The 56,565-nt window shown below is 73.6% G+C and carries 50 protein-coding genes (1 of these 50 only partly in view); 24 read left to right on the top strand and 26 right to left on the bottom strand.

The genetic code is table 11. The annotated features are described in order from the left end of the window. Positions 1-2,342 carry the 3' portion of a LuxR family transcriptional regulator gene (locus DMB42_RS28855; RefSeq protein WP_125638304.1) on the top strand. 400 nt of this gene lie to the left of the window's left edge, so only the last 2,342 of its 2,742 coding nucleotides appear in the window; the start codon falls outside the window, past its left edge; it ends in the stop codon at positions 2,340-2,342. Between the two features lie 3 nt (positions 2,343-2,345). Continuing rightward, positions 2,346-3,224 (top strand): alpha/beta fold hydrolase, encoded by an 879-nt coding sequence (locus DMB42_RS28850; RefSeq protein WP_125638302.1) that lies wholly within the window; start codon positions 2,346-2,348, stop codon positions 3,222-3,224. Between the two features lie 47 nt (positions 3,225-3,271). On the opposite strand, the gene ppk2 is transcribed toward DMB42_RS28850, so the two are convergent. The 4 genes from ppk2 to DMB42_RS28830 all read right to left on the bottom strand — a co-directional run bounded on the left by ppk2 (position 3,272) and on the right by DMB42_RS28830 (position 6,075). After that, positions 3,272-4,066, bottom strand: a complete 795-nt coding sequence (ppk2, locus tag DMB42_RS28845; RefSeq protein WP_125638300.1) for a polyphosphate kinase 2 — start codon at positions 4,064-4,066, stop codon at positions 3,272-3,274. A gap of 75 nt (positions 4,067-4,141) precedes the next feature. Further along, entirely contained in the window at positions 4,142-4,672 is a 531-nt protein-coding gene (locus tag DMB42_RS28840) for a hypothetical protein (protein WP_125638298.1), read from the bottom strand. A 129-nt stretch (positions 4,673-4,801) separates the two neighbouring features. Next, positions 4,802-5,776, bottom strand: coding sequence for an Acg family FMN-binding oxidoreductase (locus tag DMB42_RS28835; RefSeq protein WP_125638296.1), 975 nt, complete (start codon positions 5,774-5,776; stop codon positions 4,802-4,804). A 68-nt stretch (positions 5,777-5,844) separates the two neighbouring features. Then, positions 5,845-6,075 (bottom strand): PLD nuclease N-terminal domain-containing protein, encoded by a 231-nt coding sequence (locus DMB42_RS28830; RefSeq protein ID WP_221762394.1) that lies wholly within the window; start codon positions 6,073-6,075, stop codon positions 5,845-5,847. Positions 6,076-6,292: 217 nt separating this feature from the next. Between DMB42_RS28830 and DMB42_RS28825 the strand changes: the two genes are divergently transcribed. Together DMB42_RS28825 and DMB42_RS28820 are read left to right on the top strand one after the other, a co-directional pair. Next, on the top strand, positions 6,293-9,196 hold the full coding sequence (locus tag DMB42_RS28825; protein WP_125638294.1) for a pyridoxamine 5'-phosphate oxidase family protein: 2,904 nt from the start codon (positions 6,293-6,295) through the stop codon (positions 9,194-9,196). 86 nt (positions 9,197-9,282) lie between these two features. Beyond that, positions 9,283-10,170 (top strand): GerMN domain-containing protein, encoded by an 888-nt coding sequence (locus DMB42_RS28820; RefSeq protein WP_125638292.1) that lies wholly within the window; start codon positions 9,283-9,285, stop codon positions 10,168-10,170. A gap of 42 nt (positions 10,171-10,212) precedes the next feature. Here DMB42_RS28820 and DMB42_RS28815 read toward each other — a convergent pair whose 3' ends face one another. Continuing rightward, positions 10,213-11,076: a universal stress protein gene (locus DMB42_RS28815; protein ID WP_125638290.1), complete on the bottom strand. Its 864-nt coding sequence runs from the start codon at positions 11,074-11,076 to the stop codon at positions 10,213-10,215. A gap of 215 nt (positions 11,077-11,291) precedes the next feature. On the opposite strand from DMB42_RS28815, the gene DMB42_RS28810 reads away from it, so the two are divergent. Next, positions 11,292-12,146, top strand: a complete 855-nt coding sequence (locus DMB42_RS28810; RefSeq protein ID WP_125638288.1) for a universal stress protein — start codon at positions 11,292-11,294, stop codon at positions 12,144-12,146. A gap of 99 nt (positions 12,147-12,245) precedes the next feature. Then, on the top strand, positions 12,246-13,121 hold the full coding sequence (gene lgt / locus DMB42_RS28805; RefSeq protein WP_125638286.1) for a prolipoprotein diacylglyceryl transferase: 876 nt from the start codon (positions 12,246-12,248) through the stop codon (positions 13,119-13,121). A gap of 34 nt (positions 13,122-13,155) precedes the next feature. On the opposite strand, the gene DMB42_RS28800 is transcribed toward lgt, so the two are convergent. Continuing rightward, the gene (locus DMB42_RS28800) at positions 13,156-14,064 is read right to left on the bottom strand and encodes a sigma-70 family RNA polymerase sigma factor (RefSeq protein WP_125638284.1); all 909 of its coding nucleotides are present in this window, start codon (positions 14,062-14,064) and stop codon (positions 13,156-13,158) included. 84 nt (positions 14,065-14,148) lie between these two features. Between DMB42_RS28800 and DMB42_RS28795 the strand changes: the two genes are divergently transcribed. After that, on the top strand, positions 14,149-14,598 hold the full coding sequence (locus DMB42_RS28795; RefSeq protein ID WP_125638282.1) for a carboxymuconolactone decarboxylase family protein: 450 nt from the start codon (positions 14,149-14,151) through the stop codon (positions 14,596-14,598). A gap of 15 nt (positions 14,599-14,613) precedes the next feature. Here DMB42_RS28795 and DMB42_RS28790 read toward each other — a convergent pair whose 3' ends face one another. The 4 genes from DMB42_RS28790 to DMB42_RS28775 all read right to left on the bottom strand — a co-directional run bounded on the left by DMB42_RS28790 (position 14,614) and on the right by DMB42_RS28775 (position 20,979). Then, a complete protein-coding gene (locus DMB42_RS28790; protein WP_185844915.1) occupies positions 14,614-15,624 on the bottom strand; it encodes a C-terminal binding protein in 1,011 nt (336 codons plus the stop codon). Then, positions 15,611-17,380 carry an IlvD/Edd family dehydratase gene (locus DMB42_RS28785; protein WP_125638280.1) on the bottom strand — a complete coding sequence of 590 codons (1,770 nt, stop codon included), beginning with the start codon at positions 17,378-17,380 and terminating at the stop codon, positions 15,611-15,613. Before DMB42_RS28785 ends, DMB42_RS28790 begins: the two co-directional genes overlap by 14 nt. 374 nt (positions 17,381-17,754) lie before the next feature. Next, complete coding sequence (locus DMB42_RS28780) at positions 17,755-20,049, bottom strand: phosphoketolase (RefSeq protein WP_125638278.1); 2,295 nt, start codon at positions 20,047-20,049, stop codon at positions 17,755-17,757. 81 nt (positions 20,050-20,130) lie between these two features. Beyond that, positions 20,131-20,979: a universal stress protein gene (locus DMB42_RS28775; protein ID WP_125638276.1), complete on the bottom strand. Its 849-nt coding sequence runs from the start codon at positions 20,977-20,979 to the stop codon at positions 20,131-20,133. A 204-nt stretch (positions 20,980-21,183) separates the two neighbouring features. On the opposite strand from DMB42_RS28775, the gene DMB42_RS55225 reads away from it, so the two are divergent. After that, entirely contained in the window at positions 21,184-21,312 is a 129-nt protein-coding gene (locus tag DMB42_RS55225) for a hypothetical protein (RefSeq protein ID WP_260478010.1), read from the top strand. Between the two features lie 100 nt (positions 21,313-21,412). Here DMB42_RS55225 and DMB42_RS53460 read toward each other — a convergent pair whose 3' ends face one another. Next, positions 21,413-21,892, bottom strand: coding sequence for a universal stress protein (locus DMB42_RS53460; RefSeq protein WP_185844914.1), 480 nt, complete (start codon positions 21,890-21,892; stop codon positions 21,413-21,415). Between the two features lie 223 nt (positions 21,893-22,115). Here DMB42_RS53460 and DMB42_RS28765 point away from each other — a divergent pair, with 223 nt between their 5' ends. After that, complete coding sequence (locus DMB42_RS28765; RefSeq protein ID WP_260478009.1) at positions 22,116-24,629, top strand: cation-translocating P-type ATPase; 2,514 nt, start codon at positions 22,116-22,118, stop codon at positions 24,627-24,629. Positions 24,630-24,680: 51 nt separating this feature from the next. Here the strand turns inward: DMB42_RS28765 and DMB42_RS28760 are convergent, their stop codons facing one another. From DMB42_RS28760 to DMB42_RS28750, 3 genes are read right to left on the bottom strand one after another with little or no spacing between them, the layout of a single operon-like run. Next, the gene (locus DMB42_RS28760) at positions 24,681-25,199 is read right to left on the bottom strand and encodes a flavodoxin domain-containing protein (RefSeq protein ID WP_125638271.1); all 519 of its coding nucleotides are present in this window, start codon (positions 25,197-25,199) and stop codon (positions 24,681-24,683) included. A gap of 1 nt (position 25,200) precedes the next feature. After that, complete coding sequence (locus tag DMB42_RS28755; protein ID WP_125638269.1) at positions 25,201-25,701, bottom strand: HPP family protein; 501 nt, start codon at positions 25,699-25,701, stop codon at positions 25,201-25,203. After that, positions 25,698-26,537, bottom strand: a complete 840-nt coding sequence (locus DMB42_RS28750) for a universal stress protein (protein ID WP_125638267.1) — start codon at positions 26,535-26,537, stop codon at positions 25,698-25,700. The genes DMB42_RS28755 and DMB42_RS28750 overlap by 4 nt, the downstream gene beginning before the upstream one ends. Positions 26,538-26,909: 372 nt before the next feature. Between DMB42_RS28750 and DMB42_RS55220 the strand changes: the two genes are divergently transcribed. Continuing rightward, positions 26,910-27,041, top strand: coding sequence for a hypothetical protein (locus DMB42_RS55220; protein WP_260478008.1), 132 nt, complete (start codon positions 26,910-26,912; stop codon positions 27,039-27,041). A gap of 13 nt (positions 27,042-27,054) precedes the next feature. On the opposite strand, the gene DMB42_RS28745 is transcribed toward DMB42_RS55220, so the two are convergent. Further along, entirely contained in the window at positions 27,055-28,152 is a 1,098-nt protein-coding gene (locus tag DMB42_RS28745) for a cellulose binding domain-containing protein (protein WP_185844913.1), read from the bottom strand. Between the two features lie 157 nt (positions 28,153-28,309). Continuing rightward, positions 28,310-28,849 (bottom strand): GyrI-like domain-containing protein, encoded by a 540-nt coding sequence (locus DMB42_RS28740; protein ID WP_185844912.1) that lies wholly within the window; start codon positions 28,847-28,849, stop codon positions 28,310-28,312. 132 nt (positions 28,850-28,981) lie between these two features. Here DMB42_RS28740 and DMB42_RS28735 point away from each other — a divergent pair, with 132 nt between their 5' ends. Both DMB42_RS28735 and DMB42_RS28730 read left to right on the top strand, forming a co-directional pair. Further along, positions 28,982-29,599: a TetR/AcrR family transcriptional regulator gene (locus DMB42_RS28735; RefSeq protein WP_125638261.1), complete on the top strand. Its 618-nt coding sequence runs from the start codon at positions 28,982-28,984 to the stop codon at positions 29,597-29,599. After that, positions 29,596-30,003, top strand: a complete 408-nt coding sequence (locus tag DMB42_RS28730; RefSeq protein WP_125638259.1) for a hypothetical protein — start codon at positions 29,596-29,598, stop codon at positions 30,001-30,003. The genes DMB42_RS28735 and DMB42_RS28730 overlap by 4 nt, the downstream gene beginning before the upstream one ends. Positions 30,004-30,014: 11 nt before the next feature. On the opposite strand, the gene DMB42_RS28725 is transcribed toward DMB42_RS28730, so the two are convergent. Then, entirely contained in the window at positions 30,015-30,638 is a 624-nt protein-coding gene (locus tag DMB42_RS28725) for a response regulator transcription factor (RefSeq protein WP_125638257.1), read from the bottom strand. After that, on the bottom strand, positions 30,635-31,822 hold the full coding sequence (locus tag DMB42_RS28720; protein WP_125638255.1) for a sensor histidine kinase: 1,188 nt from the start codon (positions 31,820-31,822) through the stop codon (positions 30,635-30,637). The genes DMB42_RS28725 and DMB42_RS28720 overlap by 4 nt, the downstream gene beginning before the upstream one ends. A 149-nt stretch (positions 31,823-31,971) precedes the next feature. On the opposite strand from DMB42_RS28720, the gene DMB42_RS28715 reads away from it, so the two are divergent. Both DMB42_RS28715 and DMB42_RS28710 read left to right on the top strand, forming a co-directional pair. Further along, on the top strand, positions 31,972-33,039 hold the full coding sequence (locus DMB42_RS28715) for an ABC transporter permease (RefSeq protein WP_125638253.1): 1,068 nt from the start codon (positions 31,972-31,974) through the stop codon (positions 33,037-33,039). Continuing rightward, positions 33,036-33,725, top strand: a complete 690-nt coding sequence (locus tag DMB42_RS28710; RefSeq protein WP_125638251.1) for an ABC transporter ATP-binding protein — start codon at positions 33,036-33,038, stop codon at positions 33,723-33,725. The genes DMB42_RS28715 and DMB42_RS28710 overlap by 4 nt, the downstream gene beginning before the upstream one ends. A 900-nt stretch (positions 33,726-34,625) precedes the next feature. Here DMB42_RS28710 and DMB42_RS28705 read toward each other — a convergent pair. The 3 genes from DMB42_RS28705 to DMB42_RS28695 all read right to left on the bottom strand — a co-directional run bounded on the left by DMB42_RS28705 (position 34,626) and on the right by DMB42_RS28695 (position 36,685). Then, positions 34,626-35,498, bottom strand: a complete 873-nt coding sequence (locus DMB42_RS28705; protein ID WP_125638249.1) for an alpha/beta fold hydrolase — start codon at positions 35,496-35,498, stop codon at positions 34,626-34,628. Continuing rightward, the gene (locus tag DMB42_RS28700) at positions 35,495-36,088 is read right to left on the bottom strand and encodes a TetR/AcrR family transcriptional regulator (RefSeq protein WP_125638247.1); all 594 of its coding nucleotides are present in this window, start codon (positions 36,086-36,088) and stop codon (positions 35,495-35,497) included. Before DMB42_RS28700 ends, DMB42_RS28705 begins: the two co-directional genes overlap by 4 nt. A 93-nt stretch (positions 36,089-36,181) precedes the next feature. Next, entirely contained in the window at positions 36,182-36,685 is a 504-nt protein-coding gene (locus DMB42_RS28695) for a carbonic anhydrase (RefSeq protein WP_125638245.1), read from the bottom strand. Between the two features lie 81 nt (positions 36,686-36,766). On the opposite strand from DMB42_RS28695, the gene DMB42_RS28690 reads away from it, so the two are divergent. After that, entirely contained in the window at positions 36,767-37,507 is a 741-nt protein-coding gene (locus DMB42_RS28690; protein WP_221762393.1) for a GNAT family N-acetyltransferase, read from the top strand. A 39-nt stretch (positions 37,508-37,546) separates the two neighbouring features. Here DMB42_RS28690 and DMB42_RS28685 read toward each other — a convergent pair whose 3' ends face one another. Then, positions 37,547-37,927 (bottom strand): DUF6223 family protein, encoded by a 381-nt coding sequence (locus DMB42_RS28685; RefSeq protein WP_125638243.1) that lies wholly within the window; start codon positions 37,925-37,927, stop codon positions 37,547-37,549. Between the two features lie 217 nt (positions 37,928-38,144). Here DMB42_RS28685 and DMB42_RS28680 point away from each other — a divergent pair, with 217 nt between their 5' ends. From DMB42_RS28680 to DMB42_RS28650, 7 genes are all read left to right on the top strand, one after another. Then, complete coding sequence (locus DMB42_RS28680) at positions 38,145-39,272, top strand: sensor histidine kinase (protein ID WP_125638241.1); 1,128 nt, start codon at positions 38,145-38,147, stop codon at positions 39,270-39,272. Continuing rightward, entirely contained in the window at positions 39,269-39,931 is a 663-nt protein-coding gene (locus DMB42_RS28675; protein WP_125638239.1) for a response regulator transcription factor, read from the top strand. Before DMB42_RS28680 ends, DMB42_RS28675 begins: the two co-directional genes overlap by 4 nt. A gap of 44 nt (positions 39,932-39,975) precedes the next feature. Then, a complete protein-coding gene (locus tag DMB42_RS28670) occupies positions 39,976-40,377 on the top strand; it encodes a nuclear transport factor 2 family protein (protein WP_125638237.1) in 402 nt (133 codons plus the stop codon). Between the two features lie 114 nt (positions 40,378-40,491). After that, positions 40,492-41,043 carry an RNA polymerase sigma factor gene (locus DMB42_RS28665; RefSeq protein WP_125638235.1) on the top strand — a complete coding sequence of 184 codons (552 nt, stop codon included), beginning with the start codon at positions 40,492-40,494 and terminating at the stop codon, positions 41,041-41,043. Continuing rightward, on the top strand, positions 41,040-42,023 hold the full coding sequence (locus DMB42_RS28660) for a hypothetical protein (RefSeq protein WP_125638233.1): 984 nt from the start codon (positions 41,040-41,042) through the stop codon (positions 42,021-42,023). Before DMB42_RS28665 ends, DMB42_RS28660 begins: the two co-directional genes overlap by 4 nt. Before the next feature lie 67 nt (positions 42,024-42,090). Continuing rightward, positions 42,091-44,187, top strand: coding sequence for an NACHT domain-containing protein (locus DMB42_RS28655; protein WP_125638231.1), 2,097 nt, complete (start codon positions 42,091-42,093; stop codon positions 44,185-44,187). An 84-nt stretch (positions 44,188-44,271) separates the two neighbouring features. Then, entirely contained in the window at positions 44,272-45,093 is an 822-nt protein-coding gene (locus DMB42_RS28650) for a helix-turn-helix domain-containing protein (protein WP_125638229.1), read from the top strand. 49 nt (positions 45,094-45,142) lie between these two features. Here DMB42_RS28650 and DMB42_RS28645 read toward each other — a convergent pair whose 3' ends face one another. From DMB42_RS28645 to DMB42_RS28635, 3 genes are read right to left on the bottom strand one after another with little or no spacing between them, the layout of a single operon-like run. Continuing rightward, positions 45,143-49,417: a hypothetical protein gene (locus tag DMB42_RS28645; protein WP_125638227.1), complete on the bottom strand. Its 4,275-nt coding sequence runs from the start codon at positions 49,415-49,417 to the stop codon at positions 45,143-45,145. Then, a complete protein-coding gene (locus tag DMB42_RS28640; RefSeq protein WP_125638225.1) occupies positions 49,414-52,908 on the bottom strand; it encodes a hypothetical protein in 3,495 nt (1,164 codons plus the stop codon). Before DMB42_RS28640 ends, DMB42_RS28645 begins: the two co-directional genes overlap by 4 nt. A gap of 21 nt (positions 52,909-52,929) precedes the next feature. Further along, positions 52,930-53,388 (bottom strand): hypothetical protein, encoded by a 459-nt coding sequence (locus DMB42_RS28635; RefSeq protein WP_125638223.1) that lies wholly within the window; start codon positions 53,386-53,388, stop codon positions 52,930-52,932. Positions 53,389-53,595: 207 nt separating this feature from the next. On the opposite strand from DMB42_RS28635, the gene DMB42_RS28630 reads away from it, so the two are divergent. Beyond that, the gene (locus DMB42_RS28630) at positions 53,596-54,396 is read left to right on the top strand and encodes a spore photoproduct lyase family protein (protein ID WP_125638221.1); all 801 of its coding nucleotides are present in this window, start codon (positions 53,596-53,598) and stop codon (positions 54,394-54,396) included. Here DMB42_RS28630 and DMB42_RS28625 read toward each other — a convergent pair. Next, entirely contained in the window at positions 54,384-55,562 is a 1,179-nt protein-coding gene (locus tag DMB42_RS28625; RefSeq protein ID WP_125638219.1) for a pyridoxal phosphate-dependent aminotransferase, read from the bottom strand. The two genes, DMB42_RS28630 and DMB42_RS28625, sit on opposite strands and share 13 nt — an antisense overlap. Positions 55,563-55,669: 107 nt before the next feature. Between DMB42_RS28625 and DMB42_RS28620 the strand changes: the two genes are divergently transcribed. Further along, positions 55,670-56,440 (top strand): GntR family transcriptional regulator, encoded by a 771-nt coding sequence (locus tag DMB42_RS28620; protein ID WP_125638217.1) that lies wholly within the window; start codon positions 55,670-55,672, stop codon positions 56,438-56,440. The last annotated feature ends 125 nt before the right edge of the window (positions 56,441-56,565 follow it).

Here is a 56,565-nt window from a genome sequence, read left to right as displayed (position 1 = left end):
AGTGGGTCGACCGGGCCTCGGCGGACGCGCTGCTGTTCGCCGCCAGGCGGCTGGGCACCGAACGCGTCGCGATGCTGCTCGCCGTACGCGGTGACGCTCCGGTCAAGGGCGTGCCGCTGACGGTGGACGTACGCGGCCTGGCCGAGCCCGCCGCGGCCGAGCTGCTGGAGTCGCGGCACGGCGCGCTGCCCGTACGGGTGCGGCGGGAGCTGGTCACGCTGACCGGCGCGAACCCGCTGGCCCTGGGCGAGATCGCCGCCCGCCTGACACCCGCCCAGCTCGCCGGACGCGAACCGCTGCCCGACCCGCTGCCCGGCGGCGCCCGGCTGTTCGGCGACCGCGTCGCCGCGCTGTCCGCCCCCGCCCGCCTGGCCGCCCTGATCGCCACCGCCGAAACCGACCTCACCACAATCCTGCACGCCACCACCCACCTCCTCACCCCAACCCCGGCCTCGCACGATGCGGCCGGGCCGGAGGGTGGGGAGGAGGCCGGGGCGGTTGCGGCGGATCCGGCGGAGGGGGCGCGGAGGGCTGTGGCGGAGTTGGAGGAGGTGGGGTTGGTCGAGGTGGTGGGGGCCGGGGTGCGGTTCAGGCATCCGCTGGTCCGGTCGGCGGTGCACGAGGCGGCCGCGCCGGCCGAGATCCGCCGCGTGCACGCCGTCCTCGCCGAGCTGACCGCGGACGACCGCCGCGCCTGGCACCTGGCCGGCGCGGCGATGGGCCAGGACGAGCGGGTCGCCGCCGAGTTGGTGGCCGCCGCCGGACGGGCCCGCGACCGCGGCGGGTACGGCGCCGCCGCCACCGCCCTGGCCAGGGCCGCCGAACTGACCCCCGGCCCGCGCGACCGCGCCGTACGACTGAAGGACGCCGCCGTCGCGGCCTGGCTCGGCGGCCGTCCGGGTCAGGCGGAGTCGCTGCTGGCCGAGGCCCGCGAACACGCCGGCGCGGACGCCGTCCTCGCCATGGAGATCGCCCGGCTCCGGGGCCGCTTCGAGCTGAACTCGGGCAACGCCGCCGAGGCCGTACGTGTCCTCGCGGCCGGCGAGAGCCTGGACATGCTGGCCGACGCCTCGGAGGCGGCCGCGTACGTCGGCGACACGGCGGCCGTCGTCGAGCTGGGCCGCCGGGCCGCCGCGCACCCCGAGGGCTTCCTGCGCGACACCGTGGCCGGGATCGGCCTCACCCTGGACGGCGACCCCGCGGGCCCGGCCCTGCTGCGGCGCGCGCTGGCCAGGAGCGGCGAGCTGGAGGACGCGGCGGGCTATCTGTGGGCGACGGCCGCGGCCAGCCAGCTCGGCGAGTCGGACCTGGCCGGCGAGATGACCGACCGGGCCGGCCGGGTGGCCAGGGTGTCGGGGATGGCCGGGCAGCTCCCCGTGGTGCTGGAGTTCGTGGCCACCGCCGAACGCCTGGCCGGACGGCTGGCACGCAGCCAGGCCATCTCCGAGGAGGGCCTGGAGCTGGCCCGCGAGGCCGGGTACACGAACACGGTGGCCGCCCACCTGGCCAACCTGGCGGTGCTGGCGGCGCTGCGCGGCGAGCAGGAGCCCTGTGAGCGGCAGGCCCGCGAGGCGCTGGCCATCGCCCTCCCGCACCGGGTGGGGTTGCGGGCGGGGGTGGCCGCGTACGCGCTGGCGCTGCTCGACCTGTGCCTCGGCCGGTACGCGGCGGCGCACGACCGCTTCACCGCCATCGCGGCGGCGGGGCCGGGCGCCGGGCATCCGGCCGTGGCGGGGCGTACGGCCCCCGACCGCGTCGAGGCCGCCGTGGGCGCGGGCGACGAGGCGGGCGCCCTGGCGGCACTGGAGGCGTACGAACGATGGGCGGAGCACGCCGCGACGCCCGAGTCGCGCGCGCTGCTGGCCCGCTGCCGGGGCCTGGCCGGCGCCGGCGAGGACGCCTTCGGCGAGGCGCTGCGCCTGCACACCAACCCCTTCGAGGCGGCCAGGACCGCCCTGCTGCTGGGCGAGCGGCTGCGCCGCGGTCAGCGGCCCGGCGAGGCGCGGGCGCACCTGCGGACGGCGTGGGAGACGTTCGAACGGGCGGGCGCGCGGCCGTGGGCGCGGCGCGCGCAGGAGGAGCTGCGGGCGGCGGGCGAGAGCGGGCAGGCGCCGCCCGCGGCCGTGCTCGACGCGCTGACCCCGCAGGAGTTGCGCATCGCGGGCCTGGTCGCCGACGGGTTGTCCAGCAAGCAGATCGCCGCCCAGCTCTTCCTGAGCCCGCGCACGGTCGAGTACCACCTGTACAAGATCTATCCGAAGCTGGGCATCGGCTCCCGTACGGATCTGGCGCGGCTAGTAGTTCTACAGAAGGCGCCCGTAACCGGCGACGGCATGATCTGAGGCATGCAAAACGTGAACATCTGGAGCGAAGAGTTCGGCGCCGAGAACGACACGCCGATCCTGTTGATCATGGGTTCGATGTCGCAGGGCGTCCTGTGGCCGGACGAGTTCGTCGGCCGCCTGACCGCCGGAGGCCGCCGGGTCATCCGGTACGACCACCGCGACACCGGCATGTCGGACACCGTGGACTTCGAGGCCCATCCGTACACGTGGGACGACATCAAGGACGACGTCTACCGCGTGCTGGACGCCCACGGCCTGGAGAGCGCCCACCTGGTCGGCCACTCGGCGGGCGGGCTGCTCGGCCAGTTCGTGGCCGTGGAACGGCCGGAGCGGGTGCGTTCGCTGACCGTCATCGCCTCCTCGCCGCTCGGCGGGGGCGAGGGCCAGGTGCTCATGCGGGCGCTGCTGGGACAGCCGCAGCCCGAGGGCAGCCTGCCGGAGCCGGCGCCGGAGTTCGTGGACTTCTACCGCGCCCTGATGGCCGCCCCGCCGCCGCAGGACCGGCGCGCGGTGATCGACGGCATGATCGCCGAGCAGCGTGTGCTGCACGGCACCGGGCTGCCCTTCGACGAGGACGCGGCCCGCCGGGCGCAGGAGCGCATCTTCGACCGGGCCCGCGACCTGTCGGCGGCGGCCAACCACCGGCTGGCCGCGGGCGGCAACCCCGACTTCGAGCCGGTGGGCGTGCTGCACCAGGTCAAGGCGCCCTCGCTGGTCATCGAGGGCAGCCACGAGCCGGTCAAGCCGGGGCACGGCGCGGTGATCGCCGAGCAGATCCCGGGGGCGCGGCTGATGATCGTGGCGGGCATGGGACACACCCTGCCGCCCGAGACGCACGAAGAGCTGGCCGCCGCCGTCCTCGCGCACACGGCCGGCTGACCCGCCGCGCGGGCCGGCCCCTTAGACCGACCCCTTACGACCGGCGGTCAGAGCTCGGCGGTCACGTCGGGCACGGACGACTCGGGGCGGCGCGGCGGGCGCCGGTAGCCGGTGGCGGGCGGTCGCTCGGGGATCTCCAGCGGCGGCCGCCGCACCTGGCGGTAGGGGATCGTGGACAGCAGGTGGGAGATCATGTTGATCCTGGCCCGCCGTTTGTCCTCGCTCTCCACCTCGTACCAGGGGGCCTCGGGGATGTCGGTGTGCACCAGCATCTCGTCCTTGGCCCGGGAGTACTCCTCCCACCTGGTGATCGACTCCAGGTCCATCTCCGACAACTTCCACCGGCGCATCGGGTCCTCCAGCCGGTCGCGGAAGCGGCGCTCCTGCTCGTCGTCGCTGACCGAGAACCAGTATTTGCGCAGCAGGATCCCGTCCTCGACCAGCAGCCTCTCGAAGATCGGGCACTGGTGCAGGAACCGCGTGTACTCCTCCTGCGTGCAGAATCCCATCACCCGCTCGACCCCGGCCCGGTTGTACCAGCTCCGGTCGAACAACACGATCTCCCCGGCGGCGGGCAGGTGCTCGACGTACCGCTGGAAGTACCACTGCGACCGTTCCCGCCCGGTCGGCACGGGCAGCGCGGCGATCCGGGCCACGCGCGGGTTCAGGTACTCGGCGACCCGCTTGATCGTGCTGCCCTTGCCCGCGGCGTCGCGCCCCTCGAAGATCACCACGACCCGCCGGCCCTCGGACCGCACCCACTCCTGAAGGTTGACGAGTTCCGCCTGCAGGCGGAGAAGTTCCTTCTCGTACGGCTTGCGACGCAGCCTGTCGGTTCCCATACCTGCGGATTCTAGGAGTGCGGACATGCCGAGGGCCCGCCCCCCGCGCGGGAGACGGGCCCGTGGCCTGGGCGGTTACCTGAGCCAGGCGTTGCGGCGGACGATCGGCAGGTTGCCGAGCCCGAGGGTGGTGCCGGCGCCGGTCAGGGCCAGGCCGACGAGGACGATGGCGTAGATGATGTGCTCGTCGAGGAAGGGGTTGGTGGCCAGGGGCAGTTCGGCGGCCCACATCAGGGCCAGCATCAGGGTGCCGGTGACCGCGGCGATCCGGGTGCCGACGCCCAGGACCAGCGCCAGGCCGATGCCGGCCAGGCCGGTCATGAACAGCCAGTCCACCCATGCCTGGCCGGCCAGGGCGCCGAACAGGCCGCCGAGCGCGTTCTCGCCGGTGCCCTTGAGGAAGCCGGTCGTCGGGCTGCCGCCGTTGATCCAGGCCTTGGCGGCGGGGGTGGCGAAGCCCCAGCCGAACGTCTTGTCCAGGAACGCCCACAGGAAGATCCAGCCGATCGCGATCCGGGCGGCGGCCCAGACGTAGTCGACCGGGGTGTGCGCCGCCTTGGCGACGGCGGCGACGCCCATCACGGGGGTGTGAACGGTGGTGGCCATGGCGGGCCTTCCTTTCCGCTGGGTCCTGCGTCCTGCTCTCACCTCCATCTCATCGTCCGGGGAGGGCCGCGCTCAGTGTCGTACGGCCCGTGGCCGAAGGACCTTGGTCCTCATCGCTCCACGACGTCGTCACTCCAGGACGTCGGAGAGCGGGCGGCGCGGCGTCTCCTCGCCGTCCGGGGCGACGCCGAGCCGCATGATCATCTGCGGGTACTCGCCGGAGAAGAGCTCCTGGCGCAGGAACTCGCGCAGCAGGTCCATCTCCAGCGCCTGGGTGTGGAAGGCGGCGCTGACGCCGTGCGCGGAGGCGTGCAGCAGGACGTGTTGCAGCGCCTGCCCGGTGGCGAGCCATTCCGCCCGGCCGTCGTCGCGCGTGGTCATGACGGCCACGACCCCGGTCGCCGCCTCGTCCCGGCCGCTCGGCGCGCTCCAGCCGTGCCGCCAGGAGTAGCGGCGCTGCTGGAAGACCGACTCCGCCGGCGCGGACTCGCGCGGCTGCTCGTCGGCCGGCATCCCGTCGGCGCGGGCGCTGCCGCGCGGCCTGGACCAGCGTACGATCTCCAGGCTGAACTTCTGGTCCTGCGTCTGGACGCCCTGCGCCGCCCGGGTGAGCGCGGCGAGCACGTCCACCGCCTCCAGGGAGCGTACGGGCGTCAGCTTGCCGCCCTCGCTCATGGCCGCCCTGACCAGCGACTCGACGAGCTGATCGGGGACCGGGACGTCGGCGAACCCCGCCCGGTGGGTGTGGCGCCGCTCGATCTCGCCGCCGAGCACCCGGGTGGGCTCGTCGGGCTCGCTCTCCGCCCCCGGCCTGATCGTCGCCAGCAGGCCGGGCCGGTCGGGATCGGGCAGGATCCGGACGACGGGCTCGTACCCCTGACAGCGCATCGCGGTGCGCATCGTGAACAGCGCGGCGCCGCAACTGATCAGCAGTTCCCGGCCGGCGGCGTCGCTCACCGCGAGCTTGCGCGCGGTGTCGGCCTTCAGGCCGATCTCCTCGCCGGTGACGGCGAAGGTCCAGGGCTGGGTGTTGTGCACGGAAGGAGCCAATCGACCGGCCTCCACCGCCGCGTCCAGCGCCTGCTTCGGCGAGCGCGTGGTCATGGTCCACCTCCAGGAGACGATGAGGTCAGCGCATCACATCCGGGCCGCCCAGTGACGCAGACCCGCCCTTACATCTGCGGAAACGCATCCGGGCGGCGGCGTCGTCCCCACAGCAGGTAGGCGACCGGGCCGAACGGCTGGACGAAGATGCCGAGCCACCACAGTCCCTTCCGCCCGCGTACGTCCCCCTTCGGACGGCGCCACAGGTCGACCGCCGCGGCCGTCGTGGCCGCGAGCTCCACCGAAGCCAGCACCGCCAGCCAGCTCCGCTGCCTGTTCGACATCTCGTTCCAGCGCACCGGACGCGCTCCTCTCTTCAACCTTCCGTACCAGCATGGGCGCGTCGGCCGCCCGTCAGCGTGGGTAGGAAGTCCTGTCCTTTCAGGCCATTGTCCTCTTTTCCAGAGCTTCACCTGATCCCGGCGCCTCAAGGGCCGAAGGACCCTGTCTGCGCGGATGGCACGTGGGTAGCGTCACCGGTATGGCCGCCTTCGACCCGCCCCGACAGGGGACGGGATGAATCCGTGGACGCTCTCGTACGAGGGCTTCGACCCCGCCTCGGCGAGACTGCGCGAGGCGCTGTGCACGCTCGGCAACGGCCGGTTCGCCACCCGGGGCGCCACGCCCGAGGGCCGGATCCGCACGCCCGGCACCTACCACGCGGGCTGCTACGACCGTCTGGCCTCCGACGTGGCGGGTCGTACGGTCGTCAACGAGGACCTGGTCAACCTGCCCGACTGGCTGCCGCTGACGTTCGCCACGCCCGGCTCGGACTGGTTCGCGCCGGAGCTGGCCGAACTGCTGCACTACACCCAGGAGCTCGACCTGCGCCGCGGCGTGCTGCTGCGCGACCTGCGCTGGCGGGACGGCCAGGGCCGCGTCACCCGGGTGTGCCAGCGCCGCCTGGTCTCCATGGCCGATCCCACGCTGGCCGCCCTGGAGACGACGTTCACGGCGGAGAACTGGTCGGGCCCGCTCCGCGTCCGCGCCGCCCTGGACGGACGGGTCACCAACGACGGCGTCGAACGCTACCGCGACCTGCGCGGCGACCACCTGACGGAGCACGCGACCGGCGGCCGGGACGGGCTGACCTGGCTCACCGCGGCCACCCGCTCCTCCCGCGTCACGGTCGCCCTCGCCGCGCGCGTCGACACGTCCGCCCCGGGTTCCCGTGCCGAGGAGCCCGGTCTGGTCGCCACCGAGCACGTGCTGGACGTCGTGGAGAGCGTGCCGGTGACGCTCACGAAGGTCGTCGCGCTGCTGACCTCGCGCGACCCCGCCGTGCACGACCCGCTCTCGGCCGCGCTACGGCGGGCGCGTACGGCCCCCGGCTTCGGCGACCTGCTGGACGCGCACACCGCGGCCTGGGAACGGCTGTGGGAGCGGGCCTGCCTGGACGTGGACGGCCCGGAGTTGTCGCAGATCGTCCACCTGCACATCTTCCACCTGCTCCAGACCCTCTCCCCGCACACCGCCGACCTCGACGCCGGCGTGCCCGCGCGGGGCCTGCACGGCGAGGCGTACCGGGGGCACGTGTTCTGGGACGAGCTGTTCGTCCTGCCCTGGCTCAACCTGCGTTTCCCCGAGATCTCCCACGGCCTGCTGCGCTACCGCTGGCGCCGCCTGCCCGAAGCGCTGGCGGCGGCCCGCGCGGCCGGGTACGACGGCGCGATGTTCCCCTGGCAGAGCGGCAGCGACGGCCGCGAGGAGACCCAGACCTACCATCTCAACCCCGACTCGGGACGCTGGCTGCCGGACGTCTCCCACCTCCAGCGCCACGTGGGCCTGGCCATCGCCTACAACGTCTGGCAGTACCACCTGGCCACCGGTTCCATGCCGTCGTGGTGCGCCGACCTGCTGATCGCCATCGCCCGCTTCTTCGCCTCGCTGGCCGTGCCCGACCCCGGCTCCGGCCGGTACGAGATCCGCGGCGTCATGGGCCCGGACGAGTACCACACCGCCTACCCCGGCGCCGCCGAACCGGGCCTGTCCAACAACGCCTACACCAACGTCATGACCGTGTGGCTGCTGCGGCACGCCCTCCAGCTCGGCGTGGCCGGCCCCGAGGAGGCGGCCCGCTGGGAGGACATCACCCGGCGCATGCGGGTCGACTTCCACGAGGGCGTCATCAGCCAGTTCACCGGCTACGACGGCCTGGCCGAGCTCGACTGGCAACGGTACGAAGGCGTGCGCCGCCTGGACCGGGCCCTGGAGGCCGACGGCGACGACGTCAACCGCTACAAGGCCTCCAAGCAGGCCGACACGCTGATGTTGTGCTACCTGCTCACCGCGGGCGAGCTGCTGGAGATCCTGGAAGGGCTCGGCTACCCGGCCGACCCCGCCCTGATCCCCCGGACGATCGGCTACTACCTCGACCGCACCAGCCACGGGTCCACCCTCAGCGCCGTCGTCCACGCCTGGGTGTTGTCGCGCTGCGACCGGGCGCGCTCGTGGCAGTTCTTCGCCGAGGCGCTGCTCGGCGACGTGCGCGACGTCCAGGGCGGCACCACCGCCGAGGGCATCCACCTGGGCGCCATGGCCGGCACCGTGGACATGCTGCAACGCTGCTATCTGGGCCTGGACCTGCGCCCGGACGGCCTCTATCTCGATCCCCTGCTGCCCGGACGGCTCGGCACGCTGTCGTTGCCGATCCGCTTCCGCGGCCGCCTGATCACCGTCGAAGCCGACCACGCGAGCACGCGGGTCGACGGCGTCCCCCTGCCGGGGGGCGCCGGCCTCGTCCTCACGGAGAAGGAGATGATCATGACGAACAGTGGTGACTTCGGACGCCGGGTGACCTATCACCGCGACCGGCTCGGCCTCACGGTCGACCAGCTCGCGGAGCGGGCCGACATGTCCCCCGGCTATGTCGCGTACCTGGAGGGCCATCTGGGCACCCCCGACAGGAACACGGTGATCCGCCTGGCCACCGCCCTTGAGACGACCCCGCAGGACCTGCTGGGCGGCGGCCGCGACCGCCCGCCGGGCACCGGTCCCGGCCCGGACGAGCCGGTCCTTGAGAACCTCGACCCCGAGGAGTGCCTGCGGCTGATCGCGCCGGGAGGCATCGGCCGGATCGCGTTCAGCGGCTCGCACGGGCCCACGGTGCTGCCCGTCAACTACAAGCTGCACGACGGCGCCGTCCTGTTCCGCACCGCCCGCGGCGGGCCCATGGACCAGGACCTGCGCAGCGGGCTCGAAGGCGTGGACATCAAGATCGGCTTCCAGGTGGACCGGATCGACGAGGCGCGGAAGGAGGGCTGGAGCGTGCTCGTCCAGGGGCCCGCCCACCACGTGCCCGAGGACGAGGTGGCCAAGCTGGCCGACGCCGGCGTCACGCCCTGGGCGGGCGGGGAACGCCATCTGTACATCCGCGTCGTACCCCACCAGATCACCGGTCGCCGCGTCCACGGCCTCTGAGGACCTTTTTCGGGGACGTCCGGCGGTGTCGCCGGGCGGTCGCAGGGGCCAGTCTGGGATCAGGAGCTCCCATTGGAAGAGAGTTGATGACCATGCTCCCGATCCGTCCTCTCGTCGCCGTCGTGGCGGCGGTCTGCGTCGCCGTCCTGCCTGCGTTACCGGCGCAGGCCGTCCGGCGGGCCGCCGTTCCCGTCCTCGTGGATGTCCGGGCCGCCCATCAGTCCGGCCTGGACCGGCTGGTCTTCGAGTTCCGCGGCCCGCTCCCGGCCCGGCGCGACGTCCGCTACGTGTCCCGGCTGATCGCCGACGGCTCCGGGGAACCGGTCGCCGTGGCCGGTGACGCCGTACTCCAGATCAGCTTCGACCGGGCCGACGGCCACGACCGCGACGGCCGGGCCACCTACGGTCCCGCCCGCCGTACCTACGCGCTGCCCGGCCTCGTCCAGGTCGTCAACACCGGCGACTTCGAGGCCACGCTCACGTTCGGCGCCGGCCTCGCCCGGCGCGTGCCGTTCCGGGTCCGTACGCTCACCCGTCCGAGCAGGGTCGTCGTGGACCTGATCACGTCCTACCGGACCGTGCCCGCGCGTGCCTACTTCCTCGACACGGCCGGGCGCGGGCCGCGGACGGCGGCCGTGACGCGCCCGGTGATCCCGCCGGCCACCGCCGCCGGCGCGCTGCTGCGACTGTTCGCCGGCCCGACGCAGGCCGATCGCGGTCGGGGGCTGCGGTTCGCGGCCTCCAAGGCCACCGGCTTCAGCAAACTGACCGTCGCGGACGGGATCGCCAGGGTCTATCTGACCGGGCCGGTCTCCGGCGGCGGGTCGGCCTTCACCGTCGCCGACCAGATCAGGCCGACGCTCAAGCAGTTCCCGGCGATCAGGTGGGTCAAGATCTACGACGCGGCGGGACGCACCGGGCAGCCCGCCGGCCCGTCGGACTCCGTCCCACCGTCACTGGAGCGGCGTCCCTAGCCGTCGCGGTGCCCGGGTCCCATCGTCGCTGGAGCGGCGTCCCTAGCCGTCGCGGTGCTCGGGCGGGCGGACCACCGCGACCGGGCACTGCGCGTGGTGGAGCACGCCTCTGCTGACCGACCCGAGGAGCAGCGCGCCGAACGCGCCCCGCCCGTGGGAGCCGACCACGATCAGGTCGCTCGGGACGCCGGTGAGCGCCTCGACGGGATGAGCGCTCTGGACGTCCTCGACCACGTTCACGTCCGGATACCGCTCCCGCCACCCGACGGTACGGGACTGGATCACCTCGCGCTGCCCGGCACGGACCTCGTCCAGGTCGAAGGAGATCTCCGGGGCGAAGGCGTGCACGGGCAGCTGCCAGGCGTGGATCAGGCGCAGTGTGGCGCCCCGCAGCCTGGCCTGCTCGAAGGCGTAGCCGATCGCCGGTTCGCAGGTGCCGGAGTCGTCGATCCCGATCCCGATCTCGCCGACCGGCTCGGGCGGCTCGGCGCGCACGACCACCACGGGACACCGGGCCTGCCCGGCCACCTGCATGGTCACCGAGCCGAGCAGGGCCCCGGCGAACCCGCCCATCCCCCGGTTGCCGATGACCACCTCGTCCGCCCGCCGCGCCTGGTCCTGGAGGACGGCCGCGGGCGTCCCCTCGACGATCTCGGCCCGCACCCGTACCGACGGCTGCCGGGCGCGTACGGCCGCCTCCGCCGCCTCCAGCACCTTGGCCGCGCCCATCAGCAGGTAGTTCCCCTGCCCGAAGTCGGGGAAGCGGGTGCTGCTGTACGGCTGCCGGTCCAGGCCGTGCACGATCAGCAGCTCGGCGCCCGTACGCGCGGCGTCGTCGGCCGCCCAGTCGACCGCCGCGGCACCGGGAGCCGAACCGTCCGCCCCCGCAACGATCAGCCCGGCCATGGTGTCTCCCCCGTACGACAGCGCCCTCGGTGGACCTTCCTCGGCCCTGCCCACCCCAAAGCCAGGATTGGGCGAAAAATCCCCAAGTTCCCGAAAGACGCGCGGGGACGCCGGGCGGCCGGGTCCCCGGGCCGCCAATCTTCTCCAAGTTTTGGAACTTGTCATCCTGTCCGCTCACCTGCCGACCGGCTGAATGAGAGGGGGAGGTAGATGCGATGTCCGAGCTGGTCGTGGTGGGTGTGGACGGGTCGGCGGCCGGGTTCGACGCGGTGGCGTGGGCGGCCGACGACGCCTTCAGGATGGGGGCGGCGCTGCGGCCCGTGTGCGTGGTGGAGACCTGGCCGTACCAGGTGCCGCAGATCGCCGCGCTTGAATGGGAGAACTCGGTGGCCGAGCGGGCCAGGGCGTCCCTGGCCAGGGCCGAGGAGATCGTCCGCGAACGCCGGCCCACGGTCGAGGTGAGCACCCGGCTGCTGGTCGGCAAGCCGGCGGTCGCCCTGCGGGAGCAGGCGGGCGAGGCCGCCGAACTGGTGGTCGGCCGCAAGGGGGTGGGCGGCTTCGCCGGGGCCGTGCTCGGCTCGGTCAGCATGAACGTCGCCGGCCAGGCGCCCGGCCCGGTGGTCGTCGTCCGGGACGGGGACGCCGCCGCCGCGCAGGACGAGGTGGCGGTCGGCATCGACGGCTCCATCGCCAGCGAGCCCGCCCTGGCCTACGCCTTCCGCCAGGCCGAACTGCGCGGTGCCGCGCTCCGGGCGGTGCACGCCTGGCCGCTGCCGTTCGCGCTGGCGCCCGACTTCTCGTGCGACATCGAGGCCCTGCGGGAGAGCCACCTGCACGTCGCCAGGGAACAGCTCGACCCCTGGCGCGAACGGCACCCCCAGGTCAAGGTGATCGCGGACGTCCAGTGCGGCCACCCCGTCAGGACACTGGCCGCCGCCGGCGAGCGGGCCGCCCTGCTGGTCGTCGGTTCGCACGGCAGGACCGGCCTCGAAGCGATCGTCCTCGGCTCGGTCACCCGCGGCGTCCTGCACCACGCGCACTGCACCGTGGCGGTGGTGCGCGCCCGCTGACCGGCGAGCGTGCCCGGCCCGTCTGCGGCACGTCGAGGGATGCTCGCGATCGGATCACGAAAGCGGCCGGGCGGCCTGTCGTTGGCTAGCCTCACCGGCATGCCCCTCGCCTCGATTCCCAGCCCCGTCCAGGGGGTCTGGCATCTCGGAATCATCCCGATCCGGGCCTACGCCCTGTGCTTCATCGTCGCCATCGGCTTCGGCGTCTGGCTGAGCGAACGCCGCTGGCGCGCCCGCGGCGGCGAGAAGGGCGTGATCGGCGATATCGCGGTCCCCGCAGTGATCTTCGGGCTGGTCGGCGGACGCCTCTACCACGTCATCGTCGACTGGCAGACCTACTTCGGCCCGCGTGCGATCAAGGAGCCGTACCAGGCGCTGTTCGTCTGGGAGGGCGGGCTCGGCATCTGGGGCGCGGTCGCCCTGGGCGGCGTGGGCGTGTGGCTGGCCTGCCGCCGCCGTGGCCTGTCCCTCGGCGCCGTGGCCGACACGATCGCGCCCGGCATCGCGTTCGGCCAGGCGATCGCCCGCTGGGGCAACTGGTTCAACCAGGAGCTGTACGGCAGCCCGACCACCCTGCCGTGGGGCCTGGAGATCGACCAGGCCCACGGCGGCGTGCCGGGCACGCTCTACCACCCGGCCTTCCTGTACGAGTCCCTGTGGGACGTGGCGCTCGGCTTCGCCCTGATCCTGGCCGGCAGGCGGTTCACGCTGCGCCACGGACGCCTGTTCGCCCTGTACGTCGCCGGCTACACCCTGGGACGCTTCTGGATCGAGGGGCTGCGCATCGACCCCGTGGGCGGGGTGGACCACGCGGTGACGCTGCTCGGGCTGCGGATCAACCAGTGGACCTCGATCGTGTTGTTCGCCGGCGCGCTGGTCCACCTCTGGGTGAACCGGCACAAGGACGCCGAAGAGCACGTGGTGCCCACCGCCCGCGAGGAGAACGGCGGTCACCAGCCCGTCGGCAGCACCTGACAGGGCACCCGGCGAAGGCGGTGACCGGCGTCCCTCACGCGCCGTCCGCCGGGCCGCCCGCCTCCCGTTGCGGGGACGGCAGGGCCAGGGCGGCGAGCCGGGCCGGGTCCACCACGGCCGTGATGGCGGTGATCCGGCCGTCCACGATGGTGAAGGCGAGGACCGAGAGCGGGGTGCCGTCCTCGTGCCAGGCGACGAAACCCGGCAGGCCGTTGACCAGGGCCGCCCGCCCGCGCGTCGCCCCACCGGAGGCCACCCGCGCGCCGGAGGCGATCTGCGTGGCGCCGAGGACGACCGTCGTGCCGTTGGGAGCCTCGACGGTCAGCCGCACGTCGGGGTCGAGGACGCGCAGCAGCCCCTCGAAGTCGCCGTCGCGCGCCGCCGCCAGGAACGCCTGGACCACCGCCCGCTGCTCCGGGCCGCCGGCGGCCGGCCGTTCCGTGGCCCGTACCTTGCGGCGGGCGCGGCTGGCCAGCATCTTGGCGGCGTCGCCGGACCTGCCGAGGATCGTGCCGATCTCGTCGAACGGCACCCCGAACAGGTCGTGGAGCACGAACGCCAGCCGCTCCCCCGGCCCGAGCGAGTCGAGCACGGTCAGCAGCGCCAGCCCGACCGCGTCGGCCAGCGCCACCTCCTCGTCGGGGGCCGGGGCGTCGTCGAGGATCACCGTGAACTCGGGCAGCCGGTCGTCGTAGGACGCCTCCGGGCGGGCCTTGCGCGATCGGAGGACGTCCAGGCTGATCCGGCCGACCACCGTGGTCAGCCAGCCGGCCAGGTTGCCGATCTCCTCCGGGTCGTGGCGGGACAACCGCAGCCACGCCTCCTGGACCGCGTCCTCGGCGTCGGCGTGCGAGCCGAGCATCCGGTAGGCGACCGCGTGCAGCCGGCCGCGCTGGGCCTCGAACGCCTCGGCCGTCGGATCCCCCGGGCTGGTTCCGGACATGCTGTTACCTTTCTCGGTTCCACTCCGTCATGGATGATGACGGGCCCGGCCGGGCCCGGGTAACCGACCATGATGGAGAAGACCATGCCGGTCCGTCTGACCAGCGCGCCGAACGCCGACATCTACACCGCGATCAAGCATCTGAACAAGGCCATCGCCGCCGGGGGCGTCGACGGGCGGCTGTTGTCGCTGGTCCACCTGCGGGCCAGCCAGATCAACGGCTGCAGCCCCTGTGTGTACGCCTCGGTCGCCGCCGCGAGCAAGGCCGGGGAGAGCGACGAACGGCTGCACTCGGTGGCCGCCTGGCGCGAGACGCCGTTCTTCACCGACGCCGAACGGGCGGCGCTCGCGCTGACCGAGGCCGCCACCCGCATCCAGGACGGCGCCCCCGGCGTGACCGACGAGATCTGGCAGGCCGCCGCCGACCACCACACCGAGGAGCAATTGAACGCGCTCATCCTGGAGATCGCGCTGACGAACTTCTACAACCGCATCAACCACACCATCCGGGAGCAGGCCGGCAAGACCTGGTGAGCCGGGTAGCTTCACTCAGCGCGACAGCCGGGCCCGTACGTCGTTGACCGGGCTGCGGGCGCCCTGCCCGGTCAGGACCCGTACGGCCTCCTCGGCGGCGAAGCGCCGCACGGTCGCGACGGCCTGCTCGGAGTAGTAGGCGGCGTGCGGGGTGACGATCACGTTGGGCAGCGTGAACAGGGGGTTGCGCGGCTGCCAGCCGCGCTGTTTCGCGGGCTCCTCCTCCAGGTCGTCCAGGGCCGCCCCGGCGATCCACCCTTCGGCGAGCGCCTGGTGGAGGGCCGCGTCCTCGACGATCGGGCCGCGCGCGGTGTTGACCAGGACGGCGGTCGGCTTCATCCGGCGCAGCGTCGCGCGGTCGAAGGTGTGGTGCGTCGCCGGGGTGAGGGGCGCCTGGATCACGAGGTAGTCGGCGCCCTCCACGAGTTCGTCGAACGATACCGGCCGCACCTGGTGCTCCCGGATCGCGGCGTCGTCCAGGTACGGGTCGTGCGCCCACACCTGGACGCCGAACGCCCGCGCGCGCTCGGCGATGAGCTGGGCGATCGCGCCGAAGGACAGCAGCCCGAACACCCGTCCGCGCAGCCGCCAGATCGGCTGCCCGGTCTGCCACTGCCACAGGCCCCGCCGGGTCGCCCGGTCGTACTCGCAGATCTTGCGGGCCGTGGCCAGCCAGAGGGCGACGGCGTGGTCGGCGACCTCGTCGGCGCACCACTCGTTCGGCGCGTTCGTGACCTGGATGCCGCGCTGGGTGGCGGCGTCCACGTCGACGATGTCCACGCCCGTGCCGTAGCGGGCGATCACCCGGCAGCGGGTGAACGCCTCGATCGCGCGGGTGCCGACCTCGGCGTACTGGGTCAGGACGCCGTCGGCGTCCCGCCCCTTCTCGATCACCTCCTCCTCGCTCTTGCACTGTTCGGCGCGGAGGTCGAAGCCGGCGCCCTCGATGATCGCGCGTTCGATGTCCACGTCGCCGAAGTCGGAGTCGGCGATCATGATGGTGCCTCTGGCGTCAGTGCGAGTCACGGGGAATCCCCTTGGTGTGGACGAGATCCTGGTACGACAGCGCCAGCTCCAGGCAGCCGCCGCTGTCGAGCTGCCCGACGGTCGCGCGGTAGATCTCCTGCCACGGAGTCTGGTTCTCCAGCGCCGGAGGCGTGTGGGCGGCCCAGCGTTCGGCGATCTCCTCGTCGGTCAGCAGCACGTCCACGCGGGCGTTGCCGAGGTCGACGCGGATGCGGTCGCCGGTGCGCAGGATGGCGAGGTTGCCGCCGGCCGCGGCCTCGGGGCTGGCGTTGAGGATGGACGGCGCGTCCGAGGTGCCGCTCTGCCGGCCGTCGCCGAGCGTGGGCAGCGTGCTGACACCCCGCCGGAGCAGCGCGGCGGGCACCTCCATGTTCACCACCTCGGCCGAGCCCGGGTAGCCGATGGGCCCGGTGTAGCGGATGACGAGGATGCAGCCCTCGTCCAGGTCGAGCTCGGGGTCGTCGATGCGGGCGTGGTAGTCCTCGGGCCCGTCGAAGACGACGGCGCGGTAGTCGGCGACCGCGCGGGCGTCGTCGGTGAGGACCGAGGTCTTCATGACCGCGGAGTCGAACAGGTTGCCCGTCATGATGAGCAGCCCGCCGCGCGCGGCGACCGGGTCGTCGAAGGGACGGATGACCACCGGATCGGCGGCCGGGCCGCCGGCCAGGTTCTCGGCCACGGTATGGCCGGAGACGGTGACGGCGTCGCCGTGCAGGCGCCCGGCCGCCAGCAGCGACCGCATGACCGCGGGCACCCCGCCGGCGCGGTAGAAGTCCTCGCCGAGGAACTCGCCTGCCGGGGCGACGTTCGCCAGCACCGGTACGTCGCCCCCGACCCGCTGCCAGTCCTGGATGGTCAGCGGCACCCCGACGTGCCGCGCGATGGCGTTGACGTGGATGGGCACGTTCGTGGAGGCGGCGATGGCCGAGGCGACCACGATCGTGTTCTCGAAGGCCGCCATGGTCATGATCTTGCGCGGGGTGAGGTCCTCGCGTACGAGGTCGACCGCCCGGCGGCCGGTGTCGTAGGCCATCTGCGCCCGCCGCCGGTACGGGGCCGGGATCGCCGCGCAGCCCGGCAGCGACATGCCCAGTGCCTCGGCCAGGCTGTTCATCGACAGCGCGGTGCCCATCGTGTTGCAGTGGCCGACGCTGGGCGCGGAGGCCGCCACCCGCGCCATGAACTCGGCGTAGTCGATCTCCCCGGTGGCGAGCAGCCGCTTCGACTGCCAGATCACCAGCCCCGAGCCCGAGGCGGCCATGCGCTCGCCCTGGTGGTAGCCGTTGAGCATCGGCCCGCCGGACAGGACGATCGCCGGGATGTTCACGGTCGCCGCTGCGGCCAGGCAGGCGGGCGTGGTCTTGTCGCAGCCCGTCGTCAGGACGACGCCGTCGAGCGGATATCCGTACAGGACCTCGACCAGTCCGAGGTAGGCGAGGTTGCGGTCCAGCGCGGCGGTCGGGCGTTTGCCGGTCTCCTGGAGCGGATGGACGGGGAACTCCAGCGGGATGCCGCCGCCGTCGCGGATCCCGTCCCTGACCCGGTCGGCGAGGGCCAGGTGGTGGCGGTTGCACGGGACGAGGTCGCTGCCCGTCTGGGCGATGCCGATGATCGGCCGGCCGGACTGGAGTTCATCCGGGGTCAGGCCGAAGTTGAGAAAACGTTCGAGGTACAGGGCCGTCATCTCCGGGTTGCCCGCGTTGTCCCACCATGCCTGGCTGCGCAGGCTGAATGCGGCATGCTCCGTCGGCTCCATCAGCCCCCCTCACCGCGCGGCGGGCCCGCCCCTAGGGCACCGCTCCCCCCTGAAGGCCGCCGGCGTCGCCGTGCCGCGCCGGCCGGACCGAAAACCCCCTCCGACCAGCCACGCCGCGCACACCTGACGGCCGATGACTGGCCTACCCGCCCGCCCTCACCACGTAAACGCCCCCACCCACGCGGCCCCCCGCCGTGACTACCCCTGGTCCTGGGACTTCTTGGCGAGGAGGGCAACGGCGAGGGCCGCGCCGAGGCAGGTGTTCTTCGTCATGGTTCAATCTTCACAGAAGCGGACATGTCCGACGCGGACCCCGAAATCACCGGTGGCTGATGACAACTGTCATCCGGTCCGGGTGCCGGAGCTCATCGAGGTCACCAGGTCCAGTCGCGCGTGCCGGGCGCGTCCTCGCCGTGCTCGCGGGTGTACGCGCGCGCCTGGAGCCGGGCGTCGGCCATCCGCTGGCGCAGGTGCGCCTGGGTGGCGCCCAGCCCGGGGACCCGGTCGATCACGTCCATGACCAGGTGGTAGCGGTCGATGTCGTTGAGCATCGCCATGTCGAACGGCGTCGTCGTGGTGCCCTCCTCCTTGAACCCCCGTACGTGGAGGTTGTGGTGGCCGTGACGGCGGTAGGTGAGGCGGTGGATCAGCGAGGGGTAGCCGTGGAAGTTGAAGACGACCGGTCTGTCGGTGGTGAACAGGGTGTCGAACTCGGCGTCCGGCAGGCCGTGGGGGTGCTCCGACGGCGGCTGGAGGCGCATCAGGTCGACGACGTTGACGACCCGTACCTTCAGTTCGGGCAGGTGTTCGCGCAGGATGGCCGCGGCGGCCAGCGTCTCCAGGGTGGGCACGTCGCCGGCGCAGGCCAGTACGACGTCCGGCTCGCTGCCCTCGTCCGTGGACGCCCAGTGCAGGACGCCGAGGCCGCGGGTGCAGTGGGCGACGGCCTCGTCCATGGTGAACAGGTCGAGCACCGGCTGCTTGCCCGCGACGATCACGTTGACGTAGTCACGCGAACGCAGGCAATGGTCGGCCACCGACAGCAGCGTGTTGGCGTCCGGCGGCAGGTAGACCCGTACGACCTCGGCCTTCTTGTTGACCACGACGTCGAGGAAGCCGGGGTCCTGGTGGCTGAAGCCGTTGTGGTCCTGCCGCCAGACGTGGGAGGAGAGCAGGTAGTTGAGGGAGGCGACGGGCCGCCGCCAGGGGATCCGCTTCGACGACTGCAGCCACTTGGCGTGCTGGTTGAACATGGCGTCGATGATGTGGATGAAGGCTTCGTAGCAGTTGAACAGCCCGTGGCGGCCGGTCAGCAGGTAGCCCTCCAGCCAGCCCTGGCACAGGTGCTCGCTCAGCACCTCCATCACCCGGCCGCCGGGGGCCAGGTTCTCGTCCGTGGGCAGGATCTCGGCCTCCCACGCGCGGTCGGTCACCTCGAACACGTCCGACAGCCGGTTGGAGGCGGTCTCGTCGGGGCCCATCAGCCGGAAGTTGTGCGGGTTGGCGGCGATCACGTCGCGCAGGAACGTCCCCAGCACCCGGGTGGGCTCGGTGGAGCGCGTCGCGGGCGACTTGACCTCGACCGCGTAGTCGCGGAAGTCCGGCAGGGCCAGCGGGCGCAGCAGCTCGCCGCCGTTGGCGTGCGGGCTCGCGCTCATCCGCAGCGGCCCGTCGGGGACCGTCCCCCATAGGGCGGGCGCCGGACGGCCGTCGGCGTCGAACAACTCCTCCGGCCGGTACGAGCGCATCCACTCCTCCAGCATGGCCAGGTGCTCGGGGTTGTCGCGGACGCCGGACAGCGGCACCTGGTGGGCCCGCCAGGTGCCCTCGACCGGCTTGCCGTCCACCTCGCGCGGCCCGGTCCAGCCCTTCGGCGTCCGCAGGACGATCATGGGGAGGCGGTCCACGCGCCCCTCCTTGTAGGCGGCGATCTCGTCGAAGACGGTGTCGAGAGTGGCGGCCATCTCCTCGTGCGACGGGCCGACCAGGTGGGGACGGTAGCCGTACCCCTCCATGAGCTTGAGCAGCTCCTGCTCGGGGATGCGGGCCAGCACGGTCGGGTTGGCGATCTTGTAGCCGTTCAGGTGCAGGATCGGCAGGACGACGCCGTCCCGGTAGGGGTCGAGCAGCTTGTTGGAGTGCCAGCTCGCGGCCAGCGGGCCCGTCTCGGCCTCGCCGTCGCCGACGACGCAGGCCACCACGAGCCGCGGGTTGTCGAAGGCCGCGCCGAACGCGTGCGCGAGCGAGTAGCCCAGCTCGCCGCCCTCGTGGATGGACCCCGGCGTCTCCGGCGCGACGTGGCTGGGGATGCCGCCGGGGAAGGAGAACTGGCGGAACAACCGCCGCATGCCCTCGGCGTCCTGCGAGACCTCGGGGTACTTCTCGGAGTACGAGCCCTCCAGCCAGGCGTGCGCGACCGCGGCGGGCCCGCCGTGTCCCGGGCCCGCGATGTAGATCATGTCCTGCCGGCGTTCGGCGATGATCCGGTTGAGGTGGGCGAAGCAGAAGTTGAGTCCCGGGGTGGTGCCCCAGTGGCCGAGCAGGCGCGGCTTGACGTGCTCGGGGCGCAGCGGCTCGGTGAGCAGCGGGTTGTCCAGCAGGTAGATCTGCCCGACGGACAGGTAGTTCGCCGCACGCCAGTAGGCGTCGATGTGCTGCAACGTGGTCATGACGACGATGATTTCCTGAGCTGTGCGCGTTCCCTAGGGCCCTTGGTCCCGTCCTCGGGGGGCAGAGGGTCCCGCGCGGCGTCAGTCCCGCGCACGGACGACCGCCACCGGGCAGCGGGCGTGGTGCAGCACGCCGCGGCTGACCGAGCCGAGCAGCGCCGACCCCAGGCCGCCGCGCCCGTGCGAGCCCACGACCAGCAGGTCGGCCTCGTCGGACGCCGCCGTGAGCGCGTCCACCGGATGGGCCGTCGGGGCCTCCCGCAGGACGTTCACCTCCGGGTAGTCGGCGGCGAACCCGTTCACCCGCTCGGCGACGACCTGGTGCTGGGCGGCGCGGACCTCGTCCAGGTCGTAGGCGGCCTCCGGCGCGAACGCGTGCACCGGCAGCTGCCAGGCGTGCAGCACCCGCAGCGTGGCGCCCCGCAGCCTGGCCTGCTCGAAGGCGTGGGCGAGGGCGGGCTCGCACTCCGGCGAGTCGTCCACCCCGGCCACGACCTGCCCGCGCACCTGCTGGTGCTCGCCGCGTACGACCACGACGGGGCAGCGGGCGTGCCCGGCGACGTTCGTGCTGACCGAGCCCAGCAGCGCGCCGGCGAACCCGCTGGGGCCGCGGCTGCCGAGCACGATCTCGGTGGCCTCCTTCTCCTGCGCGCGCAGGACCGTCGCGGGCACGCCCTCGACGTCCAGAGTCGTCACCTCGACGGACGGCTGACGCTCGTGGGCCAGCGCCTCGGCCTCGCGCAGGATCCGCTGTCCCTCGTCCATCAGCATGTCGGGCATCCAGGCCGTGGCGAACCGGTGGATCTGGTACGGCGTCCGGTCCACGGCGTGCACGATCCGCAACGGCGTCCGCAGGCGGAAGGCGTCGTTGGCGGCCCACACGACGGCCGCCCGCGCGGCCACCGAGCCGTCGACTCCTACAACGATCATGATGTTGCCTCCTTCGTCACCTCCCAGGGGACCCCACCGGCCCCCGTTCCTCGCAGGGCCGGAGGTCGTTCAGGGACAGGGCCGAAGGACCCTGCCCGGTGGGGTGCTGTCGTCCCCCGGGCCCGGGACGTTCGCCGCTGGCCGAAGCGCGTCCGGAGGCGCACGATGGTGCTTGTCCCGGAAGAGACGAAGGGGTGAACCGTCGTGATCGGTGGACGTGTGCTCATGCAGTCACCGGCGCTCGAAGCCGAGCTGCTGGCCCTGAAACAGCGGGTCGACGAACTGGAGGAGCAGGTACGCCGGCTGGCCGCCGCCGTCACGGCCGAGTCGTAGCAGGACGACGTCCGCGCCCGCGTCGCACCGCCTTCCCGGGCGGCGCGCGGCGCTTCCGGAGAACCCTCGGCGGCCCCTCAGCGCCCTCTCAGTGGGCCCCTCAGTGGGCCAGGGCGAGGTCGGCGCCGGCCGGCCGGACGCCGCCCGGCCCCGCCGCCGGCACCACGACCACCGGGCACGGCTGCAGGCGCAGGCACGTCAGCAACACCGCGCCGAGCCTGCCGTCCCCCGCGCGCCGCGCGGCGGAGCCGAGCACCAGCAGGCCGGCCCCGCGTGCCCGCTCCGCGAGTGCCGCCTCGGGCCGTCCCCGTACGAGCCGTCCCTCGGCGGCGACGCCGGGGATCCGCTCCCGGGCCAGGGCGAGCGCGCGATCGAGCACGACCCCCGCGCAGGCCTCCTCAAGTCCCGCCGGCTCCGCCGGATGACGCGCGTAGGGCGCCCTGTGCTCGGTCCGGGGCTCCCAGGCGTGCACCACGACCAGCCGCGCACCGCGGCGGTCCGCCTCCTCGGCGGCCCACAGCAGCGCGGCCTCGCAGTCACCGGTGCCGTCGATCCCGACCATGACACGACGATCGTCCATGCCCTCATCCTCGACCCGCCGTACCCGTGCGCGGAGCGGCCGAAGGTCCCGCCTTTCGTGACTTTCGCCCCTGATGCCGTACGGGCCGGGGCCGACAGGCTGGAGCGGGCGGGCGGCGTCGCCGTCCCTGTTTACGGCCGCGCCGTTCGCCAAGACTAAGTCCTGAGACCCACGTATCGACTCCGCCGACCTGAAGACCACGGCGGGCAGGAAGGACACCCACGTGACGCCATCGTCTCCCGGTCTGTCGTCGGCCGAGGCCGCCGCGCGCCTGGAGCGGGACGGCCCCAACCTGCTCCCGCGCAAGCCGCCCACCCCGCTGTGGCGGCGCGTCGTCATGCAGCTCCGCGACCCGCTCATCATCGTGCTGCTCATCGCGGCGGCGCTGACGGTCTCCACCGGCGACTGGACCGACGCCGCCGTGATCGCGCTGGTGATCGTGGTCAACACGGCCGTCGGCGTGGCCCAGGAGGTACGCGCCGACCGCGCCATCGCGGCCCTGGCCGAGCTCGCCACCCCCGAGGCCCGCGTGGTGCGCGACGGTCACCAGCGGCAGATCCCGGCGGGCGACGTCGTGGCCGGGGATCTGCTGGTGCTCGCCGAGGGCGACATCGTCCCGGCCGACGCCGAGGTGGTGGAGTCGGCGGCGCTGCTGGTCGACGAGTCGGCGCTGACCGGCGAGTCCGTACCCGTGGACAAGGCCGAGGGCGCGGCCGTCTCCTCCGGCACGGTCGTGGCGCGGGGCAGGGGCCGGGCGGTCGTCACCGCGATCGGCGCGGCGAGCGCGAGCGGCCGGATCGCCGCCCTCATGGTCAAGGGGGCCGGGCTCACGCCGTTGCAGCGCCGCCTGGTGGGGGTCGGACGGATGCTGGCCGCCGTCGCGGTGCTGCTGTCGGCGCTGGTCCTGACGCTGGGCCTGGTACGCGGCCAGCCGGTCGAGCTGATGGTGGTGACCGCGATCAGCCTGGTGGTGGCCGCCGTGCCCGAGTCGCTGCCCGCGGTCGTGACCTTGAGCCTGGCCCTCGGCGCCCGCCGGATGGCCGCGCGGGACGCGCTCGTACGCAACCTGCCCGCCGTCGAGACGCTGGGCTCGGTGACCGTGCTCGCCACCGACAAGACGGGCACCCTCACCGAGGGCCGGATGGTCGCCCGGCGCCTGTGGACCCCGGCGGCGGAGGCCACGGTCACCGGTTCCGGCTACGCGCCCGACGGCGAGGTCGCCGGCGGCGCGGGCCCGGAGGCGTTCGCCGCGCTGCTGACGGCCGCGACGTTGTGCAACGACGCGCGGCTGCGCCCGCCGCAGGAGGCCGGCGAGGAGTGGACGGCGCTGGGCGACCCGACCGAGGCGGCCCTGCTGGCCGCCGCCGCCCGGCTCGGCCTCGACCGCCAGGGCCTCCAGGCACGTTTCCCGAGGGCCGCCGAGCTGCCGTTCGACAGCGGCCGCAAGCGGATGAGCACGGTGCATCTCCTGCCAGAAGGCGGTGTCCGGCTGCTCTGCAAGGGCGCTCCCGAGGCGCTGCTGGACCCGGCCGTGCTGACCGACGACCCGGCGCTGCTGACCCGCGCCGCCGCCCAGGCCGACCGGTACGCCCGCGACGGTTACCGCGTCCTGGCCGTGGCCAGCGCCGACCTGGACGCCGTCCCGTCCCCCGTACGGGAGAGCGGGTTGTCGCTGCTCGGGCTGGTCGCGATCCTGGACCCGCCGCGTCCCGCCGCGGCGGCGGCCGTGGCCGACTGCAGGCGGGCCGGCATCAGGCCCGTGCTCATCACCGGGGACCATCCCGGCACCGCCCGCGCCGTCGCCGCCGACCTGGGCATCGTCGAGGCCGGCGACCGGGTCGTCGACTGCCGCGAGCCCGGCGCGCTCGACGGGGAGCCGGCCGGCGTGTACGCGCGGGCCACGCCGGAGCAGAAGCTCGACATCATCCAGGGCCTGCGGGATCGCGGCGAGGTCCTGGCGATGACCGGCGACGGCGTCAACGACGGCCCCGCCCTGCGCCGCGCCGACATCGGGGTGGCCATGGGCAAACGCGGCACGGAGGTCGCCCGGCAGGCCGCCGACCTGGTGCTGGCCGACGACAACCTGGACACCGTCGTCGCGGCCGTCGAGGAGGGCCGCCGGGTCTACGCCAACATCCGCCGTTTCCTGGTCTACGGCCTGTCGGGCGGCGCGGCCGAGATCGCGGTGATGGTGCTGGGGCCGTTCGTCGGGCTTCCGCTCCCGCTGCTGCCCGCCCAGATCCTGTGGATCAACCTGCTCACCCACGGCCTGCCCGGCGTGGCGCTGGGCGGGGAGCCCACCGTGCCGGGAACCATGTCAGGCCCGCCCCGGCCGCCCGGCCAGAGCATCATGGGGGCGGGGTTGTGGCAGCGGGTGCTCCGCATCGCCGTCGTGCTCACCGCCGTCACCCTGGGCGTGGCCGTCTGGGCCTCGATGACCGGGCGGGCGTGGCAGAGCATGGCCTTCTTCGCCCTCGGCGCCACCCAGCTCGGCGTGGCGCTCGGCACCCGGACCCGGCCGCGCTCGCTGGCCAACCCGATGTTGCCGCTCGCCGTGGCCGGCGCGCTCGTCCTGCAACTGGCCGGGCTCTACCTGCCGCCGCTGCGCGAACTGCTCGGCACCGAGCCGCTGCCGCCGGGCGACCTGCTGATCGTCATCGCGCTGTCCACGCTCGGGTACGCCGCCGCCCGCCTGGACCGGATCCTGCACCCGTCCCCCAGCCCGGCGGCGGCCTGACGACGAAGCGGCGCCCGGCGGGATGACCGCCGGGCGCCGCTTCGTGGGCCGTCAGGACGCCGGGACCGGGAACGACGCGGCCAGGCTCTCGCCCCACTGCCTGGCCCGTTCCAGCTCCCCCGCCGCGAGCGGCCCCTGGGTGCCGGTCACGTAGAAGCTCTGCGGCGGCACGACCTGCCGGACGCCGAGGCGGCGAAGCCGCTTGGCGACCGCGGCACCGGCCGAGCCCGGCAGGCGGGGCCTGGCCACGCGGGTGTCGAACGCCGCCGAGCAGAGCCCGGCCGACGACGTGCTCAGCGTGGCCAGCCATTCGCGTACGCCCCGGCTCCGGGAGACCAGCGGGCCGGTGGCCTGCTGGGCAGCCGATTCGCGGGTGGAGGCCCTGCTCATGGAGAAGACGTGCGTCGGGCCGCCCGCCACCAGCAGCGCGACGTCGCCGCCCACGTGGGCGGGGGCCGAGCCGACCTCCGCCACCTCGGCCCGCATCCGGGTGGCCAGCCCTTCGGCCACGGCCTGGGCGATCTTCTCGGTGTTGCCGTACATGGATTCGTAGACCACCAGCGCCTTCATGTCACGCCTCCCGCCAGCTCCTGGACGGCCGGGCCGGCTCCCGCCGTTCCGGCAGGACCGGTTCGAGGTGGAACATCCCGGTCACCACTTCGCTCGGCTCGTGTCGCGGCTTGAGCCGCCCGGCGACCACCGACAGGACGTCCCGGGCGGTGATCAGGCCGACCAGGCCCTCCCTGGACAACACGGGCACCGCGTCCACGTCGGCGTCGAGCATGACGGCCGCGACCCGGCTCAGCGAGGTGCCGGGCCCGACCCTGGGCGTACGGACGCCCGCGAGCAGGTCGCGCACCTCGCGCCCGGCCTGCTCCTGCGGCCCGCCGGACCAGGACGCGGCCAGCCGCTCACGGGTCAGGATGCCCACCAGGTGCCGCCCGTCGACGACCGGCAGGTGGTGCACCCCGGCCCGGCGCATCAGCTCCCAGGCCATCAGCGGCGACTCGTCCGGCCGGACGGCCACCAGCACGCGGCTCATCACCTGTCCGGCGGTCGGCGAGCCGTTCATGACCGCTCCTCCGTCCGGGGGCGGACCACCGCGACCGGGCAGGTCACGTGGTGCAGCACGCCCTGGCTGACCGAGCCGAGCACGGCGGCGGCGAACCCGCCCCGGCCCCGCGACCCGACCACGACCAGGTCGGCCGATCCGGCAGCCTGGATCAGGGCCGAGACCGGGTGCGCGCACGGCTGCTCGTCGGTGATGACCAGGTCGGGGTTGGCCGCCCGCCAGGGGACGACGCACTCGTGCGCGGCCTCGCGCGCCTGCCGCACCGCCTCCTCGATCAGGCTGTTGTACGCGACGGCGTACGGCGAGAACACCGGCACCTGCCAGGCCGAGACCACGTGCAGGCGGGCCCCGCGGGAACGGGCCTGCTCGACGGCGTACTCCATGGCCGCCCGCGCGTCGTCGGAGCCGTCGTAGCCGACCACCACCGTGGCGTGCCCGGCCGTGGCGGCCGTGCGGACGACGACGACCGGCCCGGCCGCGTGCCCGGCCACGCCGACGCTCACCGACCCGACCACCATCCCGGCGAACCCGCCGAGCCCCCGGCTGCCCAGGACCACGCTGTCGGCGGTCGCCGACTCGCGGATCAGCTCCTCGACGACGTTCCCGGTGAGCAGTTCCGTGGTCACCTTGACGTCGCCGGCCCGCTCGCGGGCCCGCTCGGCGGCCGCCTCCAGGGCGCGGGCGCAGTGCTCGACGTTCTCGCCGTGCCACCACTCGGGGCACACGTGCACGATCCGCAGGTCCAGGCCCCGCCGCCGGGCGTCGGCGGCCGCCCATTCCACCGCTTCGGTCGCCGGGGCGGACCCGTCCACGCCGACGACGATGTGAGTGCTCATCACGCGTCTCCTTCACCGGTCGAAGCTCTCTGCCTTCACCCTCGTACGGGCGGCGGCGGCGTACCGGAGGAGGAGGTCCCGCATGACCGGGCCGTTGGTCCCGAGCCCGGCATCGGACGCGTTTCAGGAAAGGTATTCCGGGCGGTGGCGATGGTTTGCCCGTGAGCTGTACCGGCACGGGTACGTAGCCAGCCTGGAACAGGTGCCGCCATCGCCGGGCGACGTCGTGCGCCGGCTGCTCGACGCCGCCAACGCCCACGACCTCGACGCGGTGCTGCGGTGTTCGACGGAGCTGACGGCGACCGGCACGCACACCGGCCCGTACCTGACGGTCGGGGGCGAGCTGCTGGCCCCCCGGGCGGCCACATCAGCGTGCGGGGCTGCTGGTTCTCGCACCTGCGCGACGACCTGGTCGCCGGCCAGCATTTCTACTACGACCAGCTGGAGATCTACGCGACGCTCGGCCTGCGCCTGCCGCTGCCCTTCGGCGACGACGGCGCGTGATCTCCGCGGCGCGTCAGCCGCCCGCGCAGGTCTTCCCGTTGAGTGCGAAGCTCACGGGCGCGGGCAGCGGGCCGCCGTACGCGGCGGTGAACCCGACCTGGACCGCCGAGCCGACGCCGATGACCTTGTTCCACTGCTTGTTCGTGCCGGCCGGCCCCGTACCGGCCTGGGTCCAGTTCGCGGACCAGCCCGAGACGAGACGCACGCCGGCCGAGGCCGGGTAGCCGACGGCCAGGGTCCACCCGTCGACCGCCTCCGTGCCGGTGTTGCGCACGGTGACCTCGGCGTCCAGCCGCGACCCCGCCGGCATCGCCCGGTACGACACCGAGCACGCCGCGCCGGACGTCGGCGTCGGGCTGGGCAGACCTTCCCTGGCCAGCGCGGACAGCGGGTCGGACGGCGTGCTGAGGTTGTCGGCCGCGTCCTTGGCGACCACGACGTAGGTGTAGCGCCGGCCGACGACCAGGCCGGGTTCGGCGAAGTTCGTGCTCGGCGGGACCACCGTGCCGACCTTGCTGTACGACGTCGCGGTCTCGCGGTAGACGTCGTACGCCGTCACGGCCACGTTGTCGGTGGACGGCTGCCAGCAGAACGTGACGCCCGCGTAGTCCTGGAGGCAGGCGTCACGCAGCCCGGCCGGCTTGGACGGCGGCACGTGGTCGCCCGGCAGCGGGGTCGGCGAGGTGCTGGGGGTCATCCCGAGCAGCGCGGGCACCGTGATCAGGGCGGAGGGCGGGCTGAGGTGCCCGGCCAGGTCCCTGGCCACGACGTACATCGTGTACAGGTGGTTCAGCTCGCCGGAGAAGCCGCCGACCGTGCTGGTCGTGGTCGCGGCCAGGACGAAACCGCCGGGGTCGAGACGGTACAGGTCGTAGCCGGCGATCCCGGTGTCGTCCGAGGAGGCCGCCCAGCAGATGGAGGCGTATCCGGTCGGATTGGCGGCGAACGGGACCGGGCAGGGCCGCAGGCCGCCGGGCCGGGTGGGCGGCGCGTCGTCGGCCGCCGCGGGCACGATCGCGTACGCGGCGCCCTTCGCGGCGGCGCCCTTCGCCACGGCGCCCTTCGCCAAGGGGACGGAGGCGAGGGCCGTCTCCCCGGTCGGGCCGATCACGAGTGCTGAGAGGAACAATGCCAAAGTGAGAAATCCGAGGGTGAGCACAACCGCCCCCAAGGATCGCCTGCCGAGCCGCATGGGGCTCCCTTCTGATCGTTTCGGCACCCCCTCGCAGTGATCGTGGACCAGTTTCCACGTCCCGTAAAGCCGTGTCTCAGCCCTCTCGCGGGAGCTCCCCGGCGGGGCGGGTGACCGGCTGCCGGAGGATCGTCCTGGGCTCGGGGTCGGTGGGATCGGTCAGGTAGATCTCGTGGTGCAGGCCGGTGCGCGTCAGCCCGTGCTCGGCCATGTACGCCTCCATCACCTCCAGCGACGCCTTCTCCTCGCTGAAGGGGCCCTCGTGAAGCAGTTCCACGCACTCCCCCTCGGTGAACGTGACCACCTGGACCCGGTCCACTGCCGCGCCGGACGCGCGTACCCGCTCCCGGGCCGCCTCGGCCGTCCCCGGCTCGGGCACGCCGGGCAGCGGCAGCAGCAGGTGCCACCGCCACAGGTCGCGCGGGGTCTCCAACGGCGGCAGGGAGCTGTCCTCCACCCACCAGCGCCCCTCCAGCGGCCCGGCCGGGCCGCCCATGGCGGAGGCCACGGTATAGAGGGCGCGGATGGCCGAGACGTGCTCGGGGCCGCCGGGCTCTCCCATGCCCGTGACGTTGAGGCAGGTGACGGGGGCGCAGTGCACCAATCGCGGTGTCATGTCTTCTCCAGAAGATCGGCAGGGGGCCGGCGGCCCCTCGTTCGCGCGCCCAGCCTGGGGCCTCCCAATGGGGGAGAGTCCAGCCGCGCATCGCCTCTTGCATTTTTCGACCATACGGTCTAACTTTGGACCATGCGGTCAAAGGAATCGGGAGCGCCCACGCGTACCCAGCGGGCCAGACACCAGGACCTGATCACCGCCGCGATCCAGGTGATCACCAGGGACGGCTACCGGGCCGCCTCGGTGGACCGCATCGCCCGCGAAGCGGGCACCAGCAAGGGCACCGCGCTCTACCACTTCTCCTCCAAGGAGGAGCTCTACCAGGCGGTCGTCAGCGCGCTGTTCGAGACCGGCGCGGCCTACATGGCCGAGCGCCTGCTCGCCGCCGACACCGCGACGGACAAGCTCCGCACGTACATCGAGACCAACCTGCGCTTCATCACGCTCCACCCCGCGCACGTCGGAGCCACCCAGCAGATCCTGATGAACTCCGACACCGTCCACGCCGTGCAACTCGACGACGCGATCGCCCCGCTGCGGCGGCTGCTGCAGTCAGGGCAGGAGAACGGCGAGTTCGGCGAGTTCGACCCCGAGGTCACCGCCCTGTCGATCCGCGCCATCGTCGACGGGGCGGCGTCCTATTTCCTCGCCCACCCCGAGCTGGACCACGAGCACTACATCCGCGAGGCCGCCGCGCTCTTCCTGCGCGCCGTCCAGCCGGCCCCCCTCACCTCCAAGGACGCCTCATGAGCAACCCGAACCCCTCCGACGCGCTGCCCCGTCCCGGCCTGCACGCGGCGATGCTCCTGGTCGCCGCCTACACCACGCTCAGCCTGCTGACCATCGTGGCGATCGCCGTCCTGTCCGGCGTCGCGCCCTCGCTCGTCACCGACGAGGCATGGGGGCGCGGCATCATCGTGGCCGCGACGTCGATCCTCACCCTCGCCTTCGCCCGCCGCGCCCAGCACGGAGGCGACCGGGCGCTCCTGCGCCTGCGGATCGTGCTCGTCGTGATCATCGTCGCGGTGGTGGGCGTGCTGCTGTTCCTGCCGCTGCCGGGCTGGATGGTCGCCGAGCAGGGTGTGTGCGGGATTCTCCTGCTCGCCGCGGCGATCCTCGCCTTCCGCGCCGCGGGCCCGTCCAACGGGAAGTGATCGCCCCCCGCTCAAGGGGTACGGATGAGCCCCCTCCTGGAGGCCGCCGCGACCGCCGCGGTACGGGAGTCCACGTCCAGCTTGGTGTAGATGTGCGCCAGATGGGTCTTGACCGTCGTCTCGCTGAGGAACATCGCCTTGCTGATCTGCCGGTTGGACAACCCGGCGGCGACGTGCGCGAGCACCTCCAGCTCGCGCGGGCTCAGGGCGGTGTCGGGCGCCCGGACCCGGCCCATCAGGCGGGCGGCCACGCCCACCGGCTGGGCGCCCGCGCCCGCGGCGGCCGAGCGGATGGCGGCGTGCAGGTCGTCCGACGGGGCGTCCTTGAGCAGGTAGCCGGTCGCGCCCGACTCGACGGCGGCCACGATGTCGGCGTCGGTGTCGAACGTGGTCAGCACCAGGACCCGCGGCCCGCCCAGTGCCACGATCCGGCGGGTCGCCTCGCTGCCGTGCATGCCCGTACCGAGCCGGAGATCCATCAGCACGACGTCGGGCGTGAGCGCGCCGGCCAGTTCCACGCCCTCCTCCCCTGTGGCGGCCTCGCCGACCAGGTCGAAGTCGGGCTGCCCGGCGAGCATGGCGCGCAGCCCGGAGCGTACGACGGGGTGGTCGTCCACCAGGACGATCCGGATCACGACGCCGACTCCCGGGGCGGCAGCGGCAGGGTGGCCACGACGGCCGTACCCTCGCCGGGAGCCGACTCCACGGTGAGGCTGCCGCCCAGGGCGCTCACCCGTTCACGCATCGCGCGCAGGCCGAACCCGGTCGCGCCGCCGGGGTCGAACCCCCGGCCGTCGTCGTAGACGTCCAGCATGACCACGTCGTCCAGGTACGTGAGGGTCACCCCGGCGTGACCGGCTCCGGAGTGCCGGCTGACGTTGCCCAGCGCGCCCTGGGCGATGCGGAGCAGCGTGGCGTCGTAGTCGGCGGGCAGCGGCGCCGGGGTGCCGGAGATCTCGAAGCGGGCCCGTACGGGTGTGCCCGCCACGGCGGAGTCGCTGATCCTGTGCAGGGCCGCGGCCAGCGACGCCTGTTGCAACGCCGGCGGAGCCAGGGCCCGGACGAAGTTGCGTGCCTCCTCCAGGTTCTCCTTGGCCGCGTCCGCCGCCTCGGTGATGCGGCGTTCGGCGGCCGGGAGGTCGTCGGCCAGGTCCCTCCGGGCGGCACGCAGGAGCAGGATGATGCTGGACATGCCCTGCGCCAGCGTGTCGTGGATCTCCCTGGCCAGGCGTTCGCGCTCGGCCAGCCGTACGGCGTCGCCCTCCGCCTGGAGCAGCTTGCCCCTGGTGCGGACCAGGTCGTCGATCAGCAGGCGGCGTTCCTCGCTCTCGGCGTGCAGCGCCTTGTAGACCATCGCCATCAGGGTGGCCACGGCGGCGCCGATCGTCGGCCCGACGACCAGGGCGGCGGTCAGCCGGCCCTCGTGCCAGGCGGCGGCCAGGACGGCCGCGACGGTCAGCGCCGCCACGCCCGGCAACGCGACCGCCAGGGGCAGCAGGTGGAGGTGGGCGAAGAAGAGCGGGAAGGCCAGCCAGACGAACTGCGGCGCGGCCAGGGCGAGCGCCGCCCATCCGGCCGTGGTCAGCACCAGCCAGACGCGGCCCAGCCGCAGGTGCGTCGTCCCGCCGAAGTGCGGCAGCCGTCCCTCGATCACGATGCCCGCCGCGTAGAGCGCCCCGAGGAGCACCCCGCCCAGCACCAGCGCGGGCCGCCCCTTCCCGGCGACCCCGGCCAGCGCGATCACCAGGAGGATCGCGAACGTGCCGTGCACGGTCCATCGGAGCAGCCGGAGGGTGGGCGGGAACGGATAGTCAGACATCTCTCACCCAGAGTATGGGACAGCCCCCCACCAGCAAATCGTCCAAAAGAAGTATTTCGGGCGGCCCGCATGCACGATGTGCGGACGAACCAGGCGAACCCACGCTGAGAACCGTCAACATTCCCTTCAACCGCAACGGGGGATGCGCCGTGTTCGTGGCGCTCAGAGACCTGCGCTTCGCCAAGGGACGGTTCGCCCTGATGGGCACCGTCGTCTTCCTCATCACCCTCCTGGTGACCATGTTGTCCGGCCTGACCGCCGGGCTGGCCCGGGAGAACGTCTCGGCCGTGGAGGGCCTGCCCGCCGCCCACCTCGTCTTCGACGGCGCGGAGAAACCGGCCTTCGCCGACAGCCGTATCACCGACCGGACCTGGCAGGACTGGCGGCAGGTGGCCGGCGACGCCGTCGAACGACTGGGCGTCTCCATGTCGAGACTCGCCTACGGCGACGAGCGGAGCACCGCGGCGGCGCTCTTCGGCGTCCAGCCGGGCGGCGCGCTCGCCCAGGGGCGGCCCGTCGGCGCGGGCGGGATCGTCCTGTCCGCCGCGCTCGCGACCGGCACCGGGCTGAAGTCCGGCGACACGGTACAGATCGCCGGCGAGGACTTCACCGTCTCCGGCATCGGGGACGAGGCGTCCTACAGCCACACTCCCGTCGCCTGGATCGAGATCGGCGACTGGCAGCAAATGGCCCGCCGTGGGGACGCCGCCACCGTGGCGACCGTCCTGGCCCTGACAACGGCCGTGTCGGCCGACCTGGACGCGGCCGACGCCAGGATCGGCACCACGACGGTCCCGCTGTCCGACGCGCCCGCCGCGATCGGCTCGTTCTCCTCCGAGAACGGCTCGCTCCAGCTCATGCGCGGTTTCCTGTTCGCGATCTCGGCCCTGGTCATCGGCGCCTTCTTCACCGTCTGGACGATCCAGCGGCGCGGCGACGTCGCCGTGCTCAAGGCGCTCGGCGCGAGCACCGGCTACCTGCTGCGGGACGCCCTCGCCCAGGCGGTCGTCGTGCTGCTCGCCGGGGCGGCCGCCGGCGGCCTGCTCGGGGCGGGACTCGGCGCGCTGGCCGAGGGGACCGTGCCGTTCGTGTTGTCGGCGGCCACCACCGTCGTGCCGGTGGCGGTGCTGGTCCTGCTCGGGGCCGCCGGGGCCGCGCTGGCCATCCGCAAGATCACCTCCGTCGACCCGCTGACCGCCCTGGGAGCCTCCCGATGACCCTCAAGCTCACGGACGTCGTCCTGACCTACCCCGACGGCGACCGTACGCTGACCGCGCTCGACCACGTCAGCCTGGCCGTCGCGCCGGGCGAGTTCGCCGCGGTGGTCGGCCCGTCCGGCTCGGGCAAGTCCAGCCTGCTCGCCGTCGCCGCCACGCTCGTCACGCCCGCGTCGGGCGGCGTCAGCATCGCCGGGCAGGACGTCTCGCGGGCCGGTCAGGCGGCCCGGACCAAGGTGCGCCGCGACCACGTCGGCATCGTGTTCCAGCAGGCCAACCTGCTGCCCTCGCTCACCGCGCTCGACCAGCTCCTGGTGATGGCGCACCTGGCCGGCGAATCCCCCCGTACGGCGGCCGAGCGGGCGCGGGAGCTGCTGCTCGCCGTCGACCTGGGCGGCAAGGAGCACAAGCGCCCGCACCAGTTGTCCGGGGGCGAGCGCCAGCGTGTCAACATCGCCCGCGCGCTGATGAACTCCCCCGAGGTCCTGCTGGTCGACGAGCCGACCAGCGCGCTCGACCACCATCGGGGCGAGCGCGTCGTCTCCCTGCTGGCCGACCTCACCAGGAAGAACGATCTGGCCACCGTCATGGTCACGCACGACCTGGCCACGCTGGCGGCGGTGGACACCGTCCTGACCATGAGCGACGGCAGGCTCGCCGAGGGGACGCCGCCGCGGGCCCACTGATCATCCGGCCGGGCCGATGACCACGAGGTCGGGGTCGACGACGGCCGCGAGGTCTGCTCGGCGCCGTCGGCCCACGGGAACGGGCATGACGACGGGCGCGCTGAAGTGACCCGTGCGAGGGAGCACTCTCACTCGCGGGAGGGAGACCGGGAGCAGGGGCCGCGCCCTAGCGTGGGCGGCCATGAGAGCACACGTACGGCCGGCGCTGCTGGCCGCGGGCTGGGCCGCCTCGGCCGCGCTCGCGCTGGTGGCGCCCGGGAACCTGGTCATGCGGCTGGCCTTCGGCAAGTTCGACGACCCCGCCCTCGCCCGGCAGTCGCTGCTCGCCGTACTGGGGGTGGTGCTGGCCCTGGCGACCGTCCGCCATGGCTCGCGTACGTCCGCGCGGGCGCGCGTGTCCCAGGACGGCGGGACGGTCCGTCCCGCCCCCTGGGCCAGGGCGGCGACCTGGACGGCGGCCGCCGTGCCGGTGCTGGGCTTCTCGGTTCCGCACCTGCTGTGGGGAATGGGCGTGCCGCTCGGTGTGGGCGGCGGCTCCCGCTCCGGCCTGGCGGAGCTGGGCGGCTCGGCGGTGTTCTGGGTGTTGCTCGTCGCCGGGCCGGTGTTCGGCGGGCTGCTCACGCTGGGGCTGATCAGCCGTTGGGGGCAGGTCGTCCCGGAACGGGTGCCGTTCGCCGGTGGGCGGCGGGTGCCGCGTGCCCTGGCCGTCGTCCCGGCGGCGGCCGTCGGCCTCCTGGTCGGTCAGTACGGCGCCATGATGACGACCTGCCTGGCCTTCGGCGTCACTGGTACGTGCGCGCCCGGCGGCGGAGCCGGGGTCCTCGACGGGAGCTGGGGGTTCGCGGCGACCTACCCGGTGTTCCTGTTGTGGGGGACGTCCCTGCTCGCCGCCGCCGTCGGCTACCTCGACACCACTGACCGCTCGCCGCTCCTCAGGACCTGCGCGAGCAGTTCCCCGAACTCGGCCGGGTGCGTGCTGAGACCGGTGTGCCCGCCCGGGAAGTGCACGAACGGCGTGCCGAGTCGTTCGGCCAGGAAGGCCGCGGGCCGGTAGGGCAGTTCGCCGCGCGAGTCCGTTCCGCCCGCGAGCACGAGCCGCCCCGACACCTCCTGAAGGCGATCCAGGTCGGGGACGTAGGCCATGAAACTCGGCACGATCTGCCCGAGGAAGTAGGGCATGTCCCCCATCGTGCGCCGCACCCGGGCCGCCGCCTCCGCCGACAGCTCAGGCTGCGGGGTGGCCGCCGGGACGTCGGCGGGATCGTCGCCCGGCCGCCTGAGACCGGCCGCGAACACGGCCGCCGCCGGCATCAGCCCCTCCCGGCGGAAGGTGTCCTGGACGCGGGCCAGCAGCGCGCGATGCTCGGCGGCGTCCGGCAGTACCTCCACCACCGGCGGCTCGTGCGCGACCAGGCGTTCCACCCGTTCTGGACGGGTGGTGAGCAGGTGCAGCGCGGCGATCGCCCCCGAACTGCAGGCCGCCACGAGGCCGGGCGCGCCGGGCGACAGCAGCTCCAGCAGCCGGTAGGCGTCGTCGGCGTGCTGTTCAACGCGCTGCGGTTCACCGGGATCGTCCAGCGGGCTGCGGGACAGGCCGCGCGGATCGTAGGAGGCGACCGTGTGATCGGCGGCCAGGGCGTCGGCGACGCCGTCGAAGGCGGCCGCGCCGCCCGTGCCGCCGGGGATCAGCAGCAGCAGGGGGCCGCTCCCGCGCACCTCGTAGCGCAGGGTGGCGCCGTCGACGCGCAGGTGGCCGATGGTCGGGCCGGTCATTCCGAGCCTCCTTCACGGGGTGCGGGCCAGTGCTCCAGGGCGTTGTGCACGGCGTCGAGGCACCGCCGCCAGGAGTCCTCCGCCGGGCGCGCGTGCGCGAACCCGCCGGCGGCCTCCAGGCTGACGAAACCGTGCAACATGCTGCGCATGAGCCGGACCGCGTCCGTCAGGTCGGGCTCCTCCAGCCGGTACGCGCGCAGCATGCTGTAGGTCAGCTCGATCGCGCGCCGGGGCCCGGCGGCCTGGGCGGCGAGGTCGGGGTCGATCCGCATCGGGATCTGCGTCGCCGTGTACCGGCCCGGGTGCTCGTGGGCGTAGGCCCGCCAGGCGTCGGCGTACGCCATGAGCGCGTCCTTCCCGGCCCGCCCGGCGATGGCCTCGGCGATGCGGATGGTCTTCTCGTCGGCGCCCAGCAGCGCGACGCGCCCGCGCAGGTCCTCCAGGTTGCGTACGTGCACGTAGAGGCTGGCGTCCTTCACGCCGAGCCGGCGCGCCACCGCCGACATGGTCACGTGGTCGAGCCCGACCTCGTCCGCCAGTTCGGCGGCCGCGAGCGTCACGCGATCGGCTGTCAGTCCAGCACGGATCATGGGTTCACCTAGTCACATTCGATTCAAGCTAATGTCACTAGCCTAAACCTAATGCCCCTAGGATCGCAATCCCGGCAGAACGCATCCGGCTGATCAGGCAGTTTCCGGCTTGACCTCGCTCAGGCCGCCCGTGGTCACGTCGTAGACGAACCCGCGCACGGAGTCCTTGTGCGGGATGAACGGGTCGGCCTGGATGCGCCTGATCGACTGGCGCACGTCCGCCTCCAGGTCCTGGAACGCCTCGGCGGACCAGTCGGGCTTGACGCCCACCTCCTGGTAGATGTCGTTCTTGAAGCCGTCGTCGGTGAACGTCAGCATTCCGCAGTCGGTGTGGTGGATGAGGATGATCTCGCGGGTGCCCAGGAGGCGCTGGCTGATGGCCAGGCTGCGGCGTTCGCCGGCGGTGAGCCCGACGCCGGCGTTGCGGATCACGTGCGCGTCGCCCTCGCGCAGCCCGAGCAGGCCATAGACGTTGAGCCGGGCGTCCATGCAGGCCAGCACGGCCACGCCCCGGGCGGGCGGCAGCGGCAGGTCGCCGGCGTCGAAGGAGGCGGCATAGCGCTCGGAGTTGGCGATCAGCTGGTCGATGACGCTCATGGGGGGCCTTTCCTGTCGCGCGCTGACGGTCCGCGAGAATAATCGACATTCCCTACTGACTATACATGTTATTGTCTCGGTGTGCGCCCCCTCTTCGGCAGCGACTCCTCCGTACGGACCTCCGCGCCCCTGGAGGGCGCGCCCCCGCACCCGCTGGACAACCCGGCCCGCTCCTCACTGACCGGCCCGCACGCCCGTTTCGCCGAACGGCGCGGGGACGTGCTTCGTTACCCTCCCGACGTCTCACCCTTCGTGGCCCTGCCCGAGTCCCTCACCGAGCGTGACTGGGCCGACGCGGCGGCGCTGGTGGGGCCGGGCGGGCTGGTCTCGTGCTCGGCCGCGGAGCTCACGCCGCCCGCCGGGTGGGAGGTCGTGGCACGCGGGGCGGGTGTGCAGCTGACCGGCGACGCCGTGGCCACGGCTCCGGACGAGGAGGCGGTCCGGCTCACCGGGGCCGACGTGCCGGAGATGCTCGCCCTGGTCGAGCTGACCAGGCCGGGGCCGTTCCTGCCGCGCACCATCGAGCTGGGCCACTACCTCGGCGTCCGCCGCCGCGGCGAGCTGGTCGCGATGGCGGGCGAACGCCTGAGCCCGCCGGGCTGGACCGAGATCAGCGCCGTCTGCACCCATCCGGCCCACCGCGGGCAGGGCCTGGCGGCGCGCCTCGTCCGCGCGGTCGCCGCGGGCGTCCGGGCGCGCGGGCAGACGCCGTTCCTGCACGCCGCGGCGAGCAACACGAACGCCATCCGCCTCTACGAACGGCTCGGCTTCCGGCTGCGCCGCACCACGACGTTCCACTCCGTACGGGCGCCCGCCCGGTGACCGCACCGGCCGGGTCGCCGCACTGCGGCGTCCGCGTGCTCACGACCCGCCGGGCCGGCCGCGCCCGTCGGTGAGGCGGCGGGCACGGGCCAGGATCAGCCCGCCGAGGGCCAGCGCGACCACCCCCACCACGAGGGCCACGTAGCCGCCGACGATTCCGTAACCGGTCCCGGGGCCGCCCTTGGCGGCGGCCACGACCAGCCCGCCGATGACCACGCCGGCCAGTCCTCCCCCCAGGGCCACGACGGCGCCGCGCCGGCCGTTCGCGGCCCGGCCCCGGGAGCGGGCCAGGGCGCGACCTCCGGCGACCGCGCCCGCCAGGTCGAGCAGGATCGCCACCAGGGACCAGGTGCGTCCGGTGGTCAGGTAGGAGATGGCGGGGTCCGGCTGGACGGCGGCGAGCAGGTGGCTGGCGGACATGGACGACTCCTTCTCCGGGACTTCGGCTGTCGTACGAGCATGTCCCCCGGCCCCGCCCCGGGTCGTCCGGCGCTCGGCGGCCCTTCGCGCTGCCGCCGGCGCCGCAGCCGGCTACCGCGGACGTCGTAGGAGCAGCGGGGATACCGCGTCCGCGGTAGCCGGAGGATCATCCCCGCGCGGGAGCGACCCGGGGCGCGCGCCGGGCTAGGGTGCGCGCATGAGAACAGGATGGTCAGGTGTCCCGCCCGCCGCCGCCGACTGGGTGATCGCCACCGGGGTGGCCGCGGCGCTGCTGGTCACCGGCCTTTCCGGCGGGGGCGCCACGACGTACCTCGACCTGCTCGGCCGCGCGCTGCTGGCGGGCGGCGGGCTGGCGCTGGCCGCGCGCCGCCGGGCCCCGGTCGCCGTCCTGGCCGTCACCGGCCTGTGCGCCGTGGCCTATCAGGCGGCCGGTTTCGACGTCCCGGCGGTCGCGTACCTGTTCGCCGTGTACGCGGCCGTACGCGCGGGCAGGCCCGTCGTCACCGTCGTGACCAGCGTGCTCGTGCTGGCCCTGCTCCCCCTCGCGGCGCTGGCCTCGGGCCTGCACGACACCGGCGAGGCGTTCGCCCAGGCCAGGGGCGCCCTTGAGCTGGCCTGGCTGGTCGCGGCCGGCGCCGCGGGCGAGGCGCTGCGGCAGGCCGAACGGCGGGCCGAGGAAGCCGAGCGCACCCGCGAGGAGACCGCCCGTCGGCGGGCCGAGGAGGAACGGGTGCGCATCGCCCGTGAGCTGCACGACTCGCTCACCCACCAGATCTCGATCATCAAGGTGCAGGCCGAGGTCGCCGTGCACGTGGCACGCAAACGCGGCGAACAGGTGCCCGACGCCCTGCTGGCCATCCAGGAGGCCGGGCGTGAGGCGACCCGGGAGCTGCGCGCGACCCTGGAGGCGTTGCGCGAGGACGACCCGAGCCCGCCGAGAGGGCTCGACCAGGTCCCGGAGCTGGTCGAACGCGCTCGGGCGACCGGCCTGTCCGCGACCCTGACGATCGAGGGGGAACGCTGGGACGTGCCCGCCGCCGTGGACCGGACCGCGTACCGGATCGTCCAGGAGTCGCTGACCAACGTCGCCCGGCACGCCGCGGCCGCGACCGCGTCGGTCCGCATCCACTACCGTCCCGGCGCCCTCGCGGTGCAGGTCGAGGACGACGGCACGGCCACGCCGGACACGGTCCCGGTGCCCGGCGTCGGCCTGCTCGGCATGCGGGAACGGGTCACCGCCCTCGGCGGCAGCCTGCGCGCGGCGCCGCGCGGCGAGGGCGGGTTCAGCGTACGGGCCGAGCTTCCCGTGGACCGGCCGTCATGATCCGGGTCCTGCTGGTCGACGATCAGCCCCTGCTCCGCAGCGGCTTCCGCGCCCTCCTCGACCTGGAGGACGACATCGAGGTGGTGGCCGAGGCCTCAGACGGGCAGGAGGGCCTGGCCCTGGTCAGGGAGCACCGGCCCGACGTCGCGCTCATCGACATCCAGATGCCGGTCGTCGACGGCATCGAGGCCACCCGGCGCATCGCCGCGGACCCTGACCTGGCCGGGGTGCACGTCGTCATCCTCACCAACTACGGCTTCGACGAGTACGTCTTCAACGCGCTGCGCGCCGGCGCGGCCGGATTCCTCGTCAAGGACATCGTCCCGGAGGACTTCCTGCACGCCGTACGCGTCGCCGCCCGGGGTGACGCGCTGCTCGCCCCGTCGATCACCCGCATGCTGATCGACCGGTACGTCACCCAGCCGCCCCGAACGGGCGCCGGCAGGGGGCTGGAGGGGCTGACCAAGCGCGAACGCGAGGCCGTCGCCCTGGTCGCCCAGGGCCTGTCCAACGAGCAGGTCGCCGACCGCATGACGATCAGCTCGCTGACCGCGAAGACGCACGTCAACCGGGCCATGGCCAAGCTGCGCGCCCGTGACCGGGCCCAGCTCGTCGTGCTCGCCTACGAGTCGGGCCTCGTCGTCCCGGGAACCCTCTGACCGGCCGAGCCCCTGACCGGGCGGCTTTGTCGTACCCGCCTGGCATGATCACCTGCCGTCAGGACCAGCACGGCGGACGGGAGTCACAGGTGACGGACAGCGGGAAGCGGGCCGAGCGGCCGGAGGATCTGAGCCGGTTCGTCGTGGAACGGCTCAACGCCGGCGACGTCGAGGGCCTGGTGGCTCTCTACGAGCCCGGCGCGGTGCTCGCCCTGCCGGACGGCGGGGTCGCCACGGGCAGCGACGAGATCCGCCGGGCCTACACTCACCTGGTCGCCGACAGGCCCGCCTTCACCCCCGGACGGCAGCAGCCCACCCTGCGCAACGGCGACCTCGCCCTCACCTCGGTCCGCCTGCCCGACGGCGGCGTCACCGTCGAGGTGGCCCGCCGCCAGCCCGACGGCACGTGGTTGTGGGCGATCGACCAGCCCAGGATCCCGGAGTAGGGCGACTTCCCGGAGATTTCCGAGGTTCGTACGAAATGGTGGGCCATCTCTCGCCATGTAAGGAGATGTCCATTGGTTTCGTACTGACAAGGAGATCAACCATGGGAGTCGCCCGTGGATGACGACGACGGGGCGGCCAGGTTCGAGGCCGTCTACCGGGAGACATTCGACCAGATCGCCGCCTACGCCGCGCGCCGTTGCGACTCCCCGCAGGACGCGGCCGACGTCGTCGCGGAGACCTACGCCATCGCCTGGCGCCGGGTGGCCGACCTGCCGCCCGGACAGGAGGCCAAGCTCTGGCTGTACGGCGTGGCGCGCAAGGTGCTGGCCGACCACCGCCGCAGCACGGCCCGGCAGCGGCTGAGCAGCGTCGAGCTGGACGCCGAGCTCGCCGACCTGTACGGCGACCACAGCGGCAGCAGCGTCGAGCTCAACGTGATCGGCGCGGTGTTCCGCGGCCTGTCCGACGACGACCGCGAGCTGCTGTCACTGGTCGCCTGGGAGGGCCTGGGCCGCGACGAGATCGCCGCGATGCTGGGCCTGTCCCGCAACGCCGTACGCATCAGGCTCTACCGCGCCCGCAGGCGCTTCTCGCGCGCGCTCGACGAGGCCGGTGTCCTGTTCACCACAGCAAGCCGGATGATCCCGGCGGGGAGGTCGTCGTGAGGAACACCGATGAGATCAACGAGCTGCTGAGGCCGCTGTCGCGGGTGCGGCCCGGCAGGCCGGACAGCCACGCGGCGGGCACGGGGGCACGCGCGTTGCTGACCTCGATCAGGTCCGAAGAGCCCGGTGGGCCCGCCCGGACGATCACCCGGACGCCCGCCGCCAGGCGCCCGCCCCGGCGTCTCGCGCTGGGCCTGGTTGCCGCGTCCGTGCTCGCCGCGGGCTTCGTGGTGGGCCCGAGCCTGCTGGAGGACGGCCGCGGCGTGGCGGCGTCCTACGCCAACTCCGCCATGGAGATCCGCAGGGAAGGCGACCAGTACGTCGCCCGCATCAAGGACCCGTTCGCCGAGCACGGCGCGTACACACAGGCCTTCCACGCGGTCGGCCTGAACGTCAGCCTGCGCCCGGTGCCCGTCTCGCCGGGCGGCGTGGGGAAGATCCTCGGCGCGATCATCACGGGCGGGAAGTCCTCCGGCCCCGACCCGACGACCGAGCCTGACCCCTCCGGTCCCCGCTTCGACGGCGTCCCGCTCTCGATGGGGACGACCCCGAAGGACTGCCGACCGGGGCAGGACGCCGGATGCGTCATGGTCATGCGCATCCCCGCCGCGTTCACCGGCCAGGTCGACGTCAGGCTGGGACGCCAGGCGAGGCCGGGCGAGGAGTACACGAACTTCGACTCGGCCATGGCGCCCGGGGAGATGTTCGACGGGGTCCGGCTGCGGAACGGCCGCCCCGTGGCCGACGTGCTGGCCGAGGCGCGCAGGCGCGGCCTGTCGGCGACGTTCAGCCTCGTCCGCGTCGACGCGGCGACGGGCGGCCTGTCCTTCGAGCCGCTGCCCGACGGCCGGGTCCGCCCGGACTGGACGGTCTGGAACGCCTGGCAGGTGAAGGCCGGCGTGATCCGGCTGCTCGTCACCTCCGAGCGGCTGCCCGAGAACCCGTTCTACAACGGCAGCGCGCCCCCGCCCGCCTCCTGATCACGTGCCCCTGGCCGGTGGGCTGGAAAGCCCCCGGCCCGGGGATCACGATCACTACGATGGCCGGATGGCAGGCGGGGGGAAGTGGCGTACCTGGCCGTTATGGCTGTCTACCGTGCTCGCGCCGGTCGCGGTGTCGGTCGCCGCCAACCAGGTGCTCAACGACGGTGTGTGGAGCGGCCCCTGGCTGGCCGGCACCATCGTGGCGGCGGTGGCCGCCGGGCTGGTCGCCGAACGGGCGGCGCGGGTGGCCGCCCCCGCCTCCGGGACCGTCGCCGAGACGATGCGGGAGCTCGCCCGGCTGGTCCACGACCGGTGGAGCGAGGAGGTGGTGACCCGTTCCCTGGGCGATCCGCGCATCCCGGTCTCCTGGCACATGACCCGCCGGGCCAGGCTCATGGACCATCCCCACCTGATCGCCGACCGCGAGCCGGCGGTGTCGGGCCGTTCCGACGACGTCGCCGCGCTCGCCGTCGCCTTCCGCTCGCTGCGCCGCCGCCGTCTGGTCATCACCGGAGGTCCGGGTACGGGCAAGACCACCCTGGCCATCCTGCTGACGCTGGAGCTGATCCGTACGCGGGCCGACGACGACCCGGTCCCGGTGCTCCTGCCCGTCGCCGACTGGGACATCGACGCCCACCCCCGGTTCCAGGACTGGGTGGCCGAGCGCGTGCGCACCGACTACGCCGCCCTGCGCCCGCCGGGCGGCCGGCGGGACGGCGCCGACGTCCTGGCCGCCCGCGGCTCGATCCTGGCGGTACTCGACGGCCTCGACGAACTGCCCGAACCCGCCCGTGCCAAGGTGATCGAGAAGTTGTCCGGCACACTCACGGAACGCGACCAGGTGATCATCACCTCGCGCACCACCGAGTACGGCGACGCGGTCACCGCCGCACGGCGTCCGCTCAGGGCCGCCGCCGTCATCGCGCCCAAGGCGCTGCGCCCCGACGTCGTGGCGGACTACCTGGGCGACTGGGTGTCCGCGCACTCCCCCGCCTGGACCGAGGTCCTCCGCGCCCTCAGGAGCGGCGCCGCGCCGGCCCTGGCCGAGGTGACCTCCACCGCCCTGGGCCTGTGGCTGGTACGGGCCGTCCACATCGACCGGCCGGACGCCGACCCGGCCCCGCTGGCGGCCGAGTACGCCCACGACGCGCGGGCCCTGCGCGTCCACCTGCTCGACAACCTGCTCCCCGCGCTGCTGCACGCGCACGGCACGATCCGGCAGGCCACCTGGGACCCGGCCGCCGTCACCGCGTGGACGCACCGGCTGGCCCGCCTCCCGTCCGGGCCCGGCGGGCCCGACCTGGCCTGGTGGCGGCTGACCGACCAGGCGCTGCCCGCCTCCCGGACGCCGCGGGCGCTGGCCCGTACCTGGATCGGCTGGTTGAGCGGCCTGGTGTTCGCCGTTCCCGCCGCGCTGACCGCCATGCTGACCTACGGGCCGGTCTTCGGCGCGGCTTTCGGCCTCTGCTTCGGCCTGTCCGCCGCGCAGGCCGTCCGCACGCCCGACTTCGCCCCCCTGCGCGTACGCCGGCGGCTGCGGGACTTCACCCGCGGCCTGCTGTCCGACGTGCCGACGATCCTGCTGGTCCTGCCGTTCGGCCTCGGTCTGCCGGCGGTGATCTACTCCACGTGGGCGGACGGCTGGCGGGCGGGCGCCGCCGGGCTGCTGGCGGGGCTCGGCCTCGGCTGGGTGGGCCTGCGGGTGCTGCGGCAGCAGGACGGCGCTCCCGGCCCGGCGGACGAGAACCGGCTCCCGCCGTTCACCGCCGCGCTCACCCCGCAGTCCACCTGGCGGGTCAACCGCGGCCTGGTGGGCCTGCAGTTGATGAACGCGCTGCTCCTCGGGGCGATCGTCGGCTTCGCCGTCGACTTCATGAACGAGGTGTCCGTCGTGGCGTTCCATCCGTCCCCGTCCGTGGACGCCGGGATGGGGATCGTCTTCGGCGTGTCGTTCGGCCTGGTGAACAAGCGGCAGCACATGTGGCTGACGTCCGCCGTCGCCCTGGTGCACCTCGGGCCGGCGCGCAGGCTGCCGTTCCGCCTGATGCGCTTCCTGGACGAGCTGCACCGGCTGGGCGTCCTGCGGACCGTGGGGCCGTTCTACCAGTTCCGCCACGCCGAGCTGCGGGATCACCTGGCCGCTACGGAGAGTGCCGAGTAAGTCACATATGGCTACGGGGAGCCTGGGGTCCCCGGCGGCCCGGTGATACGAACGGGTGGGATCACTGCGGCCCGGGGGTGCGCGATGGTAATCGGCCCGGAAGAGGCCGGCGGCTCGACCGGCGGCTGTGGTCATGCGGGTGGGATCGAGGCCGTGCCCGGCCGCGGAGTGCTGCACGGCGCCTTCGCGGTGGTGGAGGAGCTGGCCCGGGTCGAGGAGGCGGGGCTGACGCAGCTCGCCCTGGCCACCGGCCTGCCCAAGGCGACCGCCCATCGGCTGCTCGTCCGGCTCACCGACCTGGGCGTGGTGCACCGCGAGCATGGCGGCCGCTACCGCATCGGCACGCGCATGTTCCGCTGGGGTCAGCGCTGGACGCCGGCCCAGGTGCTGAGCACGGCCGCCGTACAACCGCTGCGGCGGCTGGCCGCCGCCGGGTGCAGCGCGACCATCGTGGTCCGGGACGGCGGCGACGTCATCGTCGTGGCGGGCATCGGCGACCCGGCCGTGGAGGAGGTCTTCCGGATGCGTCCGGGGGTCGTGCTGCCGGCGGCCAGCGCCGCCGAGGTCGTGTTGTCGGTGGGCGACCCGGCGGCCCTCCGTCCCGATCCGGGCTGGAGCCTGCCGGAGGGGCACTCCCGGGCCGAGTGGGCGCGGCGGATCGCTGAGGCCCGCGAGCGGCGGCTCGCCTTCGACTTCGAGGCCGCCCTGCCGCCCCTGGGCTGCGTGGCCGCGCCGGTACGCGCGCCGACGGGAGCCGTGGTGGCCGCGGCGGCCGTCGTGGTGGTCGGCACGGAACGGCTGCCCCTGCTGGCCGACGCCGTACGCGACACCGCGGCGTGCATCAGCGCCAACCTGGCCCGCGTGCCGGGCGCCGGCCGGGCCCTGAGCCTGCTGGCCGAGCCCTGACCTGCCGGCCCGCGTACGGACCCCGGGCCGGCAGCCGCGCCGCGTCCGGTCAGCCGTCGAAGTCGATGACCAGCCTGCCGAGGCCGGCGCGCAGCGGCGCGCTGTCCACGTGGGCCAGCCGCTCCCCCACCGGGACGGGCTGGGCCGCGCCGCCCACCACCACGCTCTCGTCGGCCGTGCCCGGGTCGGTGCGGTAGCGCTCCCGCTCCTCCACCAGGAGCCGGTACTGCCAGACGATGTCCATCCCGGCCGGCGGGATCACCGCGGACCACTCGAACCCGCCCGGGGCCGCGCCGCAGGTCAGCTCGGTCGTGACCGGGGTGTCCGCCCAGTCGAGCTCCTCGTCGCTGGTGAAGGGACGCCGCTGGACGGTCGCGGTGACGCGGTGGCTCGCCGCGACCCCGGGCAACCCGGGACCGGCCTGCGCGCCGAACTCGGTGGCGGCGGCGGGTCCCGAGAGCGTGACGCGCAGCCCCCCTTCCGGCGTCTCCTCGACCGCCAGCGTGCGGCGCGGCACCAGTTGCGCGAACTCGGCCTGCACGACGGGCGACAGCTCCAGCCCCGCCAGCGCGTACGGCTGGTAGCGGGCCAGGGCCAGGCGCAGGTACGGGAAGTAGGCCGAGTCCCGCCCGGCCGCCCCGAGGTCGACGTCCACGTCGGCGAACCACAATCCCTTGGCCGCGTCGTACGACGGCTCGTGGGCCACGACCGCCGCGACCAGTTCTCGGCCCTCGCCCGACTCCGCCAGCCGGAGCCCGTCGGAGGACGCGACGGGTCCGGGGAAGTTCACCGGGGCCGGCGGGGGCAGCACGGTCGTGTCCGACCAGATGGGATCGGTGCCCCACCGGGTCGCCAGATGGCCGGGCAGCGGCCCGCCCCCGGACGGCGCGGGCGGGTCGAGGACGACGGCCAGCAGCTCGTCGTCGCCGGAGGAGAACCACGGCCGGTCCAGGTAGACGCGCACGCCGGCCCCCTCGCGCACCCGTACGAACCGCCGGGCGCGGCGGTCCACCCGGCGGCTCCACCGGAACGTCGGCACCAGGTACGACGGCTTCGGCGGCTCCGGCCGCCGGGCGGCGGGCACCGGCCAGCCCAGGCCGTCCGGCCCGGCGCTCGACTCGCCGGGGCTGGTGACGAGCCCGGGGTCGGCGGTGATCGACGGGTGGAAGTACTCGCGGAACCGGGTGGTGGCGGTCGGCCGGTAGGCGACGTTGCGGTGCAGGGTGTCGCCGAAGTCGTGCCGGAGCGGGGTCGCCGAGTGCGGCAGGCGCACCTCGTCCTTGTCGGAGTACGACAGCTCGACCCGGCCGACGTGGGCGTGCTCCTTGATCCGGCGGGGGGCCGGTTCGGCGACGTCGTCGATCCAGCGGGTCCAGGTGGCGTCGACGTCGACGTGCCCGGTGCTGCGGGGGTGCGACCGCAGCGTGCCGCGCAGGTCGGCGAAGGGCTGGTCCGGCTCCCGTACGAAGCTCAGCCCGGCGAGCCCGGGCGGCGTCAGCGGACGTTCCACGGCGTGCACCAGGCTGACCTCGATGTACGGGGTGAGCAGCCAGTTCAGCCCGGCGGCGGTCTCGTCGGCGAGCAGCGCCCGCTCGGCGTCGGTCAGGTCGCGCCAGAAGTCCGAGTCGAGGAAGCGCCGCCAGACGGGGAAGAGGCCGAGGTCGGCCGCGGTGAGCCGGCAGCTCAGCCGTACGGTGGCCATCTCGGCCTTGGGCAGGTGGACGGTGAGCCGCCGGGGGAAGCTCCGCCAGCGCGGCTCCTCCTCGCCTTCCTCGATCCGCAGCGCGAACGGCCCCGCGTCCGGCCACCTCTCGTGGAAGTCGTCGTAGAACGGGACGGGATGGATCGGCGGCGCGCCGGGCAGGCCGTACAGCGTGACGCCCCTGGCCAGGACGTCGGGCAGGTACGGCAGGATCAGCTCGGCGGCGGTGTGCACGACGAACTCGCCCCGCTTCAGCCCGGCGCCGCGCGTCACGGGCAACGGGGTGAGCGGCTCGGCGTCGGCGGCGTCGTGCTTGGCGACCGCGATCTCGCCGAAGAACAGCAGGTCGCGGGTCCGGCTCGGATCGTCGGCGTGGCTGACCACGGTGTCGAGGAACGTGCCGGCCTCGCGCGCGGCCGCGGCGAAGAACCTCCTTCGCACCTCGGGCGGACGCTCGCCGCCGATGGCGTCGTCGAAGCGGCCGTGCCGTTCGGCCATCTGCAACGACGTCTTGGGCGGGGCGACGAACCGCTCGTCGAAGTGCCGGTACCGGCGGCTCAGCCCGTCCGCGGCGGGCGGGTCGTCCGTGTGGCCGGGGACGTCCTGGCGTTCCAGGGCCCACTCCCAGGCGGGCACGTCCCGGCCGGCGGCCGTGACGGTGCTGCGGATGACCAGGCACCGGCTGGACTCGCCCTCGTTGAACGGTCCGCGCTCGACGATCACCGGCGGCGGGACCGGCTCCCACCGCGAGTACGTGATCTCCTGCGACAACGCGGACGCGGGCGCCTCGGCGGCCGGTTCCAGGGCGTTGCCCGCCAGGTCCACCACGCGGGCGCGCAGCCGGTAGGCGCGGCCGTACCGCAGCGCCGGCAGCGAGCCCGGCACCGGCGTGAACTTGGTGTCGAGCGGGAAGTGCTCGTCCACCTCCGGATCGGCGACGACCGGCCGGCCGAACCGGTCGAGCGTGCGGCCGGGCAGCGGGGCGGCCAGGCTCCAGCCGTCCCAGCCGAACAGCGCCTGGTGCACGTACAGTTCGTCGGTCCGCGTCGCGTCCCGCGTGACGGCGCTGGCGCGGACGGCGCCCTCGTCGTCGGCGATCCCCTCGATCCGGTACGGCTGCTGGCCGCTCCGGCGGATGAGGTACGACCCGCGGCGGCGGCACAGGGACAACCAGCCGGTGACCGCGCCCTCGGGGCCGACGATCCCGGCGTCGACGCGGAACCCGCGGATCAGGTGCCCGGCGTGCAGCTCGGGTGGCGTCCCGCCCGTTCCCGCCTGGTGGGCGGCGTCGTCGCCGATCTGGGCGGCCAGCCAGGCGTCCCGTCCCCGGTGGAAGACGGTGAGCCCGGCGCCCTGCAACGCCGTCGTGCCGGTGCCGAGCTCCCGCGCGCTCGGCTGGCCGCTCGGGCCGGTCAGCTCGTGCATACGCTCGATCAGCGCGGTGAAGTCGGCCGCCTTGATGGCCGCGCCGTCGATGTCGGCGTCGGTGACGGTCCAGTCGGGGCCGCCGAGGCCGAGCCAGCCGCCCTGGACGGGGTGGCCCGGCGGCGACGCCGCGGTGAACCGCTCCCCCGCGACGTGCTCGAACAGCGTCCAGGGCCGTAGCACGCCGGTGTCGAACGGCGCGGGCACGCCCTCGAACGCCACCCGCAGCCGGCCGGTCGCGGTGAGCCCGGCGGGCACCGGGACCACGAGGTCGAGGACGAGCCCGAGGCGGCGGCACAACTCCGGATAGTCCGCCAGGAAGCCGCAGACACCGTGGAACTCCACGTCAGGCCGCTCCGGCCGCTCCGAACCGGCCTCCGCGCCCGCCGGGCCGCCGCTTCCGGCGGGTTTCGGCCGGTCGTAGAAGCGCAGGGCCTCGGCCAGGGCGAACCTGGTCTCGTCGTCCCGGTAGGCGTCGCTCGTCCGGTCGACGGTGGCGGGGCGGAGCTCGGCGGCCCGGTCACCGGACGTCCGGGCGTACGGCGCCGCGGCGTCACCCGCCTGGCCGATCATGCCGTCGATGGCCCGGTAGGCGGCCTGCGGATCGCCGGTGAACCTGCTCATCTCCGTGACCACCGGGATGCCCCGGACGGTTCCGGTGTACGGCTGACGCCAGGGCCGCGACGGCGGCTCGGCGCGGGCCGCGGCGCCGTTGCCGCTGCCCGGGGGCGTGAGGCGCTCGGCGACCACGACCTTGCCGATGTCGTCGTACAGCGTGGCGATCCGCTCGTGGACCAGCGCCGCGGGGAACGAACGCAGCAGCCGCACCCCCGGCGGCCCGGCCGCGTCCGCCGCGCCCGCGACAGCCACGGAACGCGACCGCACCGGCGAGGCGCCCGGGAACATCCGGCCCCACAACTCCGAGTCGGGTACGGGCGAGCGCGGGTCGGGGCGCGGGACCACCGGATCGGCGTGCCCGTCCCACACGATCCGCAGGGCCGGCAGCACGGTCTCGCGCACAGTCCGCGGCCAGTCGACGAACTCTTCGACGTCGTCCAGCCTGCCGCGCGGCGCCTCCAGCCGGGGGCCGACGGCGACGGACAGCCGCACCTCGCCCGGCCCGGCCGGCCCGGCCGGCAACACCGTCCACAGAACCTTGAACGTGCCCATGTCCGTACGCTCCGCTCGTTCGCTCACGGTCGGCCCACCTCCGCGAAGGCCGCGCAGTACTCGGTGACCGGGTCCCGTCGCACGCCGGTCACCGGATCCCGGTACGGCGCCATCATCTGGGCGAAGGTCGCCGCCGACCCGCCCTCCCTCACTCCGCTCTCCAGCACTCCGGCCGGACCGGTGCGGGACAGCGAGGAGCCGGCGCCGCCGAACCGCTTCTCGCAACTGATCTCGACGGACTCCTCGAAGAACCCGATCTCGACGGTGATCGTGATCCTGGCCCGGCCGACCGCGTCGCCGCCCTCGTACCCCAGCTCCAGGTAGAGCTCGATCGAGGCGGAGACCAGGCCGAGGACGTCCACCTCGCCGCGGGCGCGGAAGTAGCCGAACAGGACGGCCTGCCCGGTCGCGGCGTCCAGGTGGAAGTAGATCCCGGCCATCACCGACAGGCTGCCGCTCGCCACGCCGAAGTCGATGGAGGCCGCGGCCCCGAACTCCAGGCCCGCGTCCAGCGCGCGGACCCCGTCGGGCGACAACACGATCCCGAACCAGCCGCCGCCGCCGAACAGCGAGACGGTGAGCCGGAACGGCGCGTCCCGGCGGCAGAAGGCGAACCCGATCTCCAGCGGGCGGGTGCCGGCGAACGGCAGGTCCAGGTAGGCGTTCAGGGAGATGTTCTCCAGGCTGAAGACGCCGATCGCGAGGTTCGGCAGCGGCATGCCGTACCTCGCGAGGACGCCCTTCGGGGAGACGTCGAGCGTCGGCGGGTCGCTGAACCCGTCGAGCGGGATGATCCGGCGCAGCGTCTCGACGAACGACAGCGCGCCGATGAACTCGACGTCCCGGAAGGCCACCTCGACGTCGGGTTTCTCGCCGGCCCGCACGGTGAACCTGATCCGCCGGAAGTCCAGCCGCATCGCCTCCAGCACGCCCGGCAGCAGCACCAGGTCGAACTCCTCCAGCGTGCAGGTCACGTCGGCGGCCGGGCGCACGTCCGGACGCAGCCCGGCGCGCAGGTCGACGACCACGGAGAAGCGGCCCTCGCGCGCCGGGTCGCCGTGGCCGTCGTGCGGCACGAAGATCGGCGGGTCGCCCTCCCGCAGCGACCAGGGCTGGATGTCGGGCGTCCACTCCAGGCGGGCGGCGACGGACTCCGGCAGCCGGATCCCGGCCTTGGCGGCCTCGATCGCCTGCCGCAGCGGCAGCACCCCGGCGGGCGCGTTCTCCCAGATGGCGATGGCCTGCCGCAGGTGGTCCAGCAGCGCGACGACCGCGTGGTCGACGTCGGCGGGGAGCCCTGCGCCGAGCGCGTCCAGAGCGGCGCTGAAGTCGCGGAAGGCCGCGTCCACCTGGCCGAGGTCGGCCGTGCCCGCGATGAACGCCTCGACGGTCCGTACGAGTGTCAGCGCGGTGGTACGTACCCGTTCGGCCGCGGCGGCGACGGCCGGGAAGCGGGCGGCGACGCCGGTGAGCTGGCGTTCGACGCGGCGCAGGTCGGCCAGGAAGCCGGTGGCGGCGTTGACGGTCTGGGTGACGAACCGCGGCGCCTTCAGCTCCTTGTCCAGTCCGGCCGCCTTGACCAGGGCGGACAGCGGGATGACGCCGAACAGCTTGGCGCCGATGGCGTCGAAGAAGTCCGAGGGGCGGAAGGTGCCGTCGGCCACCGTGGCGAGCGGGTCGCCCGCGTCGGCGGCGGGCGGCGTCCTGGCGGCGCTGACCGGCCCGGTCAGGCGGGACAGGCCGGCCACGGTGAGCGTGGGGGCGGCGAGCCCGCCGGAGCGTTCCCGCTGGTCGTCGAAGTCCATCACCAGCGGGGACGTCCCCGCCGCCGGGATCAGCTCCAGGAACACCTCGCCGGGGTTGACGGGACCGCCGGGTTCCGTGGGCGTCCGGTCGAAGGCGGCGACCTGGTAGCGCTGGGCGTACCGGACCGGGCGGGGCCCGAGCACGCCGGTGAGCCGGCTCACGGCGGGCACCACCGCGGAGGCCCACCGCAGCACCGGGAGGAAGCCGGGGACACGCTGGTAGAACTGGTCGTCGCGGTCCGTCGGCAGGGCGGCCCCCCAAACCAGGTGGGCGGCCTCGACCGTGGTGTCGTCGGGCGCGGCGGTGGGCGCGACCGCGACGCGGGCGCCGCGCAGTGCGGCGCTGAGCCGCGCGGGCGGCGCGCCCGGGTCCACCGGTTCGGGGTCCAGGGCGTTGTACGCCTCGGCCGCCGCGACCAGGTCGGCGCCCTTGTTGAAGTTCTCGGTGAGGAACAGCAGCGGGGTGCTGAACTCGGTCTCCCGTCCGGCCAGGTCGGTCGCGCGCACCTTGAACAGGAACGGGTCCTGGTCGCGGACGGCGGGGAAGAAAGCGTACTGCCCGTCGCGCGCGGTCAGGATGTTGGCGGGCGGCGAGAGGTCGGGGGTGACGAGGGTCAGCAGCTCGACCCGCCGGAACGGGAACAGGGCGTCGAGGCGCCGGCCGGCGGCGTCCCGGCGGACCGTGCCGGGCTGGAACTCCCTGACCGGTTCGCGGCAGGTGATGAAGAGCCGCTGGGCGAGATAGGCGGGATGTTCCGGACGTTCCGGGTCGAACTTCCGCTCGGTCACCTTCACCAGGTCGGCGCGGTACCCGAAGGGGCACAGGAAGCCCGAGTAGAGCACCCGTACGTAGTGGTCGCGGCCCATGGCCGCGCGGTGCCGCCACTGGCTGATGTTCGTGATCGTCGGCCGCGGGTCCCAGCTGCCGAGGGCGTCGAGCCAGCCGCCCAGGGCGGAGAGGATCAGGTGCCCGACCTCGACCGGCACCGGCACGTACGGCTGGTGTCCCGGCTCGGTGAACAGGCCGCGGTCGCTCGTCAGGTGCACCAGCGCGGCCCGGTCGGCGGGCGTCAGCGACGTGGTCAGCGGGTCGGGCGGCGGTTCGACCGGCGTGTCGCCCGGGAAGTCCCTGGTCCACACGGCCCTGGCCCGGGTGCCGTGCACCCGCGTGTGCCACAGCTCCACCCGGCCGGCGCCGCCCGTGCCGGCCGGAGCCGTACGGTGGGTCCAGCGCACGTCCGGCGGCGGCGACAACAACAGCCGGTACGGCAACTCGATCGCGGTACGGGGATCGCCGGCCGGGTCGCGCAGCGGGTTCGCCGGGCCCTCCTCGCCCACCGTACGCAGCGGCAACCGGCGCATGGCCGCCAGCAGGCCCTCTGCGGTGTACGGCACCTCGTCGTCCGGCCCCACGACGAACACCAGCGTGCTGCGCCCGCCGATCCGGGAGACGACGGGCGGCGCCGGATGAGGCTGCACCGGGACGGGATCGGGCAGCCCGGTCCCCGCCGACTCGAAGAACGCCTGCTCCACGACGTGCTGCGCGGGGAACGTGACGACGATCAGCCCCTCGCGTTCCGGCACGGTCCGGACCAGGACGCGGCGCGCCGCCGGACGCCGGAACGACAGGCCGGCGAATCCGAAGCGCAGGTCCGCCAGGTCCGCGACACGGACCAGACGGACCTGCTCCGGCTCCTCCCGGGGAGCGGTCACAGCTTCACCACCCTTTACCGCTCAGCCCACGAAGGGGGACTCGAAGGAGAACTGCTCCCGCCTGGCCAGGTCGGTGACCTGGACGGAGCCCAGGACACGGTCGAACTGGAAGGGGTTGTTGTCGGGCACGCTGCGGGTGCCGCAGAACGCCGTCTGCCCGTTCTGCAGAGAGATGTTGACGCAGCGGGCGTCCGCCGGGAGGGACTCGATGAGGGCGGTCAGTCTCTCGACCTCCACCGCGAAGCCGGTGCCGTTGAAGACCTCCGTCTGGGCCTGCTTCCAGGGGGCGCCGGTCCCCCAGATGCAGGCTCGGGCCGACAGGCCGCGGAAGACGAGGCTGGGCACCCAGTTTCCGCAGGTGGGGTCGGCCGCGGCCCGGGCGCTGCCGGTGCCGGTCAGGGCCGGTGTCAGCACGGTCGCCGCCGCCACCGCCGTCGCGATGAGGGCCCGGGACAGGGCCCTCGCCGATCTGTTGCTCATGCTGCTCGACCTTTCACGCACGCGATCGATCGCTCAATGTGATCGATCGCTGACTGTGCGTCCATGCTGTTGGCGTGGAAAGGGACGGGCAACGTTCGGTCCACTCAGTGGACCGGCGGGCGTCCGGCGCTCCGGCGCACCCGTCCTGACCTGGCGACTCACGTCCGGGAGCGCATAGGGTTGCCCCGTGGAACAGCCGGAGCGGCCGTGAGCGCCCTCCTCGACATCCGGCGCGTCTACGTCGAGCCCGAGGCCCGCCCCCTGCCGCGCGGGCGCGAGATCCTCGGCGGCTTCCCCGGCGCCGAGATCGTCGAGGTGGAGAGCCACCACCGCATCCCCGAGCTGTACGGGGACGAGGCGAACGTGGCCTGCTGGGTGCGGATCAAGACCGAGGCGCTGGTGCTCGGCGTCAAGAAGTCGCTGACCGCCCGCCCCAACGGCCGCTCGGCCGACTTCATCGCGCCGTCCACGGCCAACGGCTGCGCGATGGCGTGCGCCTACTGCTACGTGCCGCGCCGCAAGGGTTACAGCAACCCGATCACGGTGTTCGCCAACATCGACCAGATCACCGGCTACGTACGGGACCTGGTGGAGCTCTTCCGCGGCCTGCCGAACGCCAAGGCCGGCTTCGCCACCAAGTACGTCAACCGCGACCTGCTCGGCTGGGACCCGCAGGGGCGTACACGCGTCCGCTTCAGCCTCATGCCCGCCGCCGACTCCAAGCTGCTGGACCGGCTCGGCGACACGCTGTCGGCCGAGGCCCGCGCCCAGCTCGCCGCCGAGGTGATCTTCCTCACCCACAACGACCGGCTCCACCAGGTCAACCTGGGCTGGCACCCGAAGGCGGAGGAGGTGCTCTGGCGGCCGGAGCTGCAACAGGCCAAACGGTCGGAGACGGGCGGCTGGAACGTCCGTCACCGCAACGGCCACAAGGGAGGCTACGTCGCCGCCCTCACCGGCCTGCTCGCCGCCCGGCCCCTCTTCTGCCGGATCCGCTACGCCTTCTGACCCCGGTAGGCGCGGGCGAGGCCGTCGATCAGCTCGCCGAGCGTTCGCTCGTCCGCGCCGTACGTGATGCGGACGTGGGTGGCGGGGGCGTGCATGTCGGCCCCGCGTACGGTGGCGATGCCGTTCCGCAGGAGTGCGTGGTCGATGGCGTCCGGGGTGCCGCCGAGGCGGGAGCAGTCGGCGAGCAGGAAGGCGCCGCCGGTGGGCCGTACGGGCGGGGTGAGGCCGCTCGCGGCGATGCCGTCGCACACCAGGTCGCGCTTCGCCTGGTACGCCGACAGCGCCCGGTCGAGCCAGTCGCGCGGCCCGTTGAGCGTGGCCACCGCGGCCCGCTGCGGGACCACGCCGCAGCACACCGCCTCCCACTCGAAACGCCGGTGGAGCGCGTCGATGACGGGCGGCGGCGCGAGGACGTAGCCGAGCCGCCAGCTCGCGAGCGCGTAGTACTTGCTGAGGCTGGTGACGGTGACCAGGTGCGGCCAGCGGTCGGCGAACGCCTCCACCGGGTGGTAGCGGCGGCCGTCGTAGGCGAAATGCTGCCACGAGTCGTCGGAGACGACGAGGAGCCCGTGGCGGGCGGCGAGGTCGACCACCGCGGCGAGGGTCGCGGCGTCGGGGAGGTGGCCCGTCGGGTTGTTCGGGTTGCACAGGAGCACGGCCCGGCTGCGGCTCGTGACGGCGGCCTCCAGACCGGCGAGGTCGATCGCCCAGCCGTCGCTCTCGCGGGAGGGCACGTGGACGGGCGTCGCGCCGGCCTCGCGGACGGCGCCGTCGAAGAAGTAGGTGGGGGTCGGCACGATCACCTCGTCGCCCGGCGCGAGCACCGTGCGCAGCACGAGGGAGAGCCCCTGCATGGCGCCGTGGGTGATCAGCAGGCGGCGTTCGGGGTCGACGCGCAGGCCGTGCTCGCGTTCCAGTTCGGCGGCGATCGCGGCGCGGAGTTCCGGCAGGCCGCGGGTGTCGCGGGGGTCGGGCTGGTCCATCGCCTCGGCGACGGCCCGGCGTACGTGCTCGGGCATGGGCAGGACCGGGGCGCCCACGAGCGGGAGGATCCGTACGCCGTCGCGGGCGCTGCGCTCCGCGCGGGCGCGGGTGCTCATCGCGCCCAGTGCCGGGAAGTCGCTCGCGGCGGGGAGGGCCCAGGGGTTCGAGCTGCGTCGCTGCATGAGGGAAGCATGGCAGATTGAGATATCAACAACAAGAATAAATATCTCTTATCGCTCATGCTTCGGCGAGCTGCTGTATCAACGCTGCGAATTGGTATCCTGACGCGATGTCCGATATCCATAGCGTGGTCAGCGGAACGCCGCACATCCCCGCGTTGTTGTTGGTCGGCAGGGACGAGAGCGGCCTCGACCGTACGAGTCAGGCCTATCGGGCGATCAGGCGCCAGATCATCGACCTGACGCTCCCGCCCGGCAGCAGCTTCACCGAGACGTCGCTCGCGGAGCAGTGGCGCATCAGCAAGACGCCGGTGCGCGAGGCGCTCGCGCGGCTCCGGCGCGACGGGCTCGTGACCGCGCTCCCGCGTGCCGGCTACGTCGTCAGCCCGATCACGCTCCAGGACACCGACGCCCTGTGCGCCCTGCGTACGCTGCTGTCCGGCGAGGCCGCGGCCGCCGCGGCGCGCCTCGGCGTGACCGCGCCCGCGCTCGAACGGCTCGAAGCCCTGTCCCAGGTGCCCGTCGCGCTCGCGGCGGGCGAGGTGGAACAGGAGGAGTCGCTCCAGGCCGGCATCGAGTTCGAGGGCATCATCGCGAACTTCAGTGGCAATCCCCGCCTCGGCAAGGCGATCGTCGACGTGCTCGACGAGCTGGAACGCGTGTTGCGGATGGCCGCGTTGATCGATCCCGGCATCGCGAGCCCGCCCGGCGAGCTGGGGGCCATCTTCGAGGGGCTGCGCGCGCGCGACGCGGACGCGGCCCAGGACGCGATGCGCACGCGGTGCGAGCGCGTACGCCGCGACCTGCTCCAGGTGCTGGCGAAGAGCACGTCCGTGAGCCGGGCGCACATCGAGCTGCCCATCTCGCTCCCGCCCGCCTAGATCGCTGATGTGAAATTCGGTGATCGGCTGCAGGCATGACGAAGGGCGTCCATGGTCGGTGTGTGAAGACTGACTTGGACGCCCTTCTGACCGCACTCTATGTGCATCTGGACGATCACGTGATG

The organism is Nonomuraea sp. WAC 01424, assembly GCF_003947315.1.
GTDB classification, from domain to species: Bacteria; Actinomycetota; Actinomycetes; order Streptosporangiales; family Streptosporangiaceae; genus Nonomuraea; species Nonomuraea spiralis.
Note: the sequence above shows the minus strand (reverse complement) of the source record. Positions and strands in the feature narration are given on the sequence as shown.

What these genes read in the sequence shown, in the direction of transcription:
- DMB42_RS28750 (WP_125638267.1), bottom strand. Translation starts at nt 26,537, where the DNA reads ATGAGCACTCACATCGTCGTCGGCGTGGACGGGTCCGCCCCGGCGACC.
- DMB42_RS28620 (WP_125638217.1), top strand. Translation starts at nt 55,670, where the DNA reads ATGTCCGATATCCATAGCGTGGTCAGCGGAACGCCGCACATCCCCGCG.
- DMB42_RS28785 (WP_125638280.1), bottom strand. Translation starts at nt 17,380, where the DNA reads ATGGAGCCGACGGAGCATGCCGCATTCAGCCTGCGCAGCCAGGCATGG.
- DMB42_RS28635 (WP_125638223.1), bottom strand. Translation starts at nt 53,388, where the DNA reads ATGAGCAACAGATCGGCGAGGGCCCTGTCCCGGGCCCTCATCGCGACG.
- DMB42_RS28655 (WP_125638231.1), top strand. Translation starts at nt 42,091, where the DNA reads ATGGCAGGCGGGGGGAAGTGGCGTACCTGGCCGTTATGGCTGTCTACC.
- DMB42_RS28700 (WP_125638247.1), bottom strand. Translation starts at nt 36,088, where the DNA reads ATGATCCGTGCTGGACTGACAGCCGATCGCGTGACGCTCGCGGCCGCC.
- DMB42_RS28685 (WP_125638243.1), bottom strand. Translation starts at nt 37,927, where the DNA reads ATGTCCGCCAGCCACCTGCTCGCCGCCGTCCAGCCGGACCCCGCCATC.
- DMB42_RS28710 (WP_125638251.1), top strand. Translation starts at nt 33,036, where the DNA reads ATGACCCTCAAGCTCACGGACGTCGTCCTGACCTACCCCGACGGCGAC.
- DMB42_RS28670 (WP_125638237.1), top strand. Translation starts at nt 39,976, where the DNA reads ATGATCACCTGCCGTCAGGACCAGCACGGCGGACGGGAGTCACAGGTG.
- DMB42_RS28820 (WP_125638292.1), top strand. Translation starts at nt 9,283, where the DNA reads ATGACCATGCTCCCGATCCGTCCTCTCGTCGCCGTCGTGGCGGCGGTC.
- DMB42_RS28850 (WP_125638302.1), top strand. Translation starts at nt 2,346, where the DNA reads ATGCAAAACGTGAACATCTGGAGCGAAGAGTTCGGCGCCGAGAACGAC.
- DMB42_RS28740 (WP_185844912.1), bottom strand. Translation starts at nt 28,849, where the DNA reads ATGACACCGCGATTGGTGCACTGCGCCCCCGTCACCTGCCTCAACGTC.
- DMB42_RS28810 (WP_125638288.1), top strand. Translation starts at nt 11,292, where the DNA reads ATGTCCGAGCTGGTCGTGGTGGGTGTGGACGGGTCGGCGGCCGGGTTC.
- DMB42_RS28625 (WP_125638219.1), bottom strand. Translation starts at nt 55,562, where the DNA reads ATGCAGCGACGCAGCTCGAACCCCTGGGCCCTCCCCGCCGCGAGCGAC.
- DMB42_RS28735 (WP_125638261.1), top strand. Translation starts at nt 28,982, where the DNA reads ATGCGGTCAAAGGAATCGGGAGCGCCCACGCGTACCCAGCGGGCCAGA.
- DMB42_RS28760 (WP_125638271.1), bottom strand. Translation starts at nt 25,199, where the DNA reads ATGAAGGCGCTGGTGGTCTACGAATCCATGTACGGCAACACCGAGAAG.
- lgt (WP_125638286.1), top strand. Translation starts at nt 12,246, where the DNA reads ATGCCCCTCGCCTCGATTCCCAGCCCCGTCCAGGGGGTCTGGCATCTC.
- DMB42_RS28795 (WP_125638282.1), top strand. Translation starts at nt 14,149, where the DNA reads ATGCCGGTCCGTCTGACCAGCGCGCCGAACGCCGACATCTACACCGCG.
- DMB42_RS28780 (WP_125638278.1), bottom strand. Translation starts at nt 20,049, where the DNA reads ATGACCACGTTGCAGCACATCGACGCCTACTGGCGTGCGGCGAACTAC.
- DMB42_RS28815 (WP_125638290.1), bottom strand. Translation starts at nt 11,076, where the DNA reads ATGGCCGGGCTGATCGTTGCGGGGGCGGACGGTTCGGCTCCCGGTGCC.
- DMB42_RS53460 (WP_185844914.1), bottom strand. Translation starts at nt 21,892, where the DNA reads ATGGACGATCGTCGTGTCATGGTCGGGATCGACGGCACCGGTGACTGC.
- DMB42_RS28755 (WP_125638269.1), bottom strand. Translation starts at nt 25,701, where the DNA reads ATGAACGGCTCGCCGACCGCCGGACAGGTGATGAGCCGCGTGCTGGTG.
- DMB42_RS28835 (WP_125638296.1), bottom strand. Translation starts at nt 5,776, where the DNA reads ATGACCACGCGCTCGCCGAAGCAGGCGCTGGACGCGGCGGTGGAGGCC.
- ppk2 (WP_125638300.1), bottom strand. Translation starts at nt 4,066, where the DNA reads ATGGGAACCGACAGGCTGCGTCGCAAGCCGTACGAGAAGGAACTTCTC.
- DMB42_RS28695 (WP_125638245.1), bottom strand. Translation starts at nt 36,685, where the DNA reads ATGAGCGTCATCGACCAGCTGATCGCCAACTCCGAGCGCTATGCCGCC.
- DMB42_RS28650 (WP_125638229.1), top strand. Translation starts at nt 44,272, where the DNA reads ATGGTAATCGGCCCGGAAGAGGCCGGCGGCTCGACCGGCGGCTGTGGT.
- DMB42_RS28705 (WP_125638249.1), bottom strand. Translation starts at nt 35,498, where the DNA reads ATGACCGGCCCGACCATCGGCCACCTGCGCGTCGACGGCGCCACCCTG.
- DMB42_RS28720 (WP_125638255.1), bottom strand. Translation starts at nt 31,822, where the DNA reads ATGTCTGACTATCCGTTCCCGCCCACCCTCCGGCTGCTCCGATGGACC.
- DMB42_RS28840 (WP_125638298.1), bottom strand. Translation starts at nt 4,672, where the DNA reads ATGGCCACCACCGTTCACACCCCCGTGATGGGCGTCGCCGCCGTCGCC.
- DMB42_RS28730 (WP_125638259.1), top strand. Translation starts at nt 29,596, where the DNA reads ATGAGCAACCCGAACCCCTCCGACGCGCTGCCCCGTCCCGGCCTGCAC.
- DMB42_RS28775 (WP_125638276.1), bottom strand. Translation starts at nt 20,979, where the DNA reads ATGATCGTTGTAGGAGTCGACGGCTCGGTGGCCGCGCGGGCGGCCGTC.
- DMB42_RS28680 (WP_125638241.1), top strand. Translation starts at nt 38,145, where the DNA reads ATGAGAACAGGATGGTCAGGTGTCCCGCCCGCCGCCGCCGACTGGGTG.
- DMB42_RS28825 (WP_125638294.1), top strand. Translation starts at nt 6,293, where the DNA reads ATGAATCCGTGGACGCTCTCGTACGAGGGCTTCGACCCCGCCTCGGCG.
- DMB42_RS28800 (WP_125638284.1), bottom strand. Translation starts at nt 14,064, where the DNA reads ATGTCCGGAACCAGCCCGGGGGATCCGACGGCCGAGGCGTTCGAGGCC.
- DMB42_RS28675 (WP_125638239.1), top strand. Translation starts at nt 39,269, where the DNA reads ATGATCCGGGTCCTGCTGGTCGACGATCAGCCCCTGCTCCGCAGCGGC.